At 51.6% G+C, this 57,671-nt stretch carries 52 protein-coding genes, 1 tRNA gene and 1 other annotated feature (2 of these 54 running past the window's edge); of the genes, 13 read left to right on the top strand and 40 right to left on the bottom strand.

Features of this window, described 5'->3' with window-relative positions:
• The 7 genes from A3848_RS06825 to A3848_RS06795 form a co-directional block, all read right to left on the bottom strand.
• Positions 1-229, bottom strand: partial view of an exo-beta-N-acetylmuramidase NamZ family protein gene (locus A3848_RS06825; RefSeq protein WP_083611968.1) — the 5' end (the start) only. 1,019 nt of this gene lie to the left of the window's left edge; only the first 229 of its 1,248 coding nucleotides appear in the window; the start codon lies at positions 227-229; its stop codon lies off the left edge, out of view.
• A complete protein-coding gene (locus A3848_RS06820) occupies positions 226-927 on the bottom strand; it encodes a hypothetical protein (RefSeq protein WP_074084197.1) in 702 nt (233 codons plus the stop codon). Before A3848_RS06820 ends, A3848_RS06825 begins: the two co-directional genes overlap by 4 nt.
• Positions 928-963: 36 nt before the next feature.
• Entirely contained in the window at positions 964-2,070 is a 1,107-nt protein-coding gene (locus A3848_RS06815; protein WP_074084196.1) for an ABC transporter ATP-binding protein, read from the bottom strand.
• 37 nt (positions 2,071-2,107) lie between these two features.
• A complete protein-coding gene (locus A3848_RS06810; protein WP_074084195.1) occupies positions 2,108-2,941 on the bottom strand; it encodes a carbohydrate ABC transporter permease in 834 nt (277 codons plus the stop codon).
• Positions 2,942-2,962: 21 nt separating this feature from the next.
• A complete protein-coding gene (locus A3848_RS06805) occupies positions 2,963-3,874 on the bottom strand; it encodes a carbohydrate ABC transporter permease (protein ID WP_074084194.1) in 912 nt (303 codons plus the stop codon).
• Between the two features lie 68 nt (positions 3,875-3,942).
• The gene (locus A3848_RS06800; protein ID WP_074084193.1) at positions 3,943-5,295 is read right to left on the bottom strand and encodes an ABC transporter substrate-binding protein; all 1,353 of its coding nucleotides are present in this window, start codon (positions 5,293-5,295) and stop codon (positions 3,943-3,945) included.
• A 25-nt stretch (positions 5,296-5,320) separates the two neighbouring features.
• Positions 5,321-6,163, bottom strand: coding sequence for a MurR/RpiR family transcriptional regulator (locus tag A3848_RS06795; RefSeq protein ID WP_074084192.1), 843 nt, complete (start codon positions 6,161-6,163; stop codon positions 5,321-5,323).
• Positions 6,164-6,391: 228 nt separating this feature from the next.
• On the opposite strand from A3848_RS06795, the gene A3848_RS06790 reads away from it, so the two are divergent.
• Entirely contained in the window at positions 6,392-7,366 is a 975-nt protein-coding gene (locus A3848_RS06790; protein WP_074084191.1) for a BadF/BadG/BcrA/BcrD ATPase family protein, read from the top strand.
• Positions 7,367-7,388: 22 nt separating this feature from the next.
• Entirely contained in the window at positions 7,389-8,285 is an 897-nt protein-coding gene (gene murQ / locus A3848_RS06785; RefSeq protein WP_074084190.1) for an N-acetylmuramic acid 6-phosphate etherase, read from the top strand.
• Positions 8,286-8,429: 144 nt separating this feature from the next.
• Here the strand turns inward: murQ and A3848_RS06780 are convergent, their stop codons facing one another.
• The 6 genes from A3848_RS06780 to A3848_RS06755 form a co-directional block, all read right to left on the bottom strand.
• Positions 8,430-10,307 (bottom strand): FapA family protein, encoded by a 1,878-nt coding sequence (locus tag A3848_RS06780; protein WP_074084189.1) that lies wholly within the window; start codon positions 10,305-10,307, stop codon positions 8,430-8,432.
• 194 nt (positions 10,308-10,501) lie between these two features.
• Positions 10,502-11,377 (bottom strand): phosphate ABC transporter permease PstA, encoded by an 876-nt coding sequence (pstA, locus tag A3848_RS06775; protein WP_074084188.1) that lies wholly within the window; start codon positions 11,375-11,377, stop codon positions 10,502-10,504.
• The gene (gene pstC, locus A3848_RS06770) at positions 11,374-12,324 is read right to left on the bottom strand and encodes a phosphate ABC transporter permease subunit PstC (RefSeq protein ID WP_074084187.1); all 951 of its coding nucleotides are present in this window, start codon (positions 12,322-12,324) and stop codon (positions 11,374-11,376) included. Before pstC ends, pstA begins: the two co-directional genes overlap by 4 nt.
• Positions 12,325-12,418: 94 nt before the next feature.
• Positions 12,419-13,282: a phosphate ABC transporter substrate-binding protein gene (locus A3848_RS06765; protein ID WP_074084186.1), complete on the bottom strand. Its 864-nt coding sequence runs from the start codon at positions 13,280-13,282 to the stop codon at positions 12,419-12,421.
• 59 nt (positions 13,283-13,341) lie between these two features.
• Positions 13,342-14,760, bottom strand: a complete 1,419-nt coding sequence (locus A3848_RS06760; protein WP_143192350.1) for a TolB family protein — start codon at positions 14,758-14,760, stop codon at positions 13,342-13,344.
• Positions 14,761-14,918: 158 nt separating this feature from the next.
• Complete coding sequence (locus tag A3848_RS06755) at positions 14,919-15,362, bottom strand: hypothetical protein (protein WP_074084184.1); 444 nt, start codon at positions 15,360-15,362, stop codon at positions 14,919-14,921.
• 218 nt (positions 15,363-15,580) lie between these two features.
• Here A3848_RS06755 and A3848_RS06750 point away from each other — a divergent pair, with 218 nt between their 5' ends.
• From A3848_RS06750 to A3848_RS06735, 4 genes are all read left to right on the top strand, one after another.
• On the top strand, positions 15,581-16,312 hold the full coding sequence (locus A3848_RS06750; protein WP_083606751.1) for an ABC transporter ATP-binding protein: 732 nt from the start codon (positions 15,581-15,583) through the stop codon (positions 16,310-16,312).
• Positions 16,309-17,346: an ABC transporter permease gene (locus A3848_RS06745; protein WP_074084182.1), complete on the top strand. Its 1,038-nt coding sequence runs from the start codon at positions 16,309-16,311 to the stop codon at positions 17,344-17,346. The genes A3848_RS06750 and A3848_RS06745 overlap by 4 nt, the downstream gene beginning before the upstream one ends.
• A gap of 57 nt (positions 17,347-17,403) precedes the next feature.
• The gene (locus tag A3848_RS06740) at positions 17,404-18,102 is read left to right on the top strand and encodes a TetR/AcrR family transcriptional regulator (RefSeq protein WP_074084181.1); all 699 of its coding nucleotides are present in this window, start codon (positions 17,404-17,406) and stop codon (positions 18,100-18,102) included.
• A gap of 233 nt (positions 18,103-18,335) precedes the next feature.
• The gene (locus tag A3848_RS06735; RefSeq protein WP_074084180.1) at positions 18,336-21,644 is read left to right on the top strand and encodes a DEAD/DEAH box helicase; all 3,309 of its coding nucleotides are present in this window, start codon (positions 18,336-18,338) and stop codon (positions 21,642-21,644) included.
• 109 nt (positions 21,645-21,753) lie between these two features.
• Here A3848_RS06735 and A3848_RS06730 read toward each other — a convergent pair whose 3' ends face one another.
• A complete protein-coding gene (locus A3848_RS06730) occupies positions 21,754-22,113 on the bottom strand; it encodes a hypothetical protein (RefSeq protein ID WP_074084179.1) in 360 nt (119 codons plus the stop codon).
• 201 nt (positions 22,114-22,314) lie between these two features.
• Between A3848_RS06730 and A3848_RS06725 the strand changes: the two genes are divergently transcribed.
• Both A3848_RS06725 and A3848_RS06720 read left to right on the top strand, forming a co-directional pair.
• Positions 22,315-22,629: a hypothetical protein gene (locus tag A3848_RS06725; protein WP_074084178.1), complete on the top strand. Its 315-nt coding sequence runs from the start codon at positions 22,315-22,317 to the stop codon at positions 22,627-22,629.
• 252 nt (positions 22,630-22,881) lie between these two features.
• Positions 22,882-23,102 (top strand) — a binding site (T-box leader).
• Positions 23,103-23,176: 74 nt separating this feature from the next.
• Positions 23,177-25,039: an arginine--tRNA ligase gene (locus tag A3848_RS06720; protein ID WP_074084177.1), complete on the top strand. Its 1,863-nt coding sequence runs from the start codon at positions 23,177-23,179 to the stop codon at positions 25,037-25,039.
• 116 nt (positions 25,040-25,155) lie between these two features.
• Here A3848_RS06720 and A3848_RS06715 read toward each other — a convergent pair.
• Together A3848_RS06715 and A3848_RS06710 are read right to left on the bottom strand one after the other, a co-directional pair.
• A tRNA-Arg gene (locus tag A3848_RS06715) sits at positions 25,156-25,229 on the bottom strand.
• Positions 25,230-25,466: 237 nt separating this feature from the next.
• Positions 25,467-25,823 (bottom strand): hypothetical protein, encoded by a 357-nt coding sequence (locus A3848_RS06710; protein ID WP_074084176.1) that lies wholly within the window; start codon positions 25,821-25,823, stop codon positions 25,467-25,469.
• Positions 25,824-26,102: 279 nt separating this feature from the next.
• Here A3848_RS06710 and asnB point away from each other — a divergent pair, with 279 nt between their 5' ends.
• Both asnB and A3848_RS31635 read left to right on the top strand, forming a co-directional pair.
• The gene (gene asnB, locus A3848_RS06705) at positions 26,103-27,947 is read left to right on the top strand and encodes an asparagine synthase (glutamine-hydrolyzing) (RefSeq protein WP_074084175.1); all 1,845 of its coding nucleotides are present in this window, start codon (positions 26,103-26,105) and stop codon (positions 27,945-27,947) included.
• The gene (locus A3848_RS31635) at positions 27,889-28,383 is read left to right on the top strand and encodes a hypothetical protein (protein ID WP_143192349.1); all 495 of its coding nucleotides are present in this window, start codon (positions 27,889-27,891) and stop codon (positions 28,381-28,383) included. Before asnB ends, A3848_RS31635 begins: the two co-directional genes overlap by 59 nt.
• Here the strand turns inward: A3848_RS31635 and A3848_RS06700 are convergent.
• The 8 genes from A3848_RS06700 to A3848_RS06665 all read right to left on the bottom strand — a co-directional run bounded on the left by A3848_RS06700 (position 28,380) and on the right by A3848_RS06665 (position 36,765).
• Entirely contained in the window at positions 28,380-29,216 is an 837-nt protein-coding gene (locus A3848_RS06700; RefSeq protein ID WP_074084174.1) for an aldo/keto reductase, read from the bottom strand. The two genes, A3848_RS31635 and A3848_RS06700, sit on opposite strands and share 4 nt — an antisense overlap.
• Positions 29,217-29,473: 257 nt before the next feature.
• On the bottom strand, positions 29,474-29,932 hold the full coding sequence (locus A3848_RS06695; RefSeq protein ID WP_074084173.1) for a cupin domain-containing protein: 459 nt from the start codon (positions 29,930-29,932) through the stop codon (positions 29,474-29,476).
• A gap of 143 nt (positions 29,933-30,075) precedes the next feature.
• A complete protein-coding gene (locus tag A3848_RS06690) occupies positions 30,076-31,011 on the bottom strand; it encodes an SPFH domain-containing protein (RefSeq protein WP_074084172.1) in 936 nt (311 codons plus the stop codon).
• The gene (locus tag A3848_RS06685; RefSeq protein WP_074084171.1) at positions 31,011-31,445 is read right to left on the bottom strand and encodes an NfeD family protein; all 435 of its coding nucleotides are present in this window, start codon (positions 31,443-31,445) and stop codon (positions 31,011-31,013) included. The genes A3848_RS06690 and A3848_RS06685 overlap by 1 nt, the downstream gene beginning before the upstream one ends.
• A 273-nt stretch (positions 31,446-31,718) precedes the next feature.
• A complete protein-coding gene (locus A3848_RS06680) occupies positions 31,719-33,407 on the bottom strand; it encodes a glycosyl hydrolase family 18 protein (protein WP_256702188.1) in 1,689 nt (562 codons plus the stop codon).
• A gap of 552 nt (positions 33,408-33,959) precedes the next feature.
• Entirely contained in the window at positions 33,960-34,604 is a 645-nt protein-coding gene (locus A3848_RS06675) for an XTP/dITP diphosphatase (protein WP_074084169.1), read from the bottom strand.
• Between the two features lie 2 nt (positions 34,605-34,606).
• Entirely contained in the window at positions 34,607-35,365 is a 759-nt protein-coding gene (rph, locus tag A3848_RS06670; RefSeq protein ID WP_074084168.1) for a ribonuclease PH, read from the bottom strand.
• 275 nt (positions 35,366-35,640) lie between these two features.
• Positions 35,641-36,765 carry a GerMN domain-containing protein gene (locus tag A3848_RS06665; protein WP_074084167.1) on the bottom strand — a complete coding sequence of 375 codons (1,125 nt, stop codon included), beginning with the start codon at positions 36,763-36,765 and terminating at the stop codon, positions 35,641-35,643.
• A gap of 175 nt (positions 36,766-36,940) precedes the next feature.
• Between A3848_RS06665 and A3848_RS06660 the strand changes: the two genes are divergently transcribed.
• Both A3848_RS06660 and A3848_RS06655 read left to right on the top strand, forming a co-directional pair.
• Positions 36,941-37,552 carry a phosphatidylglycerophosphatase A family protein gene (locus tag A3848_RS06660; protein WP_074084166.1) on the top strand — a complete coding sequence of 204 codons (612 nt, stop codon included), beginning with the start codon at positions 36,941-36,943 and terminating at the stop codon, positions 37,550-37,552.
• 91 nt (positions 37,553-37,643) lie between these two features.
• Positions 37,644-38,456: a hypothetical protein gene (locus tag A3848_RS06655; protein ID WP_074084165.1), complete on the top strand. Its 813-nt coding sequence runs from the start codon at positions 37,644-37,646 to the stop codon at positions 38,454-38,456.
• Positions 38,457-38,661: 205 nt separating this feature from the next.
• On the opposite strand, the gene A3848_RS06650 is transcribed toward A3848_RS06655, so the two are convergent.
• From A3848_RS06650 to nifB, 15 genes are all read right to left on the bottom strand, one after another.
• Positions 38,662-39,747: an MBL fold metallo-hydrolase gene (locus A3848_RS06650; RefSeq protein ID WP_244169723.1), complete on the bottom strand. Its 1,086-nt coding sequence runs from the start codon at positions 39,745-39,747 to the stop codon at positions 38,662-38,664.
• Positions 39,744-40,490: a class I SAM-dependent methyltransferase gene (locus A3848_RS06645; RefSeq protein ID WP_074084164.1), complete on the bottom strand. Its 747-nt coding sequence runs from the start codon at positions 40,488-40,490 to the stop codon at positions 39,744-39,746. The genes A3848_RS06650 and A3848_RS06645 overlap by 4 nt, the downstream gene beginning before the upstream one ends.
• A gap of 230 nt (positions 40,491-40,720) precedes the next feature.
• Entirely contained in the window at positions 40,721-42,412 is a 1,692-nt protein-coding gene (locus tag A3848_RS06640) for a glycoside hydrolase family 13 protein (protein WP_074084232.1), read from the bottom strand.
• Between the two features lie 388 nt (positions 42,413-42,800).
• Complete coding sequence (locus A3848_RS06635; RefSeq protein WP_074084163.1) at positions 42,801-43,574, bottom strand: Cof-type HAD-IIB family hydrolase; 774 nt, start codon at positions 43,572-43,574, stop codon at positions 42,801-42,803.
• A 249-nt stretch (positions 43,575-43,823) separates the two neighbouring features.
• Positions 43,824-44,480 carry an aldo/keto reductase gene (locus A3848_RS06630; RefSeq protein ID WP_256702196.1) on the bottom strand — a complete coding sequence of 219 codons (657 nt, stop codon included), beginning with the start codon at positions 44,478-44,480 and terminating at the stop codon, positions 43,824-43,826.
• A 134-nt stretch (positions 44,481-44,614) separates the two neighbouring features.
• Positions 44,615-45,757 carry a homocitrate synthase/isopropylmalate synthase family protein gene (locus A3848_RS06625; RefSeq protein ID WP_074084162.1) on the bottom strand — a complete coding sequence of 381 codons (1,143 nt, stop codon included), beginning with the start codon at positions 45,755-45,757 and terminating at the stop codon, positions 44,615-44,617.
• A complete protein-coding gene (locus A3848_RS06620; RefSeq protein ID WP_074084161.1) occupies positions 45,754-46,506 on the bottom strand; it encodes a HesA/MoeB/ThiF family protein in 753 nt (250 codons plus the stop codon). Before A3848_RS06620 ends, A3848_RS06625 begins: the two co-directional genes overlap by 4 nt.
• A gap of 40 nt (positions 46,507-46,546) precedes the next feature.
• A complete protein-coding gene (locus A3848_RS06615) occupies positions 46,547-47,113 on the bottom strand; it encodes a DUF269 domain-containing protein (protein WP_074084160.1) in 567 nt (188 codons plus the stop codon).
• Positions 47,097-47,510 carry a nitrogen fixation protein NifX gene (gene nifX / locus A3848_RS06610; RefSeq protein ID WP_074084159.1) on the bottom strand — a complete coding sequence of 138 codons (414 nt, stop codon included), beginning with the start codon at positions 47,508-47,510 and terminating at the stop codon, positions 47,097-47,099. The genes A3848_RS06615 and nifX overlap by 17 nt, the downstream gene beginning before the upstream one ends.
• Positions 47,485-48,813 (bottom strand): nitrogenase iron-molybdenum cofactor biosynthesis protein NifN, encoded by a 1,329-nt coding sequence (gene nifN / locus A3848_RS06605; RefSeq protein WP_074084158.1) that lies wholly within the window; start codon positions 48,811-48,813, stop codon positions 47,485-47,487. The genes nifX and nifN overlap by 26 nt, the downstream gene beginning before the upstream one ends.
• The gene (nifE, locus tag A3848_RS06600; RefSeq protein WP_074084157.1) at positions 48,803-50,167 is read right to left on the bottom strand and encodes a nitrogenase iron-molybdenum cofactor biosynthesis protein NifE; all 1,365 of its coding nucleotides are present in this window, start codon (positions 50,165-50,167) and stop codon (positions 48,803-48,805) included. Before nifE ends, nifN begins: the two co-directional genes overlap by 11 nt.
• Positions 50,168-50,367: 200 nt before the next feature.
• Complete coding sequence (nifK, locus tag A3848_RS06595; protein ID WP_074084156.1) at positions 50,368-51,927, bottom strand: nitrogenase molybdenum-iron protein subunit beta; 1,560 nt, start codon at positions 51,925-51,927, stop codon at positions 50,368-50,370.
• Positions 51,924-53,381, bottom strand: coding sequence for a nitrogenase molybdenum-iron protein alpha chain (gene nifD, locus A3848_RS06590; protein WP_074084155.1), 1,458 nt, complete (start codon positions 53,379-53,381; stop codon positions 51,924-51,926). The genes nifK and nifD overlap by 4 nt, the downstream gene beginning before the upstream one ends.
• Before the next feature lie 133 nt (positions 53,382-53,514).
• Positions 53,515-54,381: a nitrogenase iron protein gene (nifH, locus tag A3848_RS06585; RefSeq protein ID WP_074084154.1), complete on the bottom strand. Its 867-nt coding sequence runs from the start codon at positions 54,379-54,381 to the stop codon at positions 53,515-53,517.
• Positions 54,382-54,387: 6 nt separating this feature from the next.
• Positions 54,388-55,755 carry a nitrogenase cofactor biosynthesis protein NifB gene (gene nifB / locus A3848_RS06580; protein ID WP_256702187.1) on the bottom strand — a complete coding sequence of 456 codons (1,368 nt, stop codon included), beginning with the start codon at positions 55,753-55,755 and terminating at the stop codon, positions 54,388-54,390.
• Between the two features lie 640 nt (positions 55,756-56,395).
• On the opposite strand from nifB, the gene A3848_RS06575 reads away from it, so the two are divergent.
• A complete protein-coding gene (locus A3848_RS06575; protein ID WP_074084152.1) occupies positions 56,396-57,223 on the top strand; it encodes a TerC family protein in 828 nt (275 codons plus the stop codon).
• A gap of 147 nt (positions 57,224-57,370) precedes the next feature.
• Here A3848_RS06575 and A3848_RS06570 read toward each other — a convergent pair whose 3' ends face one another.
• Positions 57,371-57,671, bottom strand: partial view of an S-layer homology domain-containing protein gene (locus A3848_RS06570; protein ID WP_074084151.1) — the final stretch only. 2,075 nt of this gene lie beyond the right edge of the window; the window shows 301 of its 2,376 coding nt (coding positions 2,076-2,376); its start codon lies beyond the right edge, outside the window — the gene reads right to left on this strand; its stop codon occupies positions 57,371-57,373.

Below are 57,671 nucleotides of genomic sequence, written 5' to 3'. Positions count from 1 at the left end.
AGGAAGCAAGCCCTCTGCAAACCTCCACCGTAGAACGAAAATCCGCTGTGATGCCTGTTGGATTCGTCACCAGCCCAATCCGCCGTCCGTCCAGCAGGGGATGAGAAAAGCCTGCGGCAAGCCGGTCCGCTCCGCTGCGGACAGCCCTCCTTACAGGAGCCTGCCTTCCGCGTAAAACCTGGCCGTCACCGGAACGCTGGTCCACTCCATTGCTTCCCTTTCCGGTCATATCAGCCTGCCTTCCGCATAGGCCGCACTTGTCTCAGGAACACCATCAGCTTCGGCATCCTCGTCAGGGTGAAGCACATTATAGGCCGCTTTATGCAGATAAACGGCAAGCATGCCATTAAACAGCGAGGCAAAACCAACAACCGTAACCACGAGCATTACACCAACGACCAGCGCTTGAAAGAAGGCACCGATGGTATAGGCAGGATAGCGGAGAAAGAGCTTAACACTCTCCCCCATGGCCTTGAAAATACCCAGCTTATTCTGGAGCACCAGCTCCAGCGTATAGAATTGGGAGACAAAGGCCATTGCTACAAAATAAGTCTGAAAAATGGCTATCGTCCAGTTCACCACTCCGTCGCGGCCGCCGTAGAACCACCAGGTGGACCCTAAAATCAGCACCAGCAAGGAGCAGAACAGGCCGAACACGACGGCTGGGACAAAGCCCTTGCGGGCACCCGACAACATCTCTTTGACCGACAGCCTCTTCCCCTCCGTTCTCCGGTGATACGCATAGAATACGCCATAGAACAAAGGCATATATAGAAGCGGAATTAGGATAAACGCCAGCGCCATAGGCGTGAAAATCACCACCGGCACCAGCATGGCTGAGCTGGCCAGACTAAGCAGTGTGATAGGCACAATCTCCCTAAATGACTCCACTCCCGTGCTGACTAATACCTGATTCAGTTTCTGCATGACTTGTCTCCTCCTTCTGTGATTTGATCCGCTGCTTTACCAATCGATTCTCTCTTCCGTTGCCGGATCGAAATAACGCGCTTTGTTCAGATCGAAGATGAATTGCTTGCTGAGATTGATGTATGCCTTGGTCTCCGGATGGACCTTCGCGGTAACGGTTCTGCGGCCTATTCTGAAGTAGACCAGATTCTCCGAGCCGAGATGCTCGACAACCTTGATATGTGCCTGCATCTGATGTTCTGTGGATACACCTGGTGCGAAGTCTTCGCCATAAATATGCTCCGGGCGGATGCCAAGAATAATTTCACGCCCGTTGTAGCTCTTCAGCCCTTCCGCAGCATCTTGTGACAGAACGAATTCCGCTCCGTCAATCCGGATACGGCCTTCTTCCACCCGCGCATCAATGAAATTCATGGCCGGAGAACCAATAAAACCGGCCACGAACATATTCCGGGGGTTGGCATACAGCTCGGTTGGAGAAGCCACTTGCTGAATGACTCCTTTATTCATGACCACAATCCGTTCACCGAGCGTCATCGCCTCCACCTGATCGTGGGTCACATACACAATGGTGGCGCCGAGGCGTTTGTGCAGTTCACCCAGCTCAACCCGCATCTGAATGCGGAGCTTGGCGTCCAGATTGGACAGCGGCTCGTCGAAGAGGAATACCTGTGGATCCCGCACAATAGCCCGGCCCAGCGCCACACGCTGACGCTGGCCTCCGGACAGCTCGCGCGGCTTGCGTTCCAGCATGTCGTCAAGTCCGAGAATCGCTGCGGCCTCCTGGACCTTTTGCTCAATATAAGCCTTCGGCTTCTTCAGATTCTTCAGGCCAAAGGACAAATTCTCACGGATCGTCATATGGGGATACAGCGCGTAATCCTGAAAAACCATTGCGATATCGCGGTCCTTGGGATGAAGATTATTGACGATGCGTTCGCCGATCACAATATCCCCGCTCGTCTGCTGCTCCAGTCCTGCGATCATCCGTAGCGAGGTGGTTTTGCCGCAGCCTGAGGGGCCTACGAACACAACAAATTCTTTATCGTTAATCACAAAATCGGAACCCGCCACCGCCGTAAAGGTCTGCTTGTTCTGATCGTTAAATTGTTTGCGCACATTCCGGAATTCAACTCGTGCCATTGCTCTTCCCCTCCAAAAATAGAATTTCTGCTATAACTCAGCCTTTGACGGCTCCGATAGTAATGCCTTGCAGGAAGTAGCGCTGCAGAGAGAAGAATAAAATCAGCATCGGCAAAGCTCCTACGCTCGCCCCCGCCATAATGGCCCCAAAATCCGTCGATTCCGCGAACACGAAGGATGCCAGGCCCACCTGTATGGTCCGCATCTCGGTAGAGTTCGTAATCAGAAACGGCCAGAAGAATTCGTTCCAGGAAGCGACGAATGTGAAAATGGCCAGTACGGCAAGCCCCGGCTTCGCCAGCGGAAGGATCACCTTCCAGAAGATCCCGAATTCACTGCAGGCATCGATCCGCGCCGCATGAATCAGTGAGGTCGGCAGCGAAGACATGTACTGCTTCATAAGAAAAATGTTGCCGACCGTAATGGCCGTAGGCAGGATAATTGCGGTATAGCTGTCTCCGAGATTGAACACATTGACGATCAGAATATAGAGCGGAATCAGCGTGACCTGGGCCGGGATCATCATCGTGCTGAGCAGCACCCAGAAAATCGCGTTGCTACCGGGAAATTTCAATTTCGCAAAAGCATAGCCCGCAAGGGAAGCAAAAAATACATTGGTAATCGTCAGCACCGAGGAAATGAACAAAGAGTTGAGCAGCCAGCGCCAGGCCGCTGTTTTGGCGAAAAAACGTTCATACGGCGCAAATGAGAAGGCCTCCGGCAGCATGCTGGGACGGAAACTGGCGGTGGCCGCCGAGTCCTGCACAGAGCCGACAAGCATCCAGTACAGCGGAATAATGGTCACAATGCTCCACACAATAAGACACGCAGCCGCGATCAGCAGAAAGATGGTCTTTGATCTGGTTTTCATAACAGGTTCGCTCCTTCCGCCCTAATACTCGACGTCACTCGAGAAGTATTTAAATTGAATGACAGAGACCAGGATAATCAGAAAGGCCAGCACAAACGACTGCGCGGAAGCCAGGCCAAATTCATAGAACTGGAACGCCGTCTGGTAGATCAGATAAGCAATCGTTGTTGTCGCAAAGTTAGGTCCGCCCTGGGTCATCATATACACGGAGATAAACACCTGGAAGGAAGTAATAACTCCCGTTACGAGCAGATACAGCGTGGTCGGTTTGAGCAAAGGCCAGGTAATCCGAGTGAATTTGGTCCAGCCGCTGGCATGGTCAATGTCGGCCGCCTCATACAGCGATTTCGGAACTCCACCCATCGAGGCCAGATACAGGATGATTCCCGCCCCGTGCGAGCCCAGCCAGTTCATGAGGATCAGCGAGAACAGCGCGGTTTTGGACTGCCCCAGCCAGATCACCGGGTCCAGGCCAAACCATTCCAGAAACCGGTTCAACAGCCCGACATTCGTCGGATCAAAAATCGCCAGCCACACGATGGATATCGTTACGCCCGAGGCGACTGCAGGCAGGTACAAGGTGGCCTTGAAGAAGGTCTGCCATTTGGTTTTCATCTGATAAATCAAATAAGACAGCACAAAGGTGATGATGATATTGACGGGAACCGTGCACACCGTAAAAATGACAGTATTGCGCATCGATTTCCAGAAGGTTGCATCCTGAAACAGCCGTTCATAATTATCGAAGCCGATCCAGGTCGAGTTCAGAATGTTGTACTGCTGAAAGCTCATGATCAAAGCCGATACCACCGGATATAGTGTAAACACCAGAAACAGCAGGACCGGTGCCAGGATAAACAGGTAGGCCCAGCCGTATTCACGCCATAATCTGCCGGCGGAACTGCGCACCCGGTTTGGCGCGATTGTCGTCATCCCTTATCCCTCCTCTATTCAGAGAGGACGCCCTATCCGCAATCTGAAGGACGCCCCCGATAAAAGAACTATTTGCCCAGCATTTGGCTGCCTTTACTCTTGAAATCTTCAGCAACAGCTTCCGGCGTTTTCTCTCCGGAATACAGCGCCTGCATGTTAGGAGTGACTACCTGTTCTTTAAATTGCTTCATTTTGGCGGCAATGGCTGTATCGAGCTTCAAGGTTACAGGCATCGCCATATTCTTGGCCATGATCTCCGATGCCTTAATGGTCTCTTCTGTGCCAAGTGCTTTGCCTGCATACTGTTCTGCCTGGGATTTACGTACGAATGGCAACACCAATTCATTGGAGGAGTTTCCGGCTTTCGCCCCGCTTAGGTAATCCAGGACAAGGAAGGTATTTTTGGCATGCTGCTCGCCTTTGTCGTTCTTTTGTTTAAAAGCAATGTAGCCTTCTGCTCCCATAGTAGTTTTCGCAGGAGCATCATCCTTATGGGGAACCGGGAGCAGGACAAAGTCGATCTTCTCACCTTTGACCGTACCGGCGTCAATATCCTTGTTGCGGTTCTGAATCATGACATCATAGTAGGGAATAGCCTTGGAGATTATAGCCGCTTGTCCGGCATAGAACATATCGGAACGTTTGGCTGGAGCAATTGCTGAAGTCTCTTTGGGTAAATAACCTTTATCCAGCAGGCCTTTGATGAAGCTCAGCGTACCCAGGATACGGTTATCGTTCCACTGGAAAGCACCTGATTCGTCCAGGACATCCGGCATATTATTGTTGCGGGACAGCATCTCAATGAAATCGAGCGAGGTTCCGTCTGTGACCAGCGGGTATTGGGTGGAGCCGTCCGGGAGTTTCTTGGTCAGCTTGGCAGCCGCCGCTTCAAACTCAGACCAGGTCCAGCCGTTCTGCTGGATGGCAGCCCAGTCAATTCCGGCTTCTTCGAGAATGCGCTTATTTCCGCCCCAACCCCATTGGAACTGGTACAGCGGAAGGCCATACTGTTTACCGCCTATTTGTGCGAGCGCAAGTGTTCCCGGCAGGTAGTCATTTTTGATCTCATCGGTCATGAACGGGTCGAGATCCAATGCCAGTCCGGTGTTGACATAAGTGCCATCTACACTGTGAAAATACAGATCAGGAGGACTGCCGGCGTTCAGGGCAACATCGAATTTCTTCGGACCCTCTGCCCAAGACAACACTTCCGTCTTAACGGTGATGTTCGGATGTTCCTTCTGGAAATCAGCAACCAGTCCTTTGAGCTCATCCTCGTAGGTACCATGAACCGGATAGGTCCAGACCGTAATGGTGTCCTTGGCATCCGGACGGTTTGCTGCCTCCTTGCCTCCGGAGTTGCTGCAAGCGCTAATCAGCATCATGACCAGAACCAAACCCAAGCATAAACGTTTCTTCATTATTGTCTCCCCTTTGTTTTCCAGGCTATAGCCGTTTGATATGTTGTCTGCTTCTCTCCAAATAAGTAACGGACTGCTCATAATTCCGGCTCGCAACAGCAAGATATAGAATATCAATCAGATTAAGCTGGGTGATCCGGGAAGCCATCGCTCCGCTGCGGATTTCATTCTCGGTAGCGGAGGTGCACAGCGGGATGTCTGCGCTCTTGCTCAAGGTAGAGCTGCCATACTTGGCAATACTGATGACAGTCCCTCCATTTTCTTTAACAATAGAAGCGGCCCGGATGACCTCTTTGGTCTCTCCGGAGTATGAAATACACACAGCCACATCTTCTTCCGAAGCTGTGATCGCGCTCGTAAGCTGAACATGAGGGTCGGCAAAGGAAAAGCTGGTCTTATTAATCCGCAGAAACTTCTGCTGGGCATCCATCGCAATCAGATTGGAAGCGCCCACGCCGAAAAAATAGATTCGCTTGGCGCGGTCAATGGCCTCCACGGCCCGTTCTACCATGTCTTCATCCAGAATCGTCAGCGTGTCCCGGATCGATTGAATATTATTATTGGATACGTTCTGCATGATCGCCGCAATGGTATCATTCGGGCGGATTTCCTGATAGCCGATGATTGCCGGATCTCTGCCCTGCAGATCCCCCGCCACCTTGATCTTCAGATCCTGATAACCCTTGAAACCAATGGTCTTGCACAACCTTACGATGGCCGCCTGACTTGAACCACTCTTCGCTGCCAAATCCGCAATTGAGAGTTGAATCATCTCATCCGGGTTCTGCAGGATATAAGCAGCAATCTTGTGTTCAGAAGGACTTAATGCATCATACATTTCCCTTAGTCGAATTAATCCGCCGTTCATTAAATCCAAGCACCCCCTCATGTAATGGCCGACCTTACACAAACACTGCGCAAATTGATGTTAGATAATATAACTCGTCCCGTTTGCTATTCTCCCAATTACTTGGAATGAATTCATTATATGAGCTGTGAAATAAAATTTCAACAACTTTTTTATTTATGAAATTTTGTTTTACTTTGTGGGCGGATTCTCATATAATTAGGAAAAAATCAAAGTGGTGAGTGATCGATGAAAGTGTACTTAGGCCTTGATGGTGGCGGCACAAAGACCGATGCATCCGCTTTGAATGAGTCGGGAGAGCTACTTGCACGCTATATCGGCGGCCCCTCCAATCCTCATAGCGCGACCTTAGGTGTAGCGCTTACAAGAGTCATGTCAGCTATTGACGGATTGCTGGAACGTTTGCAGACAGACGTAGCTGACATGACCTCAATCTGTCTTGCAGTGTCAGGTTTTTCGACAAAGGAGGAACAAGCCTGCTTAAAGAACGCTGTTCTTCAGCATTTGTTGAAGCGCGGAATATCCATCCCGGTATTCATCCAATCTGAAGGTCAAATATCATTGATGGCTGCGCTGGGCAACAGCTTCGGAACACTGATTATTTCGGGGACAGGCTCGATCTGCTATGGCTACAGCCCGGATGGCTCCTGCCATCGTACAGGCGGATGGGGGCATCTTCTTGGAGATGAAGGCAGCGGCTACCGGATTGGACTCCGTGCGGTCCAGACCGTAATGCGCAGCCATGACGCTGCTCAGCCTCCTACCGTAATGACCGGTATGATTATGGAAGAATACTGTTTACAGCAGATCACTGATTTGAAGGAATATATTTATCATCCTTCTCATACCAAAGCTGAGATTGCCGCCTTCTCGAAGCTCTGTATCGGAGCGGCTGAAGCCGGGGACCCCGCCGCAACTGCCATTCTCTCTGAAGAGGCGGAAGCTCTTAGCGATACGGCGGCTGCGCTGTTGCGCCAAAACCCGGTGCTGATGACGCTTCCTGTAGTCCTCAGCGGTTCGGTCTTCAGGTATTCTCGCGTTTTTTATAGACTCTTCTGCCAGCGTCTGCTGAAATTCAGCAGTGCCCTGGAGATTGTGGATGGGAGCCACGGAGCTCCGCCGTCCACGGGGGCGGCAAGGCTGGGGAAGCTGCTGCTGGACGAAACGGACGGGAAATCGAAACATCACCACAGACAACAATAGACAGACAGGAGGACGAAACCTCATGAACGATATTTTAGCGAATTTGATGACAGAGCAGCCCAACGATAAGACCACGGATATCGACAGCCTCAGCTCTGCTGAAATTATGCAGTTGATTAACAATGAAGACCGCCTCGTCGCGGAGTGCATCCAGGGCCTGATCCCGCAAATTGCCAGAGCGGCGGATTATATTGTATACGCCTTTCGGACGGGCGGCAGACTGTTCTATGTCGGTGCCGGAACCAGCGGGAGAATCGGTATTCTGGATGCTTCGGAGTGCCCGCCCACCTACGGCACCCCTCCCTCCATGGTGCAGGGACTTATTGCCGGCGGTTTCCGGGCGGTTAAAGATCCGGTGGAAGGTGCGGAAGACAGCTTGGAATTGGGAGCACAGGACATCGACGAATGTGCCGTCACCGATAAGGATGTAGTGGTCGGAATCGCTGCCAGCGGACGCACCCCCTATGTACTGGGAGCGATGAAACGGGCTGGGGAGCGGGGAGCCGTCGTCATTGGGCTATGCAATAACACGGGTACACCGATGGCCGGGGTCGGCAAGCTGACGATTGAAGCCGTAGTAGGACCGGAGGTTGTTATGGGCTCCACGCGGATGAAATCAGGCACGGCACAAAAAATGATCCTGAACATGCTGACGACAACCGCCATGATTAGAATCGGAAAAGTCTACCGGAATCTGATGGTCGACCTGAACCCCTCCAATGAGAAGCTGGTCTACAGGGCAAAGCGTATTATTGAGCTGGCGACCCATGCTTCCGAGGAGCAGATTGAGGCCGCGTTTACGCTTGCTGAAGGTCATGTGAAAACAGCCATTATTATGATTCTAAGTGATGTTGATGCTGGCGAAGCACGGCGGCGGCTTGCAAAAGCGGATGGATTCGTGCGTGGAGCATTGCAGTAGAAGCGCAGACGGGGGAATTACAGCAGATTGTATAGTGAACTTCTGGCGCAGCAATAAACAACCTTCCTTCCGGAGGGCTGTTTATTTGTCGGAAAGTGGAACTGGCAGAGCGAGGCGAGGTACGCGGCTCCCCTCTGCCAGCATTCACTTGGATTCCATCTGTAATTTCAGCATACGCACCGTTTCGGCGTCAAAATTCATATTCTCTACAGGCTCGGTGATTTCGGTCGTATACCGGTCTACGGTAATTTTACCATGATACATTTTGCGTACGGTAATGCTGTGCTTGGCCTTAAGCAGGGATTGCGCGCCGCTCTCACCTCCGACGTAATAAGCAGAAATACTGCCTCCCGACTCCAGCTTGGAGCCGCGGCAGACGGAAAATGTCTTCAGAAACGTAATATTTCCTGAGGAAAACAACTCGCTCTGCACAATTCCGTCTCTATGAATCAGAATGTCTCCATTCGATTTCAGTGTGCTGTTCTGGCATTTGCCGATATTGACCTCTACTTTGGACTCCTGCATCCGGGCCACACCGGAATGCAATTCTTCCAGCATCACGATCACTCCGCTCAGCGAAGCTTCCGTCAGGAAATCCACCAGTTGAACCGGCTTCAAAAACAGATTCAGGAAATGCAGTGTCTGGCCCAAATCCTGATGATAATTGGCCTGAACGGTTGTCAGTACCGAGAGCAGTTCCTTAATAATCTGCGGAATCTTTTGAAACTTGCTCTCCAGCAGCAGCAGCACCGCTTGTCCGAAATTCACACTTTGATTGCGGCTCTGCACCGCCTGGTTCAGCAACCAGACCGCCTTTTGCAAATTTCTGCCCTCATCAATCAGCTGTTTGGAACAGTTATAGATCCGGTTGTACATTACGCCAAAGTACCCCGAATACAGGTTACTATTGACCACATTCCCTTTAACCACAATACTGCCGGTAGCTGTAATTGTAGAATTATAAATACTTCCGGCTACATACACATTACCCAGGGACTCAATAATCATATTGTCTTCGACATCCCCGCGAATCACCACATCTCCTGAGAATACGATATTGCCTGATTTGATATTCACGTTGCCGGGAACGAGGTAGGAGGTACAGATATCGAAACTTTTGATTTTGTCACCTGTGACTCTTGGCCTTCCTTCATACAGTGCCCGCACCTCGTTATTAATCAGCAGCACAGTGTTATTCCTAGCGAGCACAGTAATGTCATTCGGGGGAGGCGGGTAGAGAATTTCTCCATAGACATCATAGCCGGGAATCCCCTCAGCAATCGGAATCTTGCGGGCGATAACCTGCCCTCTGATCGCTGACGGAATACGAAGGTGGCTGCGGTAGTCTACCTGGCCTTCGATTTCATTAAATTCATTCTCAATGGTTTCGGAAAAAAACAAATCCAAACGTGCATTCTCCCCGGGTACAGCCGCTCTTCCTTTGGATGCGGGAATGGGCTGATAGGTGGGATTCTGCAGTTCTCCATGTATGCCGGAAATGTTCAGATTCTGAATGATTCCCCGCTGCTCAAAATCGACAATAATCTGATTCAGCCCCAGTTGGCCGGTTACCGTCTCCAAATCAATGGAAGCATCGACTTTAAGCACACTCGAAGAATATTGATTGTTTAGCCGCCAGCGAAATTTCTTTGGGGAATATAGAGTAAAAAAGGCCATCAGCCGGTCTTCTGAAATGGTAATTGCATACAAGGGAGGCTCAGACAGCTCCCAATCGATAATATCCTGCGACGTAACAGGGGTCGGCTCTTCAATGGCTTGTCCATTGACATGGATCACGACGGGAAGAACGGCCGAGATCACGGCTGGCGCTCCGCCCGGGAGGGGGTCCTGAACGAATATCTTGTCTGCTCTTACTAACAGACGCCCCGATAGTTCATCGTCAGGAGTCCCCTCACTAATGAACGATTCTTTAACAAGAAACTCATGTTCACCATCATTAGGTGTAAGCTCCAGCGTATTGATCAACTTGTTCAGATCCTGCTCGGACATACGTTTGGGCATCTTACGCACCTCCTTATAAGGTACAACTGATGAAAGGGGGATTCGTATGGAAATGGGATTGCTTTCATTTTAGTATTATTTACAATTTTAAGCAATTAACAATTGAGCATAAACAGAAACGGATGCCCCCTTTACCCAGGTCGGCATCCGTTTCTGTATTCATTAGTACGTATATATGAGAGATCTACTGCCGCTTAGCGTCCCCGGCGGCGTCCGAGCCACAGCGGGAACCGGAAGATGAAATTAATCAGCAGTACCACGAACACAAGCACGGCTGCGGATTTGTCGGCAATCTGCCGCGCATCCTCAACGATGGCCTCTGACTGTACATACCACAGATGAACAGCCAGTGTCTCGCCTGGCGAGAACAGATTGAAATCCCACATCTCGCCGGAAGTGCTGAGGCCCGCAGTCAGAATAATTACAGCCGACTCCCCGAAGGCGCGTCCTGCCACCAGACAGACACCGGTCACGATAGCTGGCATGGCTACCGGCAGCACCACCTTGCGGATAACATGGAACTTGGTCATTCCCAGGGCATAGCCTGCTTCACGGATCTCTCCGGGAACGGCGCGTACCGCTTCTTCCGTAACGCGGGCCAGCATCGGCAGATTGAGCAGTGCCAGGCTGACACCGCCGCCGAGAATGGTCAGTCCGACGTTAAAGTATTCGGCAAAGATCGCGAGACCCAGCAGCCCGAATACGATGGAAGGAACCGAGGATAGCGACTCCACGCAGATGCGCAGCGCTCCGGTGAACTTATTATCCGGCGCATATTCCGCCATATAAATTCCGGCCCCGACACCAATCGGAATCGAAATCAGCAGCGAAATGAACAAAATATAGAAGGAGTTGAACAGCACCGGGCCAATCCCGCCGCCAGCGTCCATTTCCTCCGGCTGCTTGATCAAGAAGTCTGGTCTGAGCGATGGCACGCCTTTGCTTAGAATGGTGAAGAGCAGCCAGAAAATCAGCAGCATGACCAGAGCGCCCAGGGTGTAAAAAGCAATGGTTGCCAATTTGTTGTTACGTTGTGAACGGGCCGAATGGCGTGTTCGGGTAAAATTCATGCTGCATCCCTCCTTTTCCGGCCTAATATGCGGATGATAAGGATCAGCACAAACGAAATCAACAGCAGCAGAAAGGCCATCATGTGCAGCGCATAGTTCCAGGTGGAGTCAAATTCCACATTAGAAATCTGCATTACGATGTTACTGGTCAGCACGGATGAGGGAGTGAACAGGGTTTTGGCCAGCTGCGGCGTATTACCGATAACCATCACAACTGCCATTGTCTCTCCAACCGCACGGGTCATGCCCAGAATAATGGCCGAGATAATGCCTCTATTGGCTGCGGGCAGAACTACACGCATAATCACCTGCAGACGCGTGGAACCAAGGGCATAAGCGGCATCCCGGTATTTGCGCGGAACGGCAATGATGGCATCATCACTGATCCGGCAAATAGTAGGCAACACCATCAGTGCCAGGACAAGCGCTGCCGCAAGCAGGCCGTCTCCCAGCCCTTCCCCGCTGACTCTGCGCAGAAAAGGCAATAGCACGGTCAACCCCAGATAACCATAGACTATAGAAGGAATCCCGACAAGCAAATCCAGCACCGGCCGGATAAAGCCCTTGAGCCATTTCGGAGCAATCTCCGCACACAGCACAGCCATTCCTACCGACACGGGAACTGCAATGAGCAGTGTCAGGGCCGTCAGTGATAATGTATTAACAATAAAGGCAGCGGCGCCAAAGGCTTCCTCTTCCGGGCTCCAGTTGAATGAGAAGAAGAACTCAAGCGGCGAGAGATGAGCGAACAGAAGCAGCGCCGTTTTGCCGATGAATACAATGACAAGTCCAAGCACCAGACAAAGTGCAAGGATACTGAACAGAAAATAATAACGGAACATGGTGTTGCTGAATAAATGCCTGTTGTGGCGTTTGGTGCTTATACTGCTTTCTGCAAGACTGCTCTTCTGTGCCCGCGATGCCAGGTTCTGGACCGGTGCCCCCATACTTTCCCTCCTGTAAGCGGCCACCCCCGCATGAACTCCGGAGCTGGCCGCTGTTACCGTTCAATATATGTTCATGATTCTAAAAGACTTACCATTAACCCTTCATTGCAGAAATCGGAATGAATTTCAGCTTCTTCAGGGAACCCTGCTGGAACTTCTTGCTTTGTACATAATCGATGAATTCTTTGGTTACGCCGCTTGGCTGGCCTTTGGTCATATAATATCCGTAAGCCCAAATCTTGTAAGATCCATTGATGACATTATCTGAAGTTGCTTCAACACCGTTGAATTTCACAGCCTTAATGTCGCCGCCACTTACATAGACAAGGTCGATATAGCCGATAGCGTTAGGGGTTGTAGCAACAGCAGTTTTCATGTCGCCGCTTGATCCGGTTTCTTTATAGTTTTTCTCTTTCTTCGTGATATCCCCGCCAGCCAGTGCCTTAGCCTGATAGTTAACACGTGTACCGGAACCGAAGGCACGGGTAACGACTACAATGTTGGCATCCGATCCGCCGACATCTTTCCAGTTGGTGATTTTCCCAGAGAAAATGCCTTGTAGCTGTTCGGTAGTGAGGTTATCTACACCTACATTTTTGTTAACAATGGTGGCAAAAGGAATAACGGCTACTTTGTTAGCTACTTGTCCTTCAAAAGCCTTGAAGCCGGGAACGTCCATGCTTGCATCCCAGTCGCATGCACCGATATCGGCAATCCCTTTCTTCACAGCTTGTGGTCCAGTGACAGAACCTTTACCGGAAGCAGCGATTTTGACTTTCGGATGAAGCTTCTGGAATTCCTTGGCTGCCTGCAGCGTCAGCGGAAGCAATGCGGTGGAGCCGTTGACTGTAATTTTCCCCTTAAGTGAATCTGCAGCAGCCGCGATTCCGGCAAAAGATGCAGTTACCGCGATAACCGCGGTCAAAGCTGTAACTGTGAATTTTTTGAAAATCTTCATGAATAATTTCTCCTCTCGGCGATTCCGCCGTTATATGATGTGGGTGATGCCTCAGTCGTTTATTTGGAGAGCTGAAGTGCTTTGCCGCCCTGGATTAGGAGCACTTTGCCGTCGCTGACAACAGCAAGCTTGCTGCCATCTTTAGATACGGCTACTTCTGATACATCTTCGGACGTATGGAACAGCACTGTTTTGCTGCCGCTGGCATCAATGGAATAGATAGAAGTGCTTCCGTCCGCTGCTGTACCAGAGACGATCAGACCTGTGGATACCCCAGTTGACCATGAAGGTTCAACATCAAGAGCGATGTTCGTAATAGTTCCGTCCACTGCGATGGATTTCAGGGTGTTGGCTGCATTGCCATCCGGATCTGCACTCAGGTACACGACTCCGCCATTAGCCAGTATTTCCGGATACAACTTATTGTCCAGCGCTGTAGTCAGAGCTACAGGCTTCGCATCTTTGGTAGCGAGATCCAGCTTATACAGCTGCTCTCCGGCTTTGCTGAAATCTACAGTAAGCGAATCTTCTGTACTGTCAGCATCATTTTTGGCGACCCCGGTTACGTTAACAATGTAGACAACACTCTTGGCATCAGCAGACAGACGCAGTTCCGATTTATTCTCCACTTTATCTTCAAGCAGTGCTTTAACGGCACCAGTCTCTACCGAGATTTGAGCGATCTTCTCCTGCTTGTCACCCTGGATGAAGTAGATGGTCTTGCCATCTTGCGACCAGACCAGATCCGTCTTCACGCTGGTATCCGTTCCAAGTGTCGAGATGGCTCCGCTGGCAAGGTTGATCAGCTTCAGCTGGCCTGTCTCATCGGTGAACGCGCCCCAGTTCTGATCTGCGGAAACTGCGAAATCCAGTGCGCTTTCATTGGAAGAGAAAACCTCGTAGTCGCCAGGGTATGTGCGGAATTTGAACAGCTGTGCTGTTTCGGAATCGCTTTTGTTCGCAATAATGCTTCCATTGGCACTCCAGTGCAGCGTATCAAACTGACCTTCCGGACGGGCAAAGCTCAGAATCGTCTGACCTTCAGCCTGCAGTTCTCCGCCAAGCGAAGTAACCAGCTTCGTCAGCTCTACATACGTTTTACCGTTATAATCGACAGGTGCGATGGTGAATTGTTGTGCCACACCATCTACTTGATAGCTTTTTGAGCCTGCTTGAATGACTACATTATGTAATCCCTTGCTGTCGTTCAATTGAAAGCCTCCGCTGCCTAAGATCAGCTTGGCGCCAAGCTCCCCTGCCACTTGACTTAGCGAATACAGCTTATAGCCTTTGCTGTCAATAGTGCTAAGGGTCACTGGCGTTCCGTTCACAGTCCAGGTGGTGCTGCCTTCTTTGACTGCTGAGGTCTTAACGGCGGCAGCATTAGCACTGCTGCTTGTTGCCAAAATACTTCCCGCTCCTCCTGTTACGAGAAGTGCTGAAGCCAAAGCCGCGCTGAACCATTTTCTATTTCTCAATTAGATTCACCCTTTTCCTATAGGTAACTGCTAATGTTATTTTCATCTACGAGTGTCAATTCTGTTCGAGAGGAATGTTATGGAAATATTAACTGCACAAATAAGACCGCACCTGAGCAATCAAGGTCGGCCTTAAGGTAAATTTTAGGTTAAATACGTTAATTCTCAATCCATGTTACGATAATTTCGGTACTGCCGGGATTCGAAGCCGAGCTGGTGCCTATAATAGAATAGGAATATGCATTAGGGACCTTGCCACTAATAATCATGTTTTTCCTGTCCACAATCTGTGTCCCGAGTTTCAGCGATTTGTCATTCACATACTTTTGATAGGTGCTGCCGAGTTCATCCATGCTTTCCCGGGTTTCATAGATCAGCATGGAGGACTTTTTTCCGTGGGCTGCCTCACCCTCAGTAAATGTAATACCCGCACCGGCTGGAATCGGCAAATCCCCGGGAAGATACTGTGACTTGTCTACGCCTTCTTGCGCCAAAGTGCGAAAATGCCCTTCACCCGTCTCACTTCCGGGATTGCTGCATGCACCAAGTCCTGCCGCGGCCACCCATACCAGCAAGCCCAGCACAACCTTTCTGTAGGTCATTTTCCAGCCCCTCTTCTATGGAAAGTATATTATTAGTATATTTACTGATACCCATAATTACCCTAAACTTCCACAGATTAAAACTCCTTTTTGGTTAAACTTTAAAAAAATCTTTTCATTAGGGATTCACTGCTGAAAAAGCAATTTACATCTGTAACGGATTGATTTAGAATAATGAGTGAGTACTCACTCATATCCATGGAATCGAGGAGATTGACATGAACCAAGTGAATCCTGTGATTGCTGTAACCCATGTCCACCGTGCATTTGGCAGCAGAGAGGTGCTGAAGGATATTACACTTCAGGTGGAGCAGGCCGAAACCTTCGGTATCCTTGGCCCTTCCGGCTCAGGTAAAACTACGCTCGTGAAGCTGCTGACCGGCATTGATGAAGTTACCTCAGGGGAAGTGAAGGTGCTGGGTACCCTTGTGCCCAAGCTCTCCCTGCTGCAGCAAATCGGCTATATGGCGCAGTCGGATGCACTTTACACCGAGCTAAGCGCCAAAGAAAATCTGGAATTCTTCGCGTCCCTTTATGGACTAAAGGGCGGAAACCGTGTCCGACGGATCGCCGATGTGATGGAGATTGTAAATCTGCAGGAGCATCTGCGTAAACGCGTGGATCAATATTCCGGCGGAATGAAGCGGCGCCTGTCGCTGGCGATCGCCTTGTTGCATGAACCGCCGCTGCTCATTCTTGACGAGCCTACGGTGGGCATTGATCCGGTATTACGCCAGTCTATCTGGAAAGAGCTGCGTGCATTGAACGGAAAGGGTACCACTATTGTGCTGACTACCCATGTGATGGACGAAGCGGAAAAATGTGACCGGCTCGCGATGATCCGGGACGGGCAGTTGCTGGCTGTGGATTCTCCGAAGGGTCTGCTGCAATCTGCAGGCGTTGCTTCGATGGAAGACGCTTTTCTATATTATGGAGGTGCCCGGCGATGAGAGTACGCGCAATTACCCTGCGGATCCTGCAGCAATTCATTCATGATAAAAGAACCATGGCGCTCATGTTCATCGCCCCGCTTCTTGTGCTCAGCCTGATGAGTCTGGTATTCAATGGAAATGCCTATGAGCCAAAGATCGGGGTCTCCGGCGGTGCGATCCCTTTCACCAGCGCGCTTGAAGCGCAGAACGCGAAGGTTGTTCCATACAAATCAGCGGACCTCGGCAAAGCCGACCTTCAGGAAAGTGAGCTGGATGCCCTCGTTACTCTAAACGGAACTTCACCCGAGGTTATTCTTGAGGGCAGCAATCCGACCGCAAACCGGGCGGTGATGATGGCTGTGTCTGCAGCCATCCAGAATTTTCATCCGGCAAATGTGGGACAAGGCCAGATGAAACCGCAGATCAGCTATCTGTACGGCGCTGAGGATATGAAGACCATTGACCGCTTTGGTCCGATTATGATTGGTGTATTTATCTTTTTCTTCGTCTTCCTGATTGCCGGTGTTTCCTTCCTGCGGGAGCGGACTACCGGAACACTGGAGCGTCTGCTCTCCACGCCCCTGAAGCGCTGGGAGATTGTGCTTGGCTACGTCTGCGGGTTCGGTATCTTCACCGTGTTCCAGGCGCTGCTGATCTCCTGGTTCTCTATCCAGGTGCTCGGCATTATGATGGCGGGGAGCTTCGGCTATGTGCTGCTGCTGACCCTCCTGCTCTCGATGTCGGCTCTGACTTTGGGCACGCTGCTCTCGGCATATGCCGCCAATGAGCTGCAGATGATCCAGTTCATTCCGCTGATTATTGTTCCGCAGATTTTTCTGAGCGGGCTGTTCCCGCTGGATACCCTTCCCCTGTGGCTGCAGCGTGTGGGACTGGCAACGCCGATCTATTACGGCTCGGAAGCGCTGACGAATATCATGATCCGCGGCAAAGGCTGGAACGCCATTGACCTTGATGTCTACGCGCTGATTGGCTTCTCCCTCCTGTTCATGCTGCTCAATGTGCTGGCTCTGCGCAAGCATCGTAAAATGTAAACTTTAATTTTCCTGTGATAGACTATATTGAAGGAAAAGTTTTGGGAGGACAACCGCATGCAAAAGAACAAAGCGGCAGAGCAGCAAGGTCAGGAAGAGTGGATCGCGGAGCTGCTGACCCTCAGTGAAGAACAAAAGATGACACCCAAGCAGCTGGCCATTCTGCAGGCGGGAATTGAGATTTTTTCCGAGAAGGGCTACGCTGCTGCCTCCACCAGTGAAATTGCCCAAAGGGCGGGAGTGGCAGAAGGTACCATATTCCGCTACTACAAGACCAAAAAAGAGCTGCTGCTGTCTATTGTAAGCCCAGCTATGGCCAAGATGATCGCACCTTTCGTGCTTCGCAATTTCGGCGGAGTGCTGGATGTTCCTTTTGAGAGCTATGAAGCGTTCCTGCGGGCCTTTATGGTGAACCGCCTGGAGTTCGCCCGCAAAAATTTTAAGATCCTGAGAATATTCGTACAGGAAATCCCCTTCCAGCCGGTTCTCCGGGAACAGTTCATTGAAAATGTTATGAACAATATACTGGAGCGGGTAACGAATATCACCGATCATTTCAAAGAAAAGGGCGAGGTGGCAGATGTTCCCACCCCTTCGATTATACGCTTCACTATCTCCTCCGTAATCGGGTATCTGTTGGCACGCCTGCTGCTGATGCCGGACAAAGACTGGGATGATGAAGCTGAGATCAACCTGACTATTGAGTTCATGCTGCATGGGATCAGCGGTCCGGCAATACGGCGTGAGAATCAATGAACAGAAAATATTGTTAAAACCAATTTCATCAAATATCCGTCCTATTTTTTGGCACCTGTCGGCCAATCGAATTAAGCATATCGCCCGCGACCCACGGCCATCCTCTACCTGCAGAACTGCGGGCCCAGGATGGCTTTTTGTATTCCTGCTTTGAAGGCGTACGCATGTTCTGCTAATATGGAAGCTATAGTAATTCAGCATTTAAGGATATGTTAGAAGGAAGTGATCATGCGGTGAGTTTTTATGTGCCGGAACGGGTAATCCGGCTGCTGTGCGGCAAGGCAGCTTTTGAACGGGGCTCAGAGGATTATGAAGCTGGAAAGGTCCGGCTGGCCGCCGTAGAGAATAATGAGGGACTGGAATATTCGAAATATCAGGCTACTGTCTACGGACTGGAACCTTACGATATCACGCTTACCATAGACAGCGACGGAGACGTGAACGGCAAATGCTCCTGTCCCGCGTATTCCCACGGTGGACCGTTTTGCAAGCATATTGCCGCAGTTCTGGTATCTGTCCTCTATGCCGAAGAAGACGTGGATGGACAATCATCTGGAATGGAGCCGGATGAAGACCACAGGAATCCACAAAACGTAGCTGATGACTCAAATGACCGGTTTCTTGTAAGCAGTATGCTGGGGTTGTTCGAGAACAACCGCCAACGCCCGAGCGGCGCTGGAGCTTATGTAGATGTTAGAATCCCGCTGGAGATGGAATTTATCTGCAAACCCTTTGCCTATAACTTTGGCAACCGCATGCTCGGCCTTGAACTGAAAGTGGGCCCCAAACGCCTTTACATTGTCCAGAAAATAAGAGCGTTTCTGGAACGCGTCCACCGCGGCGAACCCTTTGAATTCTCCAAGCATTTCATGTATGACCCTGCCCTGCACTGCTTCAAGAAGGAAGACAATGCCGTGCTGCTGAAGCTGATCGAGATTCTTCTGAATGAACGGATCTACCAGGGCAATGCCGCGCCCTATTCCTCTTATTCAGGAAGTATGGGCGGAGAGCGGGTGCTGGCCATTCCGCCTTTTTTCTGGGAGTCACTTCTGCCTGTTCTAGGGGCATCCTCTTCTGTTCATTGGCAGGCTGGTGACACGGTCACCGCAGGCATTCCCATTGAAAACGGGCTCCCTAAGCTTAGTTTTCAATTTGATGAGGCTGAAGAAAAGGGCTACCGGCTGGACATTACAGGACTGGCACAACTTACGGTCATGGAGGATTACGGGCTTGTGCTGTCTGAAAGCAAGCTGCTGAAGCTGCCGGTGCAGGAATGCATACGTCTGTCTGAACTGAAGAGAATGCTGGCCGAGTCCAGAACCAACGGGATCGTTATCGCTCCAGGACAGATGGAAACTTTTATGGACAAAGTGATTCCCGGCCTCAAGAAGCTGGGACAGGTTCATATCGCTGCTGCCATTGCTGACCGGATTGTACAGACGCAGCTGCAAGCCAGGCTCTATCTGGACCGGGTGCGGGACCGGCTGCTGGCCGGGCTTGAATTCCAGTACGGAACGATTGTTGTCAATCCGCTGGAGGAGCAGATGCGTGACCGCGGCGATGAAGTCATCCTCATGCGGGATAGTGAAACCGAGCAGCGGATTCTGGATCTGATGGCCCATGAGTCTTTTGCCCGAACGGACAGCGGCTATATTATGAACGACGAGGAAGGGGAATATGACTTCCTGTACCATACGATTCCATTGCTGGAGCCCTTATTGCAGGTATACGCGACCACCGCCGTCAAGTTGAGGGTGCCTACCGGCACCTACATCCCCAAGGCCAGCTTAACGTGGAATGAAAAAACCGACTGGCTTGATTTCAAATTCGGTATGGACGGCATTCCCGAATCAGATATAGTACTGGTGCTGAAATCCCTGCAGGAGAAGCGCAAATATTACCGCCTGCCGGACGGGGCGCTGCTGCCGCTGGAAACCGCCGAGTTCCAGGAAATTATCGCACTCATTAATGAGCTTGGAATGGGGACTGCCGATATCCCTGGCGCAGAATTCTCTCTGCCTTTAATCCAGGGGCTTCATTTGGATGCCGATACCGGCAAAGGAGGTACCGATGCTATCCGCATTGGACGCTCCTTCCGCCGTCTTCTGGCGAACATGCACAGTCCGGAGAATCTTGACTTTCCGCTTCCGGAGACACTGGCTCCGGTGCTGCGGGATTACCAGCAGTATGGCTTCCAGTGGCTGAAGACGCTGGCTCACTACCGTTTCGGGGGTATCCTTGCAGATGATATGGGTCTGGGTAAAACGCTGCAAAGCATCGCTTTCCTGCTCTCAGAGCTGGAAGATATCCGCAAGACCGGGCTGCCTGCGCTTATTGTTGCACCTGCCTCGCTGCTCTACAACTGGCAGAATGAACTGAAGCGCTTCGCTCCGCAGATCCAAGCGGCTATCGCCGACGGGAACCTGACCGAACGGAGCCGGACGCTGCGGAATGCGGCAGGCTGTGATGTTGTAATCACCTCCTATCCGCTGCTGCGCCGTGATGTCGAGCTGTATGTTAAGCGTTCTTTCCATACTCTCGTCCTGGATGAAGCGCAGGTCATCAAGAACCATGCAACCCAGACGGCACAGGCGGTAAAAGCATTGCAGGCGCGTTATCGCTTCGCCCTTACCGGAACCCCGGTTGAAAATGCGCTGGAGGATCTCTGGTCGATCTACGGCGTCGTGTTTCCCGGACTGTTCCCGGGCAAAAAAGCCTTTCACGATTTGCCCCGGGAGACTGTCGCCAGGCGGATCCGCCCGTTTCTGCTGCGCCGCCTGAAAAGTGATGTACTTAAAGAACTGCCGGAAAAGATCGAGTCCCTTCAGGCCTCCGAGCTGCTGCCGGAACAGAAAAAGCTGTATGTTGCCTATCTCGCCAGGCTGCGGAAGGAAGCGCTCAAGCATCTGGACAGCGATGAGTTCGGCAATGGGTTCGGCAATGGGCGAATCAAGGTGCTTGCCGGACTTACCCGTCTGCGCCAGCTGTGCTGCCACCCTGCACTTTTTGTGGATGGCTATACGGGAGGATCGGGCAAATTCGAGCAACTGCTGGAGATTATCGAGGAATGCCGCAGCTCTGGCAAGCGTATGTTGATTTTCTCGCAATTCACCGAGATGCTTGGGATGATCAGCCGCGAGCTGGGCTTGCAGGGGATTTCACATTTCTACCTGGACGGCCATACTCCTGCTTCAAAGAGGGTTGAACTGTGTGGACTTTTTAATGAAGGAGAAAGGGACCTGTTCCTCATCTCGCTCAAAGCCGGGGGGACAGGCCTGAATCTGACCGGAGCAGACACCGTCATCCTCTATGATCTGTGGTGGAATCCCGCTGTCGAGCAGCAGGCCGCAGACCGGGCACACCGGATCGGACAAAAGAAAGTAGTGCAGGTGATCCGGCTGATTGCTCAGGGCACGGTAGAAGATAAAATGTACGAGCTGCAGCAGAAGAAGAAAAATCTGATCGATGAAGTCATCGAGCCGGGTCAGGAAGCCTTATCTTCCCTAACGGAGCAGGATATCCGCGAAATTCTGATGATCTGATCCACATCAGGAACTAATCATCATTTCCTAAATAACAAAGCAGGGACCTCCTCTCGTATACCGCCGGAAGGTCCCTGTTTCTGTTCTCATTTTCTAATTTGATTTCGTATTATGCCTCCTGACTTGTTTTCTCGTGTTCCACTACACGATGAGCTCCGACCAGCTGACCAGACGATTGTTTGCCCCACACGGATATTCCAACAGTCTCCACATCTCCAGAACCGGTTGTAAACACAAACTCGAAGGCATCCAAATCAGCAAAATAATTTCTCGTCACAACTTCATCGGGTCCGATATTAATCACTTCATTTACATACAACGTTCTTGTTGTGCCAAGCACATACCCTTGAATGGTTACAGTGACAGCACCTACTGTATTTCTGCATACCATTTTCACCGTCACCAGCTGTGTGGGTCTAACCCCCAGAACCGCATTGTTCTCCAGGGGTCCAGTTGATAAAATAGCCATCTTGTCCCACTCCTCCTTTCTTGTATTCACCATTCAGTCTATGAAGCTAAGACTCTTGCAGTGTTTGATCCTAGTCGCACAATATATTCATATTCGAGCAAGCGGCTAACCGTGTGGACAGAAGACAGGCTCCATTCACCGATAGCAGCGCAAGAGCATAGAGTGTAGAAATAGATTGTTTTATGGAAGAAGGGAGATTCCATGCCCCCTCCTGGAAAGGGGAAAAAGACCGGTGCCAAAAAACAACCGGCTAATCCCAACAAACAAATTCCAAAAGGATTGGAATACACAGTGGCTGTACTGCTGCTGACCGGTAAACTGCGGGTAGATTCTATCCAGATGTATACCGATGCTTCCCTGTTCGTCAGTTTGACGGGAAAGTATAAATCCTTGGGCGATTTAAGCTCCGGCAATGCTAACAATGTTGATAAGCTGCTCAGCTTCCTGGATGATAATAGCAGCTTGACCTTGAACGAAATCATGACCGCCCTGAAGAAAAAAACCGATAACTCCTGAAGCCCGGAAAAATGACGAAAGGGAGGCGCATTGACGGATGGACAGCTTTGACGGAGAGGACTTTGCCGGCGGTATTCTGCTTGTAATCGTAATTGCCCTGCTGATTTACGGCTCGACAGACATTAAAAATCTAACGGGTGCACCCGCTGCGGATTGATCGGTTATTCTCCGGCGCCCTGATGCCTGGTTTGGCCTCACCACAAAATGGCTATTGCTTTCTTCCAAAAATTCGCTATACTGATAAAAATCAATCCACATTCGATGAACGGGAAAGTAGTGATCCAGGACCCTAGTCCCCAGCGAGCCGGGAGAGTGTAAGCCGGTACAGATCCTGTCATGAAGCGCACCCGGGAGATGGACTTCTGAACTGGCAGTAGGAAGCCCCGGCTGAAGGCCGTTAACCTGTGAGGTGGCTGAACCCGGTGTTCGGCAACGAGAGTGGTACCGCGAGCGCTTATGCCCTCGTCTCTTTTAGAGACGGGGCTTTTTTGTGTTTGCCGGACCCCTGGATTTGCAGCTGTAGTGCATTTTTTAAGGAGGGAATCCCATGTTAAGTCAACTGATTAGCAACCATTTGGAACAAAGTGTAAACCAAGTAATCCGTAGTCTCGGGGCAGAATCTGCAGAACCGGTAACCGTTGCCCTGGAGCAGCCTGCGAATGCCGATTTCGGTGATTATTCAAGCAACATTGCCATGCAATTGGCCAAAAAACTGCGCAAAGCTCCCATGACCATCGCCGGACTGATCACGGCAGAGCTTAAGCAAATGAGCATTACCGGAGGATTGTTCGAACGCATCGAGATCGCCGCTCCGGGATTTATAAATATGTACATCAACTGGCAGGAATGGGCGGGCTATTCCTTTGAGCTGCCTACGGGCAGCGGGGAAAAAGTGATTGTCGAGCATACCAGCGTCAATCCGAATAAGTCTATGCATATAGGCCACCTGAGAAACTCCTGTATCGGGGATGCGCTGGTAAGAATTTTACGGAAAACAGGGTACAACGTGGAGGTCCACAACTATGTGGATGATCTGGGCAATCAACTGGCGGATACGGTAGTGGGCTTGCTTCATGTGCCGCTGGCCGGTGAGCATGTCCGTTTCGGGGATTACTGCTGGGATATCTATGCCGCCATCAACAAGGAGTATGCACTGCAGCCGGAGAGAGTCCATAAACGGACGGACATTCTCCATGAACTGGAGGAAGGCCACGGTAATACAGCCTGGCTCGGCCAACTGGTTGCTGAACGGATCGTAAAAGAGCATGTCGCAGAGATGGACAACTTCGGCATCGGGTATGATCTTCTGGTCTGGGAGAGCAGTATTTTAAAGGAGGGCTTCTGGTCATCCGCCTTCAGTCTGCTGAAAGAGACCGCAGTATTCGTCCAAGAAACAGAGGGTAAGCTAGCAGGGTGCTGGATTCTGAAACAACCGGGGGCTGACGGGACGGAGAGCGATTCGGAGGATCATCAAAAGGACAAGGTGCTGGTGCGTTCTAACGGAATTTTGACCTACACTGCCAAGGATATTGCCTATCATCTCTGGAAATTCGGATTGCTGGACAAGGATTTCAGCTATAGCAAATTCAACTCGGGACTTTGGACAACTGGTTTAACTGGAGGTCCTATGGCTTTTGGCAAGGCGGACAGAGTGGTCAATGTCATCGACTACCGGCAGGAGTACCCGCAGGCGATGGTGAAGCAGGCACTTGAAGTACTGGGGTATGGGGAGCAGGCAGAGAAGCTGAATCATGTCAGCTACGGTGTAGTTTCACTCAGTCCGGCTTCCGCCGCTGAGCTTGGCATCGATACTTCAGAGAGCAAAAGCTCCTACGCCATGTCCGGCCGCCAAGGGATTGGCGTCAAGGTGAGCGATCTGGTCCAGCTCATGGAGAGCAGCATCGAAGCCGCCCGCTCCGACAAAACCGGCCTCTCCAGCCGGCTCATCGCCACCGCCGCAATCCGTTATTACTTGCTGCGCTTCAATCTGGGCACGGAGATTGTGTTCGACTTCAAGCAGGCCACAGAGATTTCCGGTAATACCGGGGTCTATCTGATGTACACCTTCGCGCGTGCGGGCCGTGTGCTCAGCAAAGCAGATTCCCCCGCGGAACAGGAAGCGGTTCCCCAGTTCCCGGCACAGCTGGAGAAAGCCGAGCTAGCCTTGCTTAGACAGCTCAGCACCTGGGAGGACACTCTTTATACGGCGAGCCGCGAGCTGACGCCTGGTAGTATTTGCAACTACGCTCATACTCTCGCCTCGCTGTTCAACAACTTTTATTCCACCTGTCCGATCCTTAAGGGAGAGGATACCTCCATCCGCTTCCGGATCTGGCTGACTCTGCGCTTTCAGAACACCCTCGGCGAAGTCTTGGATGTACTCGGACTGCCGAAACCCGACCGGATGTAATAAGAACGGGCTGATTGCGAAGCGAATGCTCTCGATGCTTATGCTCCAACGAACCGTTCGGGCTTCTCATCCCCCGGACGCACAAACAGCCTTCCCGAAGGAAGGCTGTCCAGTGACGTCCCGGAAGGGATTCGAACCCCTGACCGTGCGCTTAGAAGGCGCATGCTCTATCCAGCTGAGCTACCGGGACACATGTGAAAATGCAAAGCTTATAAGACATATGTATTAACGCAACGTTATCTATTATACCTTATTCAGCAAATTTTTCAAGAGGCCGTTTAAAAGTTTGCCAATTCTTCTCTTCTTACCGGCATTTCTGCCCCCGGAGCGAATATAGAGGAAGTCTATCTGCTTCACCCTCAAAACACCGCTGCCGGGGCAGGTTCAGCGGCATGAATTCCGCTGCCGCTGCTCTTTAGCCTACTCTTTAGGACAGCTTATGGAAATGAGCCTCCAGCTGTTTTTTCAGATCTCCAAAAATGAGCAGCTCCTGCTGAAACTTCGACCGTTCATCCTCCGGAGTCATAATGGTGCTGCCGGTGAACCCCCTGAACGTTACGTCCTGAAATGCATCATGCAAATTGTTATCAAACCAGTCGGTTGCGGTATCGGCATCATTCGTCAGAATGCGTACAATTTCATAGCCTTCCTCGCGCTGGTCTTCCACAATGTACACCAAAAGGGCAGAATCGCCCACAGCCCCCGGCAATACGCCAACCTCTGCACATGGTGCGCCGTCGTATTCGGTCATTCTGCGGATTTTGGCGTCTTTAATATAATACACTGGTCATCATCCCTCCTGGCAAATTTTCCTCTTCTCTAGTGTTCGGATAAGGACATACATTTTATGCCTTCCTTCGGCATATATCTGTATTACTTGGCAAAAAAGAAACAAGTGGAAACGGCTCCGCCGACCCAAAGAAGCCTATACTTCCGAAGGAGCGATACTTTGTATCGCATTGAGGAAGCCGTTTCAGCGAGAAATATAAGGATCATTTATTGCGTAAAGCATATAAATTCTTATATTTGGACAACAATCGCACAAAAGAGAGGATGAAACATCATGTGCGGAATAACCGGATTTATCCAGTGGCGCGGCGACCTCACACAGCACTCGCAACTGCTCGTAAAAATGACTGAAACCCTGGAGAACCGCGGACCGGATGCAGCCGGAACCTGGATCTCTGGCCCATGCGCTTTCGGACACCGGAGACTTAGTGTGATCGATCCCGAGAATGGCGCCCAGCCGATGATCGCCCGCCATGACGACAAGGTGTACGCGATTGTGTATAACGGCGAATTATATAATGCCCCTGAGCTCAAAATCGAACTCAAGCAGCGCGGGCATCATTTTCTCACGGAATGTGATACAGAGGTTCTGCTCCAAGCCTATATCGAGTGGGGACCGGACTGCACAGAGAAGCTGAATGGTATTTTTGCTTTTGCCGTGTGGGACAGTTTGCGCGATCAGTTGTTTTTGGCACGCGACCGTCTGGGGGTAAAACCGCTGTTCTACAGTCAGGTCGACGATGTGTTTGTCTTTGGCTCTGAGCCCAAAGCGCTGCTGCAGCATCCGAAAGTGAAGCCCAATGTCGGACCGGAGGGGCTTGCGGAAATTTTCATCATCGGACCGGCCCGTACACCGGGACAGGGGATATATAAAGATATATTCGAGCTTCGTCCAGGTCATGCCATGATTTATAGCCGGAATGGAATCCGCAAATATGCCTATTGGGAGCTTACCAGCAACGAACACACTGACAATGTGGATGAAACAGCGGCCAGGGTCCGCGAGCTGCTGCAGGATACTTTGGAGCGCCAGTTGGTTTCCGATGTTCCGGTCTGTTCCCTGCTCTCCGGAGGGCTGGATTCAAGCGCGCTGACCGCACTCGCCGTAGACTATTACAACCGGACCGGCCAGGGCCAGGTAGATACCTATTCCGTAGATTATGTCGATAATGACAAGCATTTCAAAAGCCACACCTTCCAGCCCGGTGCAGACGGCCCCTGGATTAAGCGGATGGTCGATGAACTGAAGACGAATCACCACTATGTGGCGTTTGATACCCCCGAGCTGGTGGCAGCGCTGGATAACGCCCTCTATTCGCGGGATTTGCCAGGGATGACCGATGTGGATTCTTCCCTTTATTTATTTTGCCAGGAGATTAAAAAGAATGCGACCGTCGCCATTTCCGGCGAAGCAGCCGATGAGATCTTTGGCGGATACCCGTGGTTCCACCGTGAAGAAATGCTGTCTTCAGGCACTTTCCCTTGGGCGGTCGCACCAAAAATGCGTTCTGAGCTCCTGTCACCGGAGATCCGTGAATGGATACGTCCGCTGGAGTATCTGGGTGACAGATATAGCGACGCGGTAGCAGAGGTGCCAAAACTTGACGGCGAGACCGGCAAACAGGCGCAAATGCGTGTGATGTCCTACCTCAACATTACCCGCTTCATGCCTACCCTGCTGGATCGCAAGGACCGGATGAGCATGGGCGTGGGCCTGGAGGTCCGCGTGCCTTATTGCGATCACCGTCTCGTGCAATATGTATTCAACATTCCCTGGGAGATCAAGACTGTAGGCAACCGGGAAAAAGGCATTCTCCGCAAAGCCTTGGAAGGCATTCTCCCGGACGATGTGCTCTACCGTAAAAAAAGCCCATACCCCAAAACACATAATCCGGCTTACTTAAATGCTGTCCGGACGCAGATGCTGAACATTCTGGATGACTCTTCCTCCCCTATTCTTCCATTAATAGACGCCGCCAAAATCCGTGAAATCGCCGCATCACCGGAATCTTCCAGCAATCTTCCCTGGTTCGGCCAATTGATGTCTGGTCCGCAGCTGTTTGCTTATCTATCCCAAGTCAATCTCTGGCTGCGCAAGTATAACGTTTCGATCGGGTAAAACATCTGCCGGGTTAGCATTCACGCAGATCTATCGCTCTGCAGGTCTGCCCCTAGCCTACGGGGCAGCGGCCATTCTAGCTCATACCCTGATTACCGGCAGTGCGCCGGATATGCGCCAGTTCGGCTTAACCTCTGATCTGCCGCCGCAGTTTGGTGGCTGGATGACCGCACTCGTGTGGATGCTTACCTTCGATTACCGCCAGCACAGTAAAGGGCGGAATTGCCCTGCCCGAAAGGCAGCTGTTCTGCCGCGTTCACCTAACCGTAGCCTGTGCGCTCCCGCTCAGTCTATTAAGCGGCAGAGCCTGGTGCTGCCTGCATCATTTCCGGCAGAGCTGCCGCTAATCCATCCTCTTAAGCCAAAGAGCAAGTCCCACGAAGGAGACTTGCTCTTTGGCTTTCAATATTGTACCCAATGCCTTTTATGTGCTTAAAAGTTGAAATTATCCGGGTCCGGACCGAAGCGGTGATTCTGATTCAGATCTTCAATCGCTTTGACATCCTCATCGCTGAGGGTGAAATCGAAGAATCCCGCATTCTCCACGATGCGCTCGGCATGTACGGATTTTGGAATCGTGACGACACCTTGCTGCAGATCCCAACGGAGCACAATCTGCGCTACGGTCTTGTTGTATCTACCGGCTAGTTCTTTCAACAGCGGCAAATCCAGATTCCCCTGCATGAGCGGGCTCCAGGCTTCTACCTGAATATCATGCGACTTCGCATACTTCAGCAGCTCGCGCTGGGTCAGAAGCGGATGGAATTCCACCTGATCCACCGCAGGCACCACTCCCGTATCGTCGATGATATCCTGCAGATGATGCGGCTGGAAGTTGCTCACGCCAATGGATTTGACAAGCCCCTCCTTTTGCAGATGCACCAGAGCTTTCCAGGAATCGCGGTACTTACCGGCCACAGGCCAATGGATCAGGTACAGATCCACAACATCCAGGCCAAGCTTCTTGCGGCTGACCTCAAAAGCCTTCAGTGTCGACTCATACCCCTGGTCACCGTTCCACAGCTTGGTCGTAATAAACAGCTCATCCCTGTCCGCTCCACATTCACGGATGGCTTGCCCGACACCCTCTTCATTCTTGTATCCGGCAGCCGTATCGATACTTCGATAACCGGTCTCCACCGCCGACTTCACCGCCTGAATCACTTCTTCCCCGTTCTTGGTCTGCCATACTCCAAGCCCCAGCCAAGGCATGGTTGCCCCGTCATTTAACGTAGGCCCCCCGGAAAAGGGTCCGTTTGCTTCTGTCATGATTAGCCCTCCAGTCGTAATGGTATTAAGCGGAAACGGCCCGCCATCCTATCCTCGGCTAGTGTCCGTCTCAGCGAGAAATATAAGGATAATGTAAACCGCTGCATTTCAGCGTGCTTATCCCTGAACAAACTTCCTTTAACCTTATAATCGGCATAGTAATCAGCCATTATCAAAATCAGTATAGCAGTTCATGCCTTAGATACAAAAAATGGAGTGCAGCTGCAAACACAGCCACACTCCATTTACCGTTCAGTTTATTTCCCGATCAGCTTGAAATCATCGAAATGGAACTCGGGAGAGACGATGCAGGAGACCAGCACCGGCTCTTCGCCGAGCGGGCGGGCGGCCTGCCATACGCCTGGCGGAATAACTACCTGAGGCTGCTGGCCGGCTGCAATGTCAAGGCCCAGAACGACCTCAGTCACATTCTCCGGCTTGTCACCGCTCCCTCCCAGACTCAGAACTATCGGGCTGCCGGAATGCCACAGCCAGATTTCAGACGAGAGCACCGTGTGCCATTCCGAGGCTTCGTCCGCATGCAGCAGAAAATAAATGGAAGAGGCCGATGCTCTTGGCCCGGAGTAGCTCTCACCCAGGGTGTCCTGCGGAATTTCAAAAGGGGCATTCCATAGTCTTTTATACCAGCCGCCTTCCACGTGAGGCTGCAGCCCCAGCGCTTCCACCAGTGGCGAAATTTCTTTTTGCGTCACCATATTCTCTCCTTATAGTTTTGCCAAGCAAAACTGGCTTCGTAAGCACACACCTTAAGTTTTGCCCAGCAAAACTGACTTCGTAAGCATGCGCTTCGTTTTGCTTTTACTTTAACGGAATGTGACGCAATTGTAAAATATCCCTCTTACTTGCTCTCCTTGCTCGCCTTGAACACCTCAGCCATAGCGCCGAGCGTGCCCAGCGTATCCACAGCACTGGTAGGCAGGAACACCTTGTTAGCCGCTCCCTTGGAAATTTCGGTCAACGCCTCAAAAGATTGATATGCGAGCACCCGTTCATCGAGTCCAGCGCTGCTGATCAGCTGAATACGGGCCTTCTCGGCCTCGGCTACCGCTTGAATCGCTTTGGCCTGACCAAGTGCCTCCAGCTCCTGTGCCTGGCCTAAGCCCTCAGCCTGACGGATACGCGCTTCCTTATCGCCTTCTGCCTTCAGGATCTTACTCTGCTTATCACCTTCGGCACGCAGGATCATATCCTGCTTAGCGGCTTCGGCCTCCAGCACAATCGCACGTTTGCTTCGCTCCGCCTTCATCTGCTTATCCATCGCTTCCTGGATATCGAGCGGAGGCTTAATATCAATAACCTCTACACGCTCAATCCGCACGCCCCATTTCTCCGTAGCCTCATCCAGCGCAAGGCGGATATCCGAAGAAATCTTTTCCCGGCCGGACAAGGTTTCATCCAGCTCCAGCTTACCGATGATCTGCCGCATGGTGGCTGTGGAAATGTTGCGCACCCCGTATACATAATCGGAAATGCCATAGGTTGCCTCTTCCGGGCCTACCACCTGATAGAAAATAATTGTATCGATCTGTACCTGTACATTATCCTTGGTAATCACGGTCTGCGGCGGCACATTGGCCTGTTGAATCCGCAAATCATGATACGTCCGTACCTGATCGATAATCGGAATAAGGATATTCAGCCCCGGTGTAAGCAGCCGGTGGAATTTACCGAGACGCTCTACAACCCCTACACGCTGCTGCGGTACGATTTTGATGGTCAGCGCGATAAATACGACAACAACAAAAATAATTATCCCAATAATAGCCCATTGCATTAGTACATATCCCCCCATTTTACTACTTCAATAATTGTGGAGCTTCTTCCGACTACTTTGACCACTTCATCCTTGCCCAGCGCCTCTATTGAGGTTGCGCTCCAGGTGTCTCCGCCTACCTTAACCTGACCGAATTGCCCCGGCTCAATCGGTTCTACAACGAGCCCCTGCCTGCCGACAATTTCAGTCCCTGTATCCTTGAACCCCCGCGAATTGCGGAATCTCGCTACCAGCGGCTTGGAGCAAATCGTCAGCCCCAGCGCAACGATCGAGCCTGCCAAGACCTGCAGCAATACCGCGTCAGGCAGCATAAGGGAAACAAGACAAGCTGCAAGAGCACCAATGCTTAACCAGAGCAGGTAAAACGTAAGCGTCATCATTTCAACGACAAACAGGACACCGGCTGCAATTAACCAAAATACCCAGACCACCATCGGTGAACCCACCACCTTCCGCTATATACTACTATAACGAAATAAACCGTATGACGTTGCATAAATTTTATTAGCCCGGACACAGGCATTACATATCATTATATTACAGCGCGTGGAACTTATGAGCGGCTATTTCTTTTCTTGTACAAAAATCCGTATGTATGGAGGTATGGTTCGATCGTCAAGTGATCCGCTGGAAATTCCAACTGAACAAAAAGCTTGCAGAGTCGGCTCAGCCTTCTCTGCAAGCTTTTTGCTGTTGAAGATAAGCTGTTAATTCAACAGCCAGAGAGCAGGCGTCAAAACCGGCTCCCAGCCTGGCAGCGAGGTATGGGCCTGGCGGCAGGTGTACACATTACCACCATAGCTCACTTTATCGCCCACTTTGTAGGCGAATCCTGCTACCCAGGCGGTTACTCCTGGAGTTGCTGTTGGAGTTGGGGTAACCGTAGCAGTAGGCGTTGGCGTAGCGGTCGGTTTCACTGTAGCGGTTGGCGTTGGCGTAGCGGTTGGTGTCACTGTAGCAGTAGGCGTTGGCGTAGCGGTTGGTTTCACTGTAGGGGTTGGCGTTGGCGTAGCGGTCGGGGTTGGTGTCGGTGTCGGCACCACTCCGCCGCCCAGATCGGTACTCAGCTTGTTCTGCAATGTTTTGTTGCGGTCGCCGCTAGTCTCCCAGAACATCGCTCCTGCCAGGCCTTCGGTTTTGATATAGCTCGTTTTATAACCGAAGGATTCCACGTCATCATAGCTGATGAATGTTTGTGCAGTCGGATTATAGAGATAGGGCACTTTTGAGGTGTTGTTCCAATAGCGGGTATAGCCGTTTTTGTTAATATAGTTGGCTTCGAGATCGTAGAAGTCATAGCTCCCCTTTTCCCATGTGCCTGTGGACGAAATACCGGCTGACACCTGATATTGCCCGTTTCCTGTACTCGGCGCACCGCCCCACCCGCGTCCATAGAACGGCATGCCCATAACGAGCTTATTCGCCGGGACTCCGCTTGCGAGATAGCTTGTGACGGCTTTGTCTATATTATAGTTCGCCGGCTCAGTCAGACCTGTTGAGGCTGCCGCCGGATCGTAGTAGAGCGGAGCATTGTGCCCTGTAGTCGTATTCCAGCTGCCGTTGAAGTCATAGGTCATAATGTTGATCCAATCGACAACGGCAGCAATGCCGCTAAGGTTATTGTTCTGAATGTATGCCGGGCCTGCGCCGGAAGCAATGGTCAGCAGGTAGGTTTTACCGTCGGCAGTTCCGGCGGCATTCAGCTTTTCACGGATTTTCTGCAGCAGCAGCACGTAATTCTGCTTATCCTCCGGGCGGTAACTGTTGCCTGCAAGACCGCCGCTAACCGGATATTCCCAATCCAGATCGACACCGTCCATTTGATACTTGCGGATGAAATCGACTGCAGAATTCGCAAATACTTCACGGGTCGCCGCTGTGGCGGCAACATCGGAGAACCGGTTCGACCAAGTCCAGCCACCGACGGAGATCACCGTCTTGAGGTTCGGATTCTTCGCTTTCAGTTTCCAGAGCTGCTTCAGATTCCCTTTAATCGGATCATCCCATTTGTCATCTCCGAAGCTTTTCTGGGCATCGATCCAGGGATCACCCAGCACAATCGTGCCATTCGGGACGCTGATCGGCTGGCCTTGTTCATTCTGGCAGGTCCAGGTGACCGGATTCGGTCCGGCCGGGTCGGGATTGCCGTGAATCCCGTTCCAGCAAATATCGGCAAAAGCATAGTTGATCACATTCATCTTACTGGGATCAATATCTGTAACGTTGTAAGCCCGTCCGTAGGCAGCCCACGAAGCATAATAACCGACGAGCTTGTAGCCCGCAGCCGCATTTGCAGTTTTGACATGGGTACCTATCGTTGAAAAGAGTGCAATCACAAGAGCAACAGCCATCCCAAGCGCAAAGGTTTTACGAAATCTGCTGTTTGCCAACCTCATTTTCATTTACCTCCCTAGGTTCTATGACTAGCTTGTAATCCTGTTTCACAGACAAGGCTCCTTGTGTCACCTCCAGATTGGAATGTACCTTCATCCATTGTCTCTATTAGATTCACGAGATCCGGATACTAGATGAGTACACAAAAAAAGCGCACGAAAAATGATCATCTGTGCTCTTAATCTTGTAATGCTCTCATAGCCTGCAATTTCGGTAACGTTGTCTGGTGTGCGAAGCTGGTCTTGTGCTTGAGAAGTTTGTTCTATGCGTTGTTGTCGGGCAATACCTGCCTACAAAACGATTGGGAGGGATGTTGTACATAGAATAAGAGGATTCTTAACAAAGGAAAGGATGAAGGTAATTCTTATTTTCATACAAAGCACCGGATTAAGCTAGGGGGAAATTTCCATACTTAGGGGATAATATCATCTAATTTCCATTTATCACTGCATAAAAAAAGTCTGCCGCAGCTCTCGCGGACAGACTTTCTGAAGGGGACAGGCGAGGCATAAAAAGCTGGGATAGAGCAAAATACCCGCCTGTTTTTTCTTTTGTTATTGGCCTTGAAGTTCCTGCTGCGCCGCAAGCTTTCCGGTTAATAACCGCAATGCCTTGCCCCGGTGGCTGATGGCCTGCTTTTCTTCCAGCGTCAGCTCGGCCATGGTTTTTTCGTACTCTGCCAGGTAAAAGAGGGGATCATAGCCGAAGCCGCCGGCCCCCGCCTGCTCGGAGGTAATCCAGCCCTCCACAGTTCCCTCAGCGGTCAATTCTTTGCCCGTAGAAGGATCGTACAGGGATAAGGCGCAGACGAAGCGGGCCGTACTAAGCAGCGGCTGTCCGGTGTCCTCGCCCTGTTTCAGCTTCTCCAGCTCGTTCAGCAGCTTCAGATTATTCTCATGATCACTTGCACCTTCACCTGCATAACGGGCCGAGTAGACCCCCGGTCTTCCCTCCAAGGCATCCACACACAGACCGGAGTCATCTGCCAGAACAGGGAGGCCGAGGGCATCCCCGACGGCTTGGGACTTCTTCAGTGCATTCTCGGCAAAAGTCGCCCCATCCTCCACCACATCGGGCAGATCCGGGTAATCGAACATGCTTTTAACGGTTAGGCCGAGCGGAGCAAATGCATGCTGAAACTCCCGCACCTTGCCCTTATTCTTCGTCGCGACAATCAGAATACCGCCCCCGGAATCCATTGCTATACCTCTTGCCCAGGCTGGCCTGTGGGGATCTTGAGCGCGATCGCTCCGAGCACTTCCTTTTGTACGGCAATCAGTTCGTAGATCCCTTTCTCACCCAGACCCAGCAGTTGATCCAGCTCCTGACGGGTAAAAGGACGCTCTTCTCCGGTACCCTGGACTTCTACAAACGCCCCGCCTCCGGTCATGACCACGTTCATATCGACTTTCGCTTTGGAATCCTCTTCATAATTCAGATCAAGCAGAGTCTCGTCGCCGACAACCCCGACACTAATCGCTGCAAGATAGTCCGTAATTGGAAATACGCTCAGTTTATGCTGAAGCGCAATTTTGTTAATCGCAAAGGCCATAGCTACAAAAGCCCCTGTAATCGAAGCTGTCCGTGTTCCGCCATCCGCCTGAATAACATCGCAATCCAGTGTAATGCTGCGCTCGCCAAGAGCGTGCAGGTTCACTACGGAACGCAGTGCCCGCCCGATCAGACGCTGAATTTCCATCGTGCGTCCGGTCAGTTTGCCGCGTGCCGCTTCACGCTGGTTGCGCGTCTGCGTGGCACGGGGAAGCATGGAATATTCAGCGGTTACCCAGCCTTTACCCTGTCCTTTCAGGAATGGAGGAACCTTCTCGTCAACCGTGGCTGTACAAATGACCTTGGTGTCCCCCATTTCAATGATCACGGAACCTTCCGCGTATTTATTGGTTTGAGTGGTTATTGTCAGCGGCCTAAGCTGATCTGCATTGCGCCCGTTTGATCTCATCTTTTCTGCCTCCTACATCTCTAGCTCTAAGTTTGTTGTGTGGCCTCAGCGTCCGCCCTCTTACATTCTACGCAGAAAGGGATGCCGTCCCCGTAAAGATCAGGACGGCATCGCCTTGAAATTTCATCTATAAGATTCGGAAAGCTAAGCACAAATACCTGCAACGCTTACGGCAAACAGCCGGTTCAGAGTTCTCTGACTCCAAGTAGCAGCGTAGCAAGCTTTATTCTACCAAAGAGCAGGCACAAAAGCATCTTTTGACCTTACTTTCGATTTTACAGCGGTAGCACATTCACATATTCCGGGGCTGATACCGGCTGCCCGTAGTCAACGTTATTGGTGCCGGTTACTGTTTTTTGCCCGTTCATGCGGATTTGCACCATCGCATCGTCGGAGTTCTGTGCAACCGTAAGTACAACGGATTCAAGCATTTCCGCCGGTACTCCCTTGCCGTCCGCGAACATATCATCATTCAGAGAAACAGTGACCACCCCGTTCTGTCCCGCTTCCACCGAATCCAGCACCGTTTCCTGAGTCATTACCGTCTCCAGTCCTTTCTGCGTTTCCGGACCGGCAATCAGTTCATTCAGCGCTGCCTTCAGGGTATCCTGCCCTGCGGGTACAAAGCGGGTAACCGGTACATAATATTGATAACTGCCGTCCGAAGCTGCTGCTGAAAAATATACCGTGACCGCGCTGGAATTCATCAGCAGCGGTCCGTTTTTGGGGAGGTTAATTCCGAGGGTGCGGGTTAACGGGCGGTCCACCGGCGTGCCCTGCAGCGGCATCTCCGTAAGTTTTTTCCCGTCAACCCACAACTGCACGCCCTGAATTCCGTCCTGTCCGGTCAGCGTCCAGGTGACCGCTTCAAGTATTTTGCGTTCATCTGCCGGTTCGTAATCATTAAACTTGGAGTTGAACTCAACCACGGCCAGCTTAGCTTTGTCTACGGTGATGTTCTTCACTTCCGTTCCGGCAGGCAGCACACCCTTGAAGCCCTCGGGTAGTGCAGAGGCATAGTTTCCTTTGTTGACCAGTGCGGTCAGGGAGTCCTTCAGCATAGCGGTATCGTCGCCTTCCGGCAGGCTTAGAGATACCGGGGCTAACAGGCCATTTCCATCCTCCAGGAAGACGGTTGTCCGCTCTCCGGCTGCAGCAGCAGACGAAGTATCCGTACTCACTCCAGCGGAAAGGTCAGCTCCATCCAGTGCTGCGGGCCCGAGCAAACCGGTTTTCAATGCCCCGTCACCGCTGACTTGCAGCATTTGCGCTTCGACCTCACCAGGCGGAGGATCTACTGATGCCGATTCCGATCCGAACATACTGCAGCCGGACAAGGTTAACGGAACCGCGAGCAGGCAAGCTGCGGAGAGCCCGCGGATGTGTTTCATATGCTTCATGAATGATTACCCCTTTCAACGCTTGAGATCAGTTGTACTGCTATGTATACGAGCCCTCTGCTCAAAAAATAACAACAGCTTATCCTAAATTCCCGGAATCTGGACAATTGCAGCACAGGCAGGTTACAATTTTCTAAGCTATCCAAACTAAGACACATTTACGGGGTGACTGATCATGGCTGATGCTAATGCAAAAATACCTTACAGTCTAAACAGCAAAAAGGTCGCGGAAGCAACCAGGTTCTGGCTGCATAAACGCGGAGTAACCTTGGAAGAAATCGCCGAGCTGGTAATGCTGCTGCAGAAGAAATATTATCCGAACCTCACCATGGAAGAGTGTGTCCATAACGTAGAGATGGTACTGAGCAAACGCGAGGTACAGAACGCCGTTCTGACAGGTATCCAGCTGGATGTGCTGGCAGAAGAGGGCAAGCTGCTCTCCCCTCTGCAGGACATGATAGAAAATGATGAGAGCTTGTATGGCGTCGATGAAATTCTGGCTTTTTCCATAGTGAACGTATACGGGAGCATCGGCTTCACCAATTACGGTTATGTGGACAAGCTGAAACCAGGGGTTCTCGAACGGCTGAACGACAAAACTACCGGCCAAATCCATACCTATCTGGACGACATTGTAGGAGCGGTGGCTGCTGCCGCCAGCTCGCGTATCGCTCACCGGAAACAGGCCGAACGTGAGCAGGAGCTTGGTCATCCGCATGCGCCCGAGGATCTTGAGGAAGCCCCACGGAAGGCAGCGTCGGAGAAAGAAAAGACACAGCCGGAATAGCCGTCAACGTGTTAAATGGTATACCGACTTCGGACGGACCCCTAGGACTGGTCTGCTCCGGATAATAGATGGTAAGGAAGGTGAGCACAGGATGACCTATCCCTTTGTGATCAGCCCCATGCTGGTACAGGATTTTGAGAGTGAAGATGAGCTCATTGAGCGCTGCAAGGAATGGAACCTGTTATCCACCACAGCAACCCGGGTCAAAACCTATCTGTACAAGCGGCAAGGGCTTACTTTGCCCTGTGAGATTGTAGGATATGTTGATCCTCAGACCGTTGTGATACAGTTCGAGAACAACCAGCAGCACTGCATTCATCCTGCTTATCTAAAAGAAATGCAGACTGCCGCCTTCGGTTCAAGAGCAGGCACTGTTTCCGAAGCGGCGAAGACGGAGGATTCAGGGAATGACCCTGAAGAAGCTGTGGCGGAAGAGGGGGCAGCAGATGCTGTAGGTTCAGCAGCCTGCCCGGAAAATAGCGGAGACGAAGAGGCCACACCATCAATGGCTGTTAGCTCAAGGGCTGAAGAAGCTGTAGCCATTGTAGCCGGCGAACCACCGGAAGCTCCAAAGAAGAAACCGGCCAAATCCCCAAAGAAGGTGGCCCTAGTTCTGCCTGAAGAGAAGCTGCAGATGACGGCCGTCGTCAAAGAGTTCACAACCGTGCCCAATCATTTCTCCGATAACGATGACGAGGTTATCATCTATGAGGGAGTGGCTGTGGAGGGCCACGACCTGGCTATCGATGAAATCTGGTCCAGCCACAGCGCAACGTTAAAAAAACTGGAATTGGCTGTTGGCGATACCGTGTCCTTTGAAGCAAAGGTCGTGGCCAAGAAGCTCACTCAGCATCCTGTGAAGTACAAAATCAACAACCCGTCCAAGATGAAAAAGGTAGAATAATCGTTACGGTTCAGTACAAATTGACTGTTCGGGCGGTCCAACAACGGCATTTCTGCAGTTGTTTCTGAGCAAACCAGCCCAGGGTGCTTCAACAACGGCATTCCTGCCGTTGTTCCTCAAAAAGGCCAGGCCGCGTATGCATGGGGTTCCCCCTGTGTCATACGTGGCCTGGCCTTTATAATGTTGCTGCTGGTTTACACGCAGCTTACTCCACTGCCGCGAACGTGGTCACTCCGCCGCTCTCCGGCCGGATGACCTCCGCCCGCTCCCGGCGCACCAGCTCGGCCAGATGGGCCAATGCCTCGCTCATGGCGAACCGCATCTGGTGTGCGTTCGACACGCGGCTGCGGAACAGCGCTTCGCATACCGCGAAGCCGCTGAGCGGGCCACCCTCAAGCAGAGCGGCAGTCGTATCCAGCCGCTCCTCATGATGGCGCAGCAGGCTGTCCGCCCGCTCCGTGAAACCCGCGAACGGTTTCCGGTGGCCCGGAAACGCCTGAGTTACCCGGAGACTACGCAGCTCGCGCAGCCCCTCCATGAAGGTCAGCAGCGGCTGCGGATCGCTGCCCGGCTGCAGGCTGACATTGGGCGAAATCTGCGGCAGCACAGCATCGCCGCACAGAACTTGCCCGCTGCCGCCATGATAAAAGGACACGTGCCCCGGTGCATGTCCACCGGTCAAGATCGGCTGCCACTTGCGGTTCCCCATGTGGAACGGCTCCATGGTATTGAGATAGGTCACCTCTGGCTGAGGGGTGACCTGGGGCAGGAAGCGTTCCAAATGCTCCCGGATTCCCTGTATCCACTCCTCAGGCATGCCGTTGCTGAGGAAAAATTGCGGCAGCGCTTCATTCAGAGTAGCCGCCTCTCCCCAGGTCAGCCGGGCTTCGGCATGGGCCCGTCCCGACATCCAGACCTTACCTCCACTGCGGGACTGCAGCCATCCTGCAAGACCGTAATGGTCCGGATGATGATGCGTGACCACAATATCCCGAATCTCACCCCATGAATAGCCCAGCTCCTTCAACACATTCTCCCAGGCAAGCTCCGCTTGGGGCGTATGCGGACCAGGGTCGATAACCGTAAGCTGTCGGTTCCGATCAGGGAGAATATAGCTGTTCACCTGACGCAGCGGCAGGTCCATCGGAACCGAGACCTGAATAATACCGCCTTCCCATGAGTTCATACCAACCTTTTGCATGCTATCGCTGCCGCCTTCCCCCGGGATCAGGTCTATCTTCCTCACGCTATCGTCACCGCCTTCCCCTGAGGTTAGTTCTGTCTTCCTCATGATCCCTTCACCGGACGTACACCCGTAAAAATCATCCGCCCGGAGCTCTCCGCCACATACTCCTCTTCCTCATAGCTGCCGTGGACCGCCTCCAGTTGAAGGCCTGCGGCTGCAATCATCTCGCGGAATTGATCCAGCGGATACAGCTTGACGCGCTCATGGTACTTACGTGAAGCCCCACAGGACTTCGAGGTCAGGATGATATCCTTCTTGACATAACCATCCTCAATCCGCCGCGACTCATCAATCAGAGTATCCCCATCCTCACGGACGGAGTGCGGAACCAGATGGCGGATGACATGAGCCGGATTCAGAAAATCCACTATGAATTTGCCGCCCGGTACAAGCATGCGGCGGATTTCCCGCAGCACCTTCACCTGCTCCTCATCCTCTTCAAAGTAGCCAAAGGAAGTAAACAAATTCACCACAGCCTCAAAGCCGCCCTCAAGCGGCAGCTGACGCATATCTGAACGTATCCAGGTCACGGCTTCGGCTCCGGCCTGTGCCCGCGCTTCACGCAGGAGCGCCTCAGACAGGTCCACACCGGTAACCTCATATCCCGCTTCCGCGAGCGCCAGAGAATGGCGTCCCATGCCGCAGCACAGATCAAGCACCCTGGCACCCTGAGGCAGCTCCAGCCATCCGATCATCCGCTCCACTTCACGCCGCGCCCCGCCAAAATCCCGGTGTCTGTATACAGTTAAGTAATCCTCACCAAAACTCTCCTCATACCACTCACCCATGTTCCTTCTCCTCCCGCAGCAGCACCTGCACAAACCTCTCTATGTATGCTACGCGTGTATTCGAACCAAGCTCTCCCGATTCCAATGGCGATGCCCCTTATTTTTCTCAGAATAACGGGTTTGAACATATCACCTAATGTAACGCAATTGTACCGTCTTTTATAGCTAAACTCAAAAAAGAGTCGCCATTTCGCCATACTTCCCGCGTCATGGCAACTCTTTAGACCACTCTAATTCTGTCGCTGCAGATATACTCTTGCTTCATAAGGACGAAGCTTCAGATTTCTCAGGTCTTCCTCATTAATTGGCGTGTAATTAGAGATCAGCAGCTCCAGCTTCTGTGACTGAAATTCCCCCGGCAGCTCAAACACCGGCTCCCGCTCAAAGAAATTCAGCACCACCAGCAGCCGCTGATCCTCAAGTGTGCGGGTGTACGCATAAATTTCCGGGTGCTCTCCCAGTAGCAGGGCGTATTCACCGTAGACAATGACCTGATGTTTTTTTCTCAGCTGGATCAGCTTCTTGTAATAATGATAGATCGAGTCAGGGTCCTTGACCGCACTGGCTGCATTAATCTCCCGGGAATTGGAGTTCACCCGGATCCACGGTACGCCTTCCGTAAATCCACCGTCCTCTCCATCGTTCCATTGCATCGGCGTGCGGGCGTTGTCCCGGCTTTTTTTATGAATTGCGGCCATGATATCAGCTTCGGGAACGCCATTCGTGCGCTTTTCCTCATAATAATTCAGTGTTTCTACATCCCGGTAATCATCAATCGAATCAAAGCCCGCATTGGTCATCCCGATCTCCTCACCCTGGTAGATATAAGGGGTTCCCTCCAGCATATGAATAAAGGTAGCCAGCATTTTGGCCGAGGGGATGCGGTAATACATATCGTTGCCGAACCGGGATACCGAACGCGGCTGGTCATGGTTGCACAAATAGTTGGCGTTCCAGCCACTATTATGCAGGACCGTCTGCCAGTTACTGATGATCTTCTTGAGTTCCAGGAGACTCCAGGGGACCGTATCCCACTTTCCTCCGCCCGGAGCCGCGCAGTCCAGATTCATATGCTCGAATTGAAAGGTCATGTTCAGCTCGCGGCGTCCGTCACCGACATAATCCAGTGCCTGCTCCGGGCCAAGCCCCGAAGTTTCGCCAACCGTCATAATATCGTAAAAGTAGAGCACCTGCTCGTTCAGATTGCGCAGCAGCGTGTGCACATGCTCCAGATTGGAGAACATGTCATACGCCCGCACAGTCGTCGTACCCTTAGGATTCAAGGCGTCGGGATACCCGTCCTTCTTCACAATATGGGCGATTGCGTCAAAACGGAAGCCGTCGATTCCTTTCTTCAGCCACCACTGCACCATTTCATGCAGCTTGTCGATCACGGCGGGATTCTCCCAGTTCAGATCCGGCTGAAATTTGGAATACAGATGCAGGTAATATTCATCCGTCTTGGGGTCGAGCTCCCAGACCGAGCCGCTGAAATAAGACTCCCAGTTGTTCGGCGGACCGCCGTTTTTACCTTTTCTCCAGATATAATAATCCCGTTTGGGATTATCCTTAGAGCTTCTGGATTCAATAAACCAGGGATGCTGATGGGAAGTATGGTTCAGCACCAGATCCATCATCAGCTTCATCCCGCGGGAGTGCATCTCCCGCAGCAGCCGGTCAAAATCATCCATCGTCCCGAATTCCTTCATAATGTCGCAATAATCACTAATATCATAGCCGTTGTCATGGTTCGGCGATTTATAAATCGGGCAGATCCAGATGACATCCACGCCCAGATCCTGCAAATAATCCAGCTTAGACATAATTCCGCGCAAATCACCGATCCCGTCACCATTGCTGTCCATGAAGCTGATCGGATAAATCTGGTACACTACGCTTTCCTTCCACCATTTCGGGTTCACAAGGATTCCTCCGCTTCTGCGATTCCTGCTTGGATAAGAAATATGTTCCGGCATAAAGGACTTCCCGGCCTCTTGCGGACACATTAATATATCTTAACCACTCCAGAGGAAGGGAATAACAAATTTCTTATAAAACCTTCATTTCAGCAAATAAAGCGGCAGCAAAAAAGACAGGAACGCCTTCGTATAGAAGTGCTCCCGTCTTCTGATTGGATTATGGCCCACTATGCTCAGCAGGATTGTGCTATTGATTCAGTTTGCAGCGTGACTGCCGAGGTACTCCATTTGCCTATGGGAGGCATGGACATTCGTCTCGTAGGCTGCTATTTATTTCCCGGAAAAATGGATGTTCCTACCGTCTGGGCAAGCTAAAATTTGCACCTTTCCTCTACAACAGCCCCACCATTCTCAAGCCCTCAAGAATTCCATTCTCACTGACTGGCTTGGTAACATAACGCGCGGCAGCCTTCACTTCATCTTCTGCATTGCCCATCGCGATACCATGACCCACAAAGCCCAACATCTCCAGATCATTCAGTCCATCACCAAACGCATAGATATCTTCCTTCCGGACCCCGAGCGATTTCATCATTTGAGCGATGCCCCCCGCCTTCGAGCCATTTCCCGGCAGCACATCCATACACAAGGGATGCCAGCGTATAAAATGAAATTGCGGGTAAGTCTCTTCGTATAACACCTGATTTTCCTCGGGGCAAAAAATCAGCGCCTGATAGATTTCGTGCTGCAGAAAATACTCCGCATCATGTGTCGGAAACGCCAGCTTCAGCGACCCGATACTGGTTCTGATATACTCATGCTCCGCAACATTCACCTTCATGCCTACGGCATCAATATAAGCCACCGGATGATCATTTTTTTCGGCAAACAGGGTAAGATCCTGCAGGGAAGAGGTATCCAGCGGGTTGCGGTAAATCACTTCTCCTTCAAAAACAACATACTGCCCGTTGAGCGACACATAAGAATGAATGTCCAACTCTTCGCGCAAATCCTCGAACATGTATGCGGCTCTGCCTGTGGCAATCGCTACGTGGTGTCCTTGTCTTTTCAGTTCAGCAATGGCTTCCTTCGTTGACGCGGGTATGTTCTTCTCCTCATCATAGATCGTACCGTCAATATCGAAAAAGATTGTTTTCTTCGTCATAGCTTCTCCATTCTCCTTATCCTTGCTCTCTCTGCTTAGCCTTCCTGTTCAAGATTGTAGAGGCTTGTAGTATGCGATGCAAGCTGTCTTTGCTCAAAAACCGTAAATTCCAGAGCGCAACCGGAGTGTAAAAAGAAAAAAACGGCCTCCTCCTCTCCTGCAGGATGGCAGCCGTTTCTCCTAGGCAAACTTTAAAATAGCTTTACTGAAATCCGATACTAATGAGGAATATATAACCCTCCCCAACATTTAGATATCAAGCTTACGGTTGCTAATCCATTTCACCATTTCAGGATCACGATGAGAGAAGAACAGGGACTGTTTCGTATCCAGCGCAGCAATCGACGCCATATCCTCTGGATCTAATGCAAAATCAAAGATATCGAAGTTTTCAATTATTCTTTCTTTACGAACAGACTTTGGAATCACAACGACTTCTCTTTGTGTCATCCAGCGTAAAACCACCTGAGCAACGGATTTATTATACTTTGCAGCGATGGATACCAGTACCTCATTCTGGAACAGGTTGTTTTTCCCTTCAGCAAAAGGCGCCCAGGATTCGATCTGAACATGATGCTCTTTCATAAAGTTTGCATTTTTAGTTTGTTGATTAAAAGGATGCGTCTCAACCTGGTTTACGGCAGGAGTCACTTCATTATGAATAATCAAATCGATCAGACGATCCTCATGAAAGTTGCTGACCCCAATAGCCCGCACCTTACCTTCATGGTACAGTTCTTCCATTGCGCGCCAAGAGCCGAATATATCTCCGTAAGGCTGATGAATTAAATACAAATCCAAATAATCCAGCTGCAATCGTTCCATTGATTTTTCAAATGCTTTTTGGGTGCGGTCATATTCAAGCGCCTGAGAGTATAAAAAACAAGCAGTGTCCGCCTCCCCCAAGGAAGACACCACTGCCTGCACTGCCCATACTCCCGACTGCGAGAATTCCTAACGTTGGGCTCAGCCCATTGCCGGAATCTTGCCGGTAGATAAGACAACCTCATTTTCACCGTAACCGGCAATACTCCTTATGCTTATACAGCATTCTGAGCCCGCTGCTGCTCCTCCATCAGCCACTGCACCAGCATATATTCCGGGACCGTGCCTTTATGGGACTCCGCGTATTCTCGGACACGCTCCAGCAAATGCCCTGCGGTATCCGGGGTAATCTGGAGGCCCCACTGGTCCAGCACATGGGATACGCCGCCGGTGCCGGAATGCTTGCCGAGTACAAATTGATGGCTCCGGCCCACTTCCGCGGGATCAAAGGTCTGGTAAGTAGCTCTCTCCTTCATCAGCCCGTCCACATGAATTCCCGACTCATGGGTAAAAGCCAGCTGCCCGACAATCGGTTTGGCATCGCCAACACTTCGTCCGGAAGCAGCAATCACCTTGTCGGCCAAGCCTTTCAGCAGATCAAATCGGACGTTACTCTCTCCGCCATACAGATGGTGCCAGGCCATAGCGACTTCCTCCATGGCTGCGTTGCCGGTCCGTTCTCCGATTCCGGCCACTGTGGTGCTGGCCCAGACTGCCCCTGCGGCTACGCCGCTGAGCGTATTCGCGCAGGCCAGGCCGAAATCGTTATGGCAGTGCACCTCCAGCTCGACATCTGCAGGAACCTCACCAAGCAGCGTGCTTACCCGCTCGGCGATCTGTCCCGGATGATGCGCTGAGACGGTATCCGCATAACGGAACCTGCGAATGCCCTCCTTATATAGAGAATTCACCAGCTCAACCAGAAAACCCATGTTGGCCCTGGACGAATCCTCCATTCCCACCGACACCGTCATCCCGAGCGACCGGGCGTATTCCGCTGCACCCAGCAGCTTGTTCAGTCCCTCCGCTGGCGTTAGCCCCAGCTTGCCATGCAGCTGAATCTCCGATACCGGAATAGACACATGGCTCCAGTTCACTCCGGTAGCCCGTGCCTTGTCGATATCCCCCGGTACCGAGCGATTCCAGGTCATTAGCTTCATGGGGAGATTCAATTCGGCAATTGCCGCAATATCCTCCTGCTCCCGTTTACCCATGGCAGGAATTCCCACCTCTGCCTGTTCAACTCCGCTCTCCGACAGCAACTTTGCGATTTCCAGCTTTTCCGCCCTCGTGAATGAAACTCCAGCCGCCTGTTCGCCATCCCGCAGTGTCGTGTCACATAGCTTGAGACTTTTCACGGTGTACCTCCTTCTCCGCAGCAAGCGCAATTCGGATTACGGGAAATATGGACGCTGTAACAGGCGAAGTCGAGTGAGCTGAAGCGATGCATCACGCCCGCATAAGTTGTCCCTACCCCTGTAATCCATTTTACGGCTTCCAGCGCAGCCATACAACCTGCAATTCCGGATGTCGCTCCCAAAACTGGAAATCCAAGCGGCTCCCACTGAGGCTGCACATCCGGGTATAAGCACTCGAGGCAGGGTGTAACACCAGGAATAACGGTGGTAAGCGAAATTTCAAATCCGTACATTGCAGCTTCCACCATAGGTGTGCCGGTATCTACACACAGGCGGTTCAGAGCATACCTCTCCGGAAAATCATAACGGGCGTCGATTACAATATCTGCGTCCTGTACCCAGGGTTTGGCAAGGTCATATTCAATTCTTGCATTATATCCCTCGATCTCGACATGCGGGTTCAGGCGCTTCAAATGGGTTATAGCTGTACTGATCCGTTCCATCCCCAGATGATCTGTGTCCATTAGAATCTGCCGGTTGAGATCAGGCGGGACAATTATTCCTTCATGGGCCAAAATAAGCTTGCCAACGCCCGCCGCGGCCAGATACATCGCTGCCGTTCCTCCAAGTCCGCCAATTCCGGCTACCATGACCGTCGCTTCCTTGAGCGCCTTCTGCCCGTCTTCACCCAGCAGCTTCAACTGCCGGGCATACCGTTCCAGCTCCAAACCTCCGGCAAGCTGCTTCATCCCCGATTCCCCCTGTGACTGAACATTAGATTTCTGGTCCCTAGCCTTCCAGACTCAGCAAACCGTGGAAGGCAGACATTTCATTATATTTCTCCAGAAACGCAAGGCCTTCCTCGATACATTCCACTCCATAACGAATAGTCTTCTCCTCGGAGGTGAACGGGAAAGGAGCACCGGCCCGCAGACTTTTGAGCACCAGAATCACACGCCCGGTGTACAGCAGCCCCCGCCCAAAGCCCTCTACATTAATCTCGGCAGTACTTTGCACCATGGTTCCGCTCTTCTCTTCCATGACCCCGGCGATCGCCTGGAACAGAACCGGAACCTGCTGGCGAACCTTCGGTGATACGGCACAGTTGAATTCGGATTTATCCTTGTCCTCGGCCGAAGCCAGAAACAGCTTGGTTATCTTCTCTTGCGGGGATAGCGAAGCATGACGTCCGAAGAAGTCGGCTGTATCCAAAAGATTGCACAAACGGCGGACAAAAGCATCCGCCGTATCCTGATCCAGTTCTTTTACCGCCTTGCGGCGGCGGGGTTGTACCGACGCCTCCTCTTGGAAAGTTTCCGCCTGAAATGCCAACCTGTCATTAGCCAACGGTTCCATTCGCTTCCTCCCCTTCACCTGTGCCTTCTTCTTCTTCTGCACGCAGGACTTTGGCCAGCCACATCGGCGGCTTGCCCTGAAGCATCTCAACCAGACGTTTCACCTGCTCATCAATCGGGCTGCCGAAGGGAACCTTGACCGGCATTATCTTGCGGCGTGTCACCCGCGCCGCGGCTGAAGCGCCGATCTGCATGATGAAGATCAGCGTACAATCCTCTACCGCCGCCAGGCGGCTGTCAATTTTCCCGGCTTCATCCTGATTCAGAACGACCGGCAGCTTGCGTAGCTCAAGAAGTTCACCGCCATTTTTGGTCACATTATATACGGCGAACATAGGACTTTGCCCGAAATGGGCATTCACCCGGTTTCCATCATCTGTGGCGAATGCTACTTTCACGGCGGCCCACCTCCCTCTGCATTAACAAATTCCCTGCTTTATTACTCCATTCCATAGCCCCTCTATATCCAACAGAGACTGACATATATGCCCCCAGCTCATTCCATACCGGAAACCCTGCCGGCATAAATGCCGCTTCCATCCGCTGCGCTCCGGCAATACCATGCGAATTGCTGATCCATAGATCAGCGCCTGTGCCCAGCACTTCGGCATCGTCCAGGTCCCCTACCCATACCTCGCGCTCCATCCCTGCAATCAGCGGTGTTTCATAGGAGGCGATCAGCGCTTTCTGCTCCACACCCAGCTCCTCAAGCCACCCGGAGACCGAGTACAGGTGGTCTGGCTCCAGCGCAGCCACAACGGACATTCCGGCGAACTGGAAATGCGCGTCAAGCATGCTATCGAGCAGATTTTCCCGCTGCCAGCAATACCGCAGCGGCACCGGCTCTCCGCTGATCTGGTGCAAAAAATGCAGCAGTTCATCCGAAGCCTTAAGCCCCATCGCACTCTCGAATACCTTGTACGGCGTACCGAGCGCATTATGAAGTCTCCTTGCCGGGCGCTCCATACTGCCGCCGATCGCGATCGTCAGTCCGGACTGCAGGCTCTGCAGCATGGAATCCAGCGGCACACCGCCACGGGTCAGCGGGGAGAAGCCGGTCAGCAAATGCCCTGACAAGGAAGTTGAAATGTCCGGCAGCGCAATAACCTCGAATCCGAAGGAAGATATCATCTCCTTCAACTCCATCACATCCGCAGGTGTCAGAAATGATCCGGGCAGCAGTGTAATCTGCCGGGTATTTACGCTTCGTGAGCCCTTATGCCCTACTTGCTGGATCATCTCATCGATCATGGACTCCACGGTAGCGCTGAAGCCGGATTCAAGTGACCCGCGGAAATCCGGCAATACCACGGAAAAAGCAAGCCCCCCGCGCATATTCCGTTCCCGCTTGTAGGACTTGAGCATGCTCTGATAATCCACCCCGGCCACATCGGTCAATTCCGTCCCGATGATCCCGATAATATCAGGCCGGTGCTTGCTTAACACCACATTCAGGGCCTCTTCCAGATTGCGGTTCGCGTCAAAGATCACATCCATCTCCTGCAGCGCGGAGGTCTGAACGGCGATCGGCTCACGAAAGTGACGGGTCAGCAGCGCCTTGGGAAAAGCAGAGCAGCCCTGCGAACCGTGCATCAGCGGCATGGCACGGTAACAGCCCTGCAGTGCCAGCACGGCGCCGAGCGACTGGCCGATTTTGATCGGATTGACCGAAGCCGGCTTCTTCCTTCTGTTAACGGTCATAGGGAGGCGCCTCCTTATCCCATGGGGCCGGAGTGGCAGTCAGCTTCCAGATCGGATTGGCCAGGGAATAGGTCAGCTCCTTGGCGAGCCGCAAGAGCCCTTCGTAACCAGCGTAAGCCTTGTGTCTCTCCTGGTTGATATCAATGAACGGAATCTGTTCCTTCATGGCCACGTACATATTACGGCCGCCTGCGATCATAATGTCCGCTTTGCGTTCCCGCACCGTTTTGAGGATGCGGCTGGCTCCGCCTTCGGGAATATATTCGGTGTCATCCCCCACACGGTCGGCAATCCGCCGAACGTCATCTTCCGTGCTTTTGTTCGTGCCAACGCCCACCACCTGAACACCAAGCTCCTTAAGTGCAGAAATAACGGACCAGCTTTTGACACCGCCGGTATAGAGCACCGCCTTCTTACCTTTCAGGATCTTGCGGTATGGACGAAGATCCTGGGTAAGACGGGCCTCTTCACGTTCGGTCAGGCGGTCTACCCGGCGCTCCATTTCGCGGTCATTCATCAAATAAGCCATTTGTCTTAGCGAATAGGTCGTTTCCTTGGCGCCATAGAATGAGCCCTCAAAGTATGGAATTCCGTATCTGGACTCCATTTCCCTGGCGAGTCCCAGCAAAGCCCGGCTGCAGACAACCATGTTCACCTTCGCACGGTGCGCCCAAGTAAGCTCCTTATAGCGGGCATCTCCAGTAATACGTGAGGTTACCGAAATACCTGCGTTGTTCATCAGCTTCTCGATATCCCACATCTCACCGGCAATATTGTATTCACCTATTAGGTTGATACCCATGGACATCTCGGGAGCCGGTTCTCCGGTGCCGATAACATATTGCAGCAGCGCATCTCCGGCCAGCCGGTTGCCGAGATTCTTGCTGCCGACAAATCCGGGACTGTTCACAGGGATGACCGGGATGCCGAGCCGCTCGGCTGCAGTCTTACAGACAGCATCCATGTCTTCACCAATCAGAGCAGTCACACACGTTGAATATACAAATATTGCCGGAGGCGCAAAGCGCTCGGCAATATAGTCAATACTATCCTTCAGTTTCTTTTCTCCGCCAAAAATAATATCGGAATCCGTAAGATCCGTAGCAAAACCATATTGAGACAGGGACGGGCCGCTGGACAGGGTTCCCCTGCTCTCCCAGCTGTTCCCGGCACAAGCAATCGGACCATGGACAAGATGTGCAGCATCCATAATCGGCAGCAGTGTAATTTGGGCTCCGTCGAAGGAGCAGCCTCCAGCCGCTTCACCCGGTTTGGGCCGTGGACAGGGCTTTACTTTTGGAGCCAGGCTCCCGCAAGCCCCGGAGTCAAATTCGTCTTTTCGAACAGGTTCCATCGGCTCTTCATCTCCTTCGCAAAAAGTTGCTTGCTTCACGCAAACCTTGCGCTGCTAAGACGGCCATTCTACATGATTGCCAAATTCCCGGCCTGCCCCGTCCCAGAAATTCGGCTGAAAGAATCCTTCGCCGAGATGTAGGGACCAGAGAACGCCGGGTGAAATCATTTTACATTTATTCTGCTTCAAGTAAGAATTTCTCACCTAACCAAATCATAGTTAAAGCCGGAGTGGTTACGGTCAAGCTCATCCAGCACGGTATTCACGATCAGGCTCAGCAGGTTCAGAGTACCCTGGTAACCGATAATGGGATAACGGTGCATGTGATGACGGTCGAGAATCGGGAATCCTACCCGGATCAGCGGTACACCCGCGTCCTTGGCGGCGAATTTCAGATGCGAGCTGCCGATAGCCAGATCAACCGGATCATTCAAGAGCAGCGAACGCATATGCCAGAGATCATTGCCGATGTACAGGGTAGCCTCCGAGCCATAAGGGCTTGAATCCAGAAGAGCCTGAGCTTCATCTTTAAATTTCACATCATTAAAATCCACATCACCGTTTGAGCAGACGATATGCACGGGTTCCATCCCCACTTCGAGGCAGAATCCAATGAGTCCGATCAACAGGTCAGGATCGCCTACGAGCGCCACCCTTTTGCCGTGCAGATAAGGGTGGCTGTCCGTCAGGGCATCCACGACTCGGCCCCGTTCTTCGGTAAGTGAAGCTGGAACCGGAAGACCCGTCAGCTCGCTGACCGCTTCCAGCAGCTTATCCGTACCGGTGATCCCCAGTGGTGTAGACATTGCAGTGATCGGCTGGTTCCAGGTTCCGCTGATAAAGTCCTGTGTCTTTTTCAGGGTGTATTTTTGAAGAGACAGCGAGCCTAGCGCATTGGCCGCCAAGGGCACATCAGCAAGCTTCGTACCGCCGTAATAATATTCATACTCGCCTGTTGCCGGAGAGTCATAGTTGCCGCTGTGGTCACCAAGGATCGTATATTGGGTATCAAAGGCTTCAAGAATTTTGCGGATTTCCGCAAAGTTGCCGGTGTAAGGCTCAAAACCAAGCATTACATTCAGCTTCTCACCGGATTCCGTACCGCTTCCAGGGCTAGCCTTAATTCCAGAGCGTTCATACAGGTAGCTCAATATGCCTTTCAGCATGGAATCATAGCCGGTGATATGCGAGCCGACAAAGCTCGGTGTATTACAAAAGGCTACCGGAAACTCTTCCGTGATCACGCCTTTAATGCGGGCATTGCCAATAAAAGACGAAAGGTCGTCACCGATAACTTCAGCCATACAAGTTGTACAGAGGGCTACCATCTCCGGTTTGTAAAGGGCAATACTGTTCTCCAATCCGTCGATCAGATTGTTCATGCCGCCGAATACTGCTGCATCTTCGGTCATGGATGAGGAAACCGCAGGCGTAGGCTCTTTAAAGTGGCGGCTGAGGTGACTGCGGAAATACGAGTTGCAGCCCTGCGATCCATGAACGAATGGCAGTGTTTTCTCGAATCCGAGGGCAGCCATCACCGAGCCGAGCGGCTGGCAGGCTTTATGCGGATTGATCACAACCGCTTTACGGTCAAAGTTCTTTTCCATATATTCTGCAGATTTGGAGTAGGCCAGTGCTTCCGCTGTATCCTGCTCGCTGCAGGGTGCCTCAAATTGCTTTTTATTTGCCCGCTGCTGAACGTAGCGTTCCTCTGCAAATAGCGAGTTGTAGTCTGGAATATCCAGTTTTTCCTTACTCATACGCCCGCCCCCTCCTTCTGCGCTTTTTCCTTCTTGCTGATCAGATTCCATACCGGACTGTTCACGGTCATATCCATATCCTTGGCAAAAATCTTAAAGCCGTCAAACCCGTGATACGGACCGCTGTAATCCCAGGAATGCATTTGGCGGAACGGAACGCCCATCTTGTGGTACACATACTTTTCTTTGACGCCTGAGCCTACCAGATCGACATTCAATTTCTGAGCGAGCTCTTCCAGCTCATACGCAGTCGGGTCATCCATAATGATGGTTCCTTCCTTCATCATCGGGAAGGTCTTTTCATAGTCATCCTTATGGGCAAATTCATAACCGGAAGCTACGATATCCATGCCCAGATCTTCATAAGCGCCGATCGTATGGCGGGAACGCAGTCCTCCGATCATCAGCAGAACCTTTTTGTTTTCCAGACGCGGTTTGAATTTATGGATGATTTTATCCATTTCCGGTTGGTGTCTGGCAATCATTTTCTCACAGTTCTCCTGAATCGTTTCATCGAACCGGGCTGCGATCGCACGGAGGCTCTCATAGGTCTTAGTTGGACCAAAGAAATTGTATTCCATCCATGGAATATCGTAGGCCTTCTCCATATGCTCCACCATATAGTTCATCGAGCGGTGGCAGTGGATCAGGTTCAGCTTAGCCTTATGGGCAATTTCCAGTTCGTTCAGAGTACCGTCCCCAGACCACTGGGCAATGACGCGAAGGCCCATTTCTTCCAGCAGAATCCGCGAAGCCCATGCATCGCCGCCGATATTATAATCGCCGATGATATTGACATCGTATGGGCCGGTTTCAGCCAGCTCAGCTTTGCCAAGTACGAAATCACGAATAGCATCATTGGCAATATGGTGACCCAGCGATTGGCTGACACCGCGGAATCCTTCACAGCGTACCGGAACAATCGGCATTTCCAGTTCTTTGGACATTTTTTTGGATACCGCTTCAATATCATCGCCGATCAGACCGACCGGACATTCGGATTGTACTGAAATCCCTTTGGCAAGGGGGAACATTTCTGTGATCTCACGCATAATCACTTCCAGCTTCTTATCACCGCCGAATACGATGTCCGTTTCCTGAAAATCACTGGTGATCTGCATAGCCGTAAAATTATCGATTCCCAGCGTCCCGTTGGCATAGTTGCGGCGTGTACCCCAGCTGTACTGTCCGCAGCCGATGGGACCGTGGCTGATATGAACCATATCCTTGATGGGCCCCCATACCACACCTTTGGAGCCTGCATAAGAGCATCCGCGGGGGGTCATTACGCCCGGACGGGATTTAATATTAGATTTCAGGGCACAGGTGCCGCAGGATTGAGCTTCTTCGGTATTGATCTGGAAATGCTTTTCACGGTCTTTCTTTGCTTTTTTGGGATAGGCTTCCAGAACCTCTTCTACTAATTTCTTATTCTCTTCGATATTCAGTCCCATTTATTGACCCTCCTTATCGTGGTGCAGGACGCTTAAGCCGCCTGCGTGGCCATTAGCCACTGAAAGTTCATCCGGTGAAGACGTCTCTCCACTCCGTTCACCGGATGACTGGGTAATCACGGCTTGGGCAGTCTTATTGACCGGAAGCTTGCAGCTTCTTGATCGCTGCTTCTTCATCTTCGATGATACCGAATTCCATCAGCAGCTCCTCCAGCTCTTCCATGGAAATCGGAGTAGGGATGGTCAGCATTTTGTTGTTGAGGATTTTTTCAGCCAGGATTTCGTATTCCTTAGCTTGTTGATGGGCAGGGTTATATTGGGCTACTGTCATTCTGCGCAGTTCGGCATGTTGAACAATGTTATCGCGGGGAACAAAATGAATCATTTGAGTGTTCAGGCGACGGGCAAGCTCCATGATCAGTTCATCTTCACGGTCAGTGTTACGGCTGTTGCAGATCAGCCCGCCCAGTCTCACGCCGCCGCTGGTAGCATATTTCAGGATACCGCGTGCAATGTTGTTGGCTGCGTACATGGCCATCATTTCACCGGAACACACGATGTAGATCTCTTGTGCCTTGCCTTCGCGGATTGGCATTGCGAAACCGCCGCATACCACGTCGCCCAGTACGTCATAGGATACGAAGTCCAGATCCTGATACGCGCCTTCCTGCTCCAGAAAGTTGATGGCAGTAATGATCCCGCGTCCTGCGCAGCCTACGCCCGGTTCAGGTCCGCCGCATTCTACATTGATGATGTCGCCAAAGCCAGTCTGCAGCACATCTTCAAGCTCCAGATCCTCTACCGAACCCAGTTCAGCCGCCAGTTCCAATACGGAGTTCTGCGCTTTGGTATTCAGAATCAGGCGGGTGGAGTCTGCCTTAGGGTCACAGCCAACGATCATAATTCTTTGTTTGAATTTGGTGGCCAATTGGGCCAAAGTGTTTTGGGAAGTTGTGGATTTACCGATACCGCCTTTACCGTAGAAAGCTATTTGTCTCATGATTCATCATCCCTTCGAAATGTTTAGTTTTTCAAAATAAGAGCTGTACTTCACACTTTCGAGAATCGCTTCCTGTATTCCACCTTTACGGACGAGAGGCAAGACTCCGGTTTTGTTCAGGCTGGCACGCGGGCCATCCCCGATGCCGGAGCAGAGAAGAATGCGGCAATCACTTAGAATGGATATGATTTCTTGCAGCGTGGCGGCTTTATCACCGTTGCAGTCTGCTTTGCCTTGGCAATAAGCCTGTATCTTGCGGACACCGAGCAGCTGTACATCCGCTCCGTCGGTATCGTATACCAGGAATTCTGTCGCATGCCCGAAATGCTGATTGACCTTATCGCCGCCCCGGGTAGCTACCGCGACCCTTACTTTTGGGGCATTCTCCTGCAGCCGTCTGGCCTGTTTGGCCTGGACCCGCTCGCGGATCTTCGCATCAAGCTCACCTTGGAATAACGCTCTGGCCTCCTGGTTGATCACCGGGTCAGCCTCCATCCCTTCAAGAGGGAAATCCTGATTCCGGTCCTGGCCCAGCAGCCCGATAGCGTCAGCCCGGCATTGCCGGCAGTGGCGCATCACTTTCATGCCGTCGCGGCCAAGGAGTTCCTGCAGATTGTGCAGTTCCTTCGGACGGGGCGCTTTGCGGCCGTCCAGCTCGTACTGGCTGCCCGGTGCGATAATAAGCGGTGTGACGTTGTGTAGTGTAGCCCCGAGCTCTTTTACTCTTTTGGACACTGCGGGTAAATGATGGTCGTTGACCCCTGGAATCATAATGGAATTGACCTTGACGAGAATCCCCAGCTTTGCCAGCATTTCAAGACCGAGCAGCTGGCGGCTGATCAGCAGCTCCGCTGCCGCTCTTCCTTCGTAGCGCACACCTTCGTCGAACACCCAAGGGTAAATCTCTTCAGCGACCTCAGGATCAATGGCATTGATGGTGATGGTGACATGGCGGATACCAAGCTCCATAATCTCATCGATATGCCGGTAAAGCGTCAATCCGTTGGTGCTGAGGCACAGAGATACATCCGGCACGTATTCCTTAACCCGGGCGAACGTATCGAACGTCTGCTCAGGATTCGCCAGCGGATCGCCGGGACCGGCAATGCCGACTACCGAAAGCTGCATGAGCTGAGCAGCCACCCCTCTCACTTTACGTTCTGCCTGCTCCGGGGTAAGCACCTCACTGACCACTCCAGGCCTGCTCTCATTCACGCAGTCAAACTTGCGGTTGCAGTAATGGCACTGGATGTTACAGGCGGGAGCTACCGGGATGTGCATCCTGGCATAAAACCGATGGGCTTCCTCGCTGTAGCAAGGGTGGCGGCTGAGCTCCTCCTCTGCTGCACTTGATATACACGACGATGGCTGCATCATTTCCCACCTCCTAAAAGTTTTACGAGCATTGACTTCCCTGATGTGTCATCGAGTAAAACTCGCTTCGTAAGCATTTGCTTAATTTCTAATAGAGTTTATCTGGCAGAGCCAAATGAGTTTATGTTACATTACCTAACAACAACTCGCCTGACCGCTTTAATTAGTCTCATCATATTTTCATTCCTACACATCGTCAATCAGGTTTAGGCTTAAAAAGCCCTCATTTTCCTTTTGTTTGCAGTTTCGCCATACCATATGTTAGTTTATCTAACCTACATATATCATGTTTCCGTTTCCATTCTAGTCGTTATCTATTGATATTTATTCTCACAGGCATTGACAATGGCTCTCAAGTCATATATGATACTTTTAAGTCACACACGTAACCAATAAAATTTAATATATCCCGTAAAGGGGAGTAGCTGTTAGATAAAATCGTCAATACGAGAACGTGAGGATGTTCTCCGGTTTTATCGGCAATGTACTATTGTTAGCGAGACCTTTACCAATCAGGTTAGTCCTTTATTCCAAAGGCTGATCTGCTTGGTAAAGGTCTTTTTTATATAGTTTTGGCAAAAATAATGGTATCCCAGGGATTTAATGGTGGTACTTACATCCAAATGAGGAGGAAGCAGCAATGGATTGGGGATTATTATTAGAATACGGATGGGTATTGCTCGTTCTCGTAGCACTGGAAGGGTTGCTCGCCGCAGATAACGCACTGGTACTGGCAATCATGGTTAAACATCTTCCTGATGAGGAACGTAAAAAAGCATTGTTCTACGGGTTGGCCGGGGCGTTTGTGTTCCGATTTGGTTCGCTTTTTGTTATCTCTTATCTGGTGGACATCTGGCAGGTACAAGCCATTGGCGCGATCTATCTGCTGTTCATTGCCGGTAACCACATCTTCCGAAAAGTGCTGTTCAAGAAGCCCGTTACCGATGAGGCTGCCGAAAGCGGCAGTGAGAAAGCCGTTGAAAAGAAGAAGTCCAGCTTCTGGTTTACTGTACTAAAGGTCGAAGTGGCAGATATTGCCTTTGCCGTCGACTCTATCCTGGCGGCTGTTGCGCTTGCCGTTGCGCTTCCGCCAAGCGGACTCAGCAATATCGGGGGTCTTGACGGTGGACAGTTCCTTGTCATCTTCGCAGGTGGATTCATCGGATTGGTCATTATGCGGTTTGCAGCCTCCTTCTTCGTCAAGCTGCTCCACTCCCGTCCGGGTCTCGAAGTTGCCGCATTCTTTATTGTCGGCTGGGTCGGCGTCAAGCTGGCCGTCATCACTCTGGCCCATCCTTCGCTAGGTGTGCTGTCCGAAGATTTCGCCCACAGCACCTGGTGGAAGGCAACCTTCTATGTAGTGCTCGTAATTATTGCAGCCACTGGCTGGTTCATGAGCAGTCACAAAATTGAAGAGAACGTAGGCGAAAACCCGGTTCGTGAAGTGGATAAACAGCTTGGTAAATAAGAACATCGGATGTATAGCCAAACACACAAAAGCCTGCAACCCGCCATCAGGCGGGGAGCAGGCTTTGTTGTGTTTCCATTTGCAGATTCAGCACTTCATGGACCATTAAATAAGCTATATCCATCCTGGCTATGCCTGCAGATAAAGCTAGTTCTGGCGAATATTCTGGCCGATACCCATGTCTACTCTGCCCTGCAGTTCTACAAGCTTCATCAACACGGTGGCGATGTCGGCTTTGGTTACGTTTTTTTGCGGATTGAATTTTCCGTTGTCTCCTTGTAATAACCCCAGCTTCACAACGAGCGCCACAGCACCTTTTTCCTTAATAGCAGCATTGTCACTAAGGCTGGTCACAGCGGTATCATTTACCAGGAACGAAGAGATTTTATTGTATCTCAAAAAGGAGGCCAGCAGCACGGCGAGCTGTTCGCGGCTCAGCTTATTACCA

This window comes from Paenibacillus sp. P32E (assembly GCF_001909085.1).
Lineage (GTDB): Bacteria > Bacillota > Bacilli > Paenibacillales > Paenibacillaceae > Paenibacillus_AQ > Paenibacillus_AQ helianthi.
The sequence above is the reverse complement of the archived record's forward strand: the minus strand, read 5'-3'. Positions and strand labels throughout refer to the sequence as shown.

Excerpts from the sequence above, each read along its gene's own strand:
- A3848_RS06730 (WP_074084179.1), bottom strand. The coding sequence starts at position 22,113 with ATGGCTATTTTATCAACTGGACCCCTGGAGAACAATGCGGTTCTGGGG.
- A3848_RS06620 (WP_074084161.1), bottom strand. The coding sequence starts at position 46,506 with ATGAAGCAGCTTGCCGGAGGTTTGGAGCTGGAACGGTATGCCCGGCAG.
- A3848_RS06645 (WP_074084164.1), bottom strand. The coding sequence starts at position 40,490 with ATGGGTGAGTGGTATGAGGAGAGTTTTGGTGAGGATTACTTAACTGTA.
- nifK (WP_074084156.1), bottom strand. The coding sequence starts at position 51,927 with ATGAGTAAGGAAAAACTGGATATTCCAGACTACAACTCGCTATTTGCA.
- A3848_RS06755 (WP_074084184.1), bottom strand. The coding sequence starts at position 15,362 with ATGACCTACAGAAAGGTTGTGCTGGGCTTGCTGGTATGGGTGGCCGCG.
- A3848_RS06720 (WP_074084177.1), top strand. The coding sequence starts at position 23,177 with ATGTTAAGTCAACTGATTAGCAACCATTTGGAACAAAGTGTAAACCAA.
- A3848_RS06655 (WP_074084165.1), top strand. The coding sequence starts at position 37,644 with ATGACCTATCCCTTTGTGATCAGCCCCATGCTGGTACAGGATTTTGAG.
- A3848_RS06800 (WP_074084193.1), bottom strand. The coding sequence starts at position 5,295 with ATGAAGAAACGTTTATGCTTGGGTTTGGTTCTGGTCATGATGCTGATT.
- A3848_RS06635 (WP_074084163.1), bottom strand. The coding sequence starts at position 43,574 with ATGACGAAGAAAACAATCTTTTTCGATATTGACGGTACGATCTATGAT.
- nifH (WP_074084154.1), bottom strand. The coding sequence starts at position 54,381 with ATGAGACAAATAGCTTTCTACGGTAAAGGCGGTATCGGTAAATCCACA.
- A3848_RS06650 (WP_244169723.1), bottom strand. The coding sequence starts at position 39,747 with ATGAGGAAGACAGAACTAACCTCAGGGGAAGGCGGTGACGATAGCGTG.
- pstC (WP_074084187.1), bottom strand. The coding sequence starts at position 12,324 with ATGGGGGCACCGGTCCAGAACCTGGCATCGCGGGCACAGAAGAGCAGT.
- A3848_RS06675 (WP_074084169.1), bottom strand. The coding sequence starts at position 34,604 with ATGGATTCCGGGGGCGGTATTCTGATTGTCGCGACGAAGAATAAGGGC.
- A3848_RS06740 (WP_074084181.1), top strand. The coding sequence starts at position 17,404 with ATGCAAAAGAACAAAGCGGCAGAGCAGCAAGGTCAGGAAGAGTGGATC.
- A3848_RS06780 (WP_074084189.1), bottom strand. The coding sequence starts at position 10,307 with ATGCCCAAACGTATGTCCGAGCAGGATCTGAACAAGTTGATCAATACG.
- A3848_RS06685 (WP_074084171.1), bottom strand. The coding sequence starts at position 31,445 with ATGGTGGTCTGGGTATTTTGGTTAATTGCAGCCGGTGTCCTGTTTGTC.
- A3848_RS06790 (WP_074084191.1), top strand. The coding sequence starts at position 6,392 with ATGAAAGTGTACTTAGGCCTTGATGGTGGCGGCACAAAGACCGATGCA.
- A3848_RS06665 (WP_074084167.1), bottom strand. The coding sequence starts at position 36,765 with ATGAAGCATATGAAACACATCCGCGGGCTCTCCGCAGCTTGCCTGCTC.
- A3848_RS06820 (WP_074084197.1), bottom strand. The coding sequence starts at position 927 with ATGCAGAAACTGAATCAGGTATTAGTCAGCACGGGAGTGGAGTCATTT.
- A3848_RS06660 (WP_074084166.1), top strand. The coding sequence starts at position 36,941 with ATGGCTGATGCTAATGCAAAAATACCTTACAGTCTAAACAGCAAAAAG.
- A3848_RS06750 (WP_083606751.1), top strand. The coding sequence starts at position 15,581 with ATGAACCAAGTGAATCCTGTGATTGCTGTAACCCATGTCCACCGTGCA.
- A3848_RS06680 (WP_256702188.1), bottom strand. The coding sequence starts at position 33,407 with ATGAGGTTGGCAAACAGCAGATTTCGTAAAACCTTTGCGCTTGGGATG.
- A3848_RS06805 (WP_074084194.1), bottom strand. The coding sequence starts at position 3,874 with ATGACGACAATCGCGCCAAACCGGGTGCGCAGTTCCGCCGGCAGATTA.
- A3848_RS06795 (WP_074084192.1), bottom strand. The coding sequence starts at position 6,163 with ATGAACGGCGGATTAATTCGACTAAGGGAAATGTATGATGCATTAAGT.
- nifN (WP_074084158.1), bottom strand. The coding sequence starts at position 48,813 with ATGACCGTTAACAGAAGGAAGAAGCCGGCTTCGGTCAATCCGATCAAA.
- A3848_RS06690 (WP_074084172.1), bottom strand. The coding sequence starts at position 31,011 with ATGCAATGGGCTATTATTGGGATAATTATTTTTGTTGTTGTCGTATTT.
- nifE (WP_074084157.1), bottom strand. The coding sequence starts at position 50,167 with ATGGAACCTGTTCGAAAAGACGAATTTGACTCCGGGGCTTGCGGGAGC.
- pstA (WP_074084188.1), bottom strand. The coding sequence starts at position 11,377 with ATGAATTTTACCCGAACACGCCATTCGGCCCGTTCACAACGTAACAAC.
- A3848_RS06615 (WP_074084160.1), bottom strand. The coding sequence starts at position 47,113 with ATGGAACCGTTGGCTAATGACAGGTTGGCATTTCAGGCGGAAACTTTC.
- rph (WP_074084168.1), bottom strand. The coding sequence starts at position 35,365 with ATGAGATCAAACGGGCGCAATGCAGATCAGCTTAGGCCGCTGACAATA.
- nifB (WP_256702187.1), bottom strand. The coding sequence starts at position 55,755 with ATGCAGCCATCGTCGTGTATATCAAGTGCAGCAGAGGAGGAGCTCAGC.
- asnB (WP_074084175.1), top strand. The coding sequence starts at position 26,103 with ATGTGCGGAATAACCGGATTTATCCAGTGGCGCGGCGACCTCACACAG.
- A3848_RS06575 (WP_074084152.1), top strand. The coding sequence starts at position 56,396 with ATGGATTGGGGATTATTATTAGAATACGGATGGGTATTGCTCGTTCTC.
- A3848_RS06765 (WP_074084186.1), bottom strand. The coding sequence starts at position 13,282 with ATGAAGATTTTCAAAAAATTCACAGTTACAGCTTTGACCGCGGTTATC.
- A3848_RS06810 (WP_074084195.1), bottom strand. The coding sequence starts at position 2,941 with ATGAAAACCAGATCAAAGACCATCTTTCTGCTGATCGCGGCTGCGTGT.
- A3848_RS06700 (WP_074084174.1), bottom strand. The coding sequence starts at position 29,216 with ATGACAGAAGCAAACGGACCCTTTTCCGGGGGGCCTACGTTAAATGAC.
- A3848_RS06725 (WP_074084178.1), top strand. The coding sequence starts at position 22,315 with ATGCCCCCTCCTGGAAAGGGGAAAAAGACCGGTGCCAAAAAACAACCG.
- murQ (WP_074084190.1), top strand. The coding sequence starts at position 7,389 with ATGAACGATATTTTAGCGAATTTGATGACAGAGCAGCCCAACGATAAG.
- A3848_RS06745 (WP_074084182.1), top strand. The coding sequence starts at position 16,309 with ATGAGAGTACGCGCAATTACCCTGCGGATCCTGCAGCAATTCATTCAT.
- A3848_RS06695 (WP_074084173.1), bottom strand. The coding sequence starts at position 29,932 with ATGGTGACGCAAAAAGAAATTTCGCCACTGGTGGAAGCGCTGGGGCTG.
- A3848_RS06815 (WP_074084196.1), bottom strand. The coding sequence starts at position 2,070 with ATGGCACGAGTTGAATTCCGGAATGTGCGCAAACAATTTAACGATCAG.
- nifD (WP_074084155.1), bottom strand. The coding sequence starts at position 53,381 with ATGGGACTGAATATCGAAGAGAATAAGAAATTAGTAGAAGAGGTTCTG.